Raw genomic sequence first — 57,671 nt, forward strand, 5'->3', positions numbered from 1 at the left:
GGCACAGATATTTTTCCTACAGTGAAGGTATGAAAATCCTTAGTCATCAAAGCCAGAACTGCGGAATGTGGGTTAGAAACCTACCATCTCAAAAACCCGCCCCGCCCAGCGACAAATCCGCAATTAGTAACATCATCGCAGTTCGATCGCCCTCACCCCTCCATCACAAAATCTAACAACCGGTGAGCCATTTCTAGCTTGCTGCAAGAGGCTATTTCTACTTGCTTCCCGGCGGCATTAATTAATATTGCTTGATTGGTATTGCTGCCGAAACCTGCACCTATTTGATCGATCGGGTTTGCGGCAATTACATCCAGTTTCTTCGCCCGCAATTTCTCCACAGCCGGCTTGACAATATCCCCAGTTTGTGCTGCAAACCCGATTAATTTTTGGTGCGGCTGTTTCAAATTTCCCAACTCTGCCACAATATCCGCTACCGGTGCCAAAGGCAAACAATTCGGGAGCGATCGCTTCGGCAATTTCTCACTACTGTACTCAGCCGGCTTCACATCCGCTACCGCCGCCGCCATCACCGTCAAATCTGCATCGTGAAAGCATTGCAGCATCGCCTGCCGCATTTCTTGTGCACTGGTAACTGCGATCGCCCGCATACCTGACAGCGGCAATTCGCCCGTTATACTGTGTACCAGCGTCACAGTCGCGCCGCGATGCTGTGCAGCTTGCGCCAAAGCTATACCCATTTTGCCCGTGGAAGGATTGCCGATAAACCGCACCGGATCGAGGTGTTCCCGCGTTCCTCCCGCACTGATCAACACCCGAAGGCCTGCTAAATCTCGATCGCCCTTCGCATACAACAGCGATTCAATATGAGGCAAAATATCACCAGGTTCTGCCATCCGGCCAACACCCGCGCGATCGCACGCCAGCATACCCGCCCCCGGATTCGCAGCATGATAGCGCCGATAACTCAACACTTCCCACCAATTCCGCTGCACCGTCGGCTGTTCCCACATATCCGTATTCATCGCCGGTGCCAGCAAAATTGGGCAATTAGAAGCTAAGACAGTATTAGTCAGCAAATTATCAGCAAAACCCCCCACCAACTTAGCCAAAGTATTAGCAGTCAGGGGAGCTATTACAAAAACTTCTGCCCATTCTCCCAGTTGAATATGCAGCGGGCGACCATGATTTGCTTGCCAAAAATCTTTGTCAGTAAAAGCAGGATGGCGGCACAGAGTAGCAAAAGTCAAAGGCGTTACAAACTCCCCTGCCGCATCAGTAAGAATAGCTTTAACTTCCGCTCCAGCTTTTGCTAAAGTTGAAACTACTTCGCAAACTTTATAAGTCGCAATCCCGCCACTAACGCCGATTAAAATTCGTCTGCCTTTCATGTCATTTTTTCATAAAAAAGAATCAAGAAAGAAATTAAGATAAAAACAGACTCAAATCCCTAATTCATCTGTTGAATCCGCAACAAAATATGCTGCTAACTTCTTCCTCAATTCCATCGAAAATTTTGAGCTAGATTTTTCAGTCTATGCTTCGTCGTAGGCTTCCATATCCAGAAGGTGGAGATAAGGTTCAACCAGCTCCGGCCGCTGAAAAGCAAGCGATCGCAACAAATGCCAATCATTCAATCCCTCAAAAGGATCTGTATAATCGTCAACTTCCAAACGGACAGCCAATTCTGCCACGTCCTGAGAAGTAAGTACAGCAATATCGCGCGATGCTTTGGTTAAAGTTTTCATTTTTTTCCCCTGCCCGAGACTTCCGCCATACTATATACTAAACCTTTAATCAGATTTCGACACAGTTTCTACAACAAAACTTCGCATTACCTCTATAACTTCCGGCAGAATCTCGTGTCCCATGTTAAATTCTCGATACTGCACCGCAGCTCCCCAAGCCGTCAAACTCTCGCGCGATCGCACAGCAGCACTAACAGGCACAATAGTATCTTGAGTACCGTGTACGATTAAAACAGGTGGCAAAACACTCCCAGCAACTGGCGAAATCTGGTGTAAATAACCGCTCAGACAAATTAAACCAGCTAGGGGCAAAGTCAATCCCACATCTAGAGTCATCGCTCCGCCTTGAGAAAAGCCACCTAAAATCGTGCGAGACAAAGGCACGCCCGTGGTGCTTTCCAAAGACAGCAAAAATTCCCTCAGCAATTGCCGGCTTTCTACCAATCCCTGAGCGTCTTTGGTTTGAAGGTTATACCACGCTTTGCCACTCATTACCTGGGGATGGGGAAAGGGGGCATCGGGAAACACAAACTGATAATCCGGCAAATTGAAAAAGGGTGCTAAGGAAGTCAAATCGCGAGCATTAGCACCCCATCCATGTAAAGCGACCATCAAAGCGACAGGTTTGCGATCCGTTGTGGGCGGAATGCTAATAGATTGTAAAGACATCGTAGTTAATAATTGGTAATCTGGCCTGGCTACAATTATAAATTGTTACGACGGGTAAAACCCCAGATATTTGTTTTCGGCAATATTCCACTGGGAATTAGCACGCGCTTGCTAATAACTATAACAGTTGACTGTTGACTGTTGACTGTTGACTGTTAACTGTTAACTGTTAACAGTTGACTGTTGACTGTTAACCGTTGAAAGTAGAGTGCGACATCGCGCTTTTCCAAAGTAGAGTGCGGATAGTTCACCTTTTCTAAACAGGAATTAGGGAGCATCTCCTATTTGTAAAAACACTTCTTCTGACTCCTTCCTTCTGCCTCCTTTCTTCTTCCTCTTTCCTCCTGCCTCCTGCCTCCTGTCTCCTTCTTTCTTCCTCTTGCCTCCTGCCTCCTGCCTCCTGCCTTCTGCCCCCTGCCCCCTCTTGCCTCCTATCTCCTGTCTCCAATTTATAGCTGGGCTGCTTTCATTGAGATGCTCCCAGCAAGACTCCGCTAGAAGCGAGATTTGTTCCGCTAATTCCAATTGACCGAAAGCATCCAGGATACAAGCCCCCGGATTCATCCGTCCAGAAAAAAAACCTGTATCCGATGAAACTTGCCGAACGTATTTATCCGTGGGGTCGCCTCTAAAATCTAAAATCTAAAATCTAAAATCGATTGGCACCTACCGCAGGTAAAACCTGAGAAACAGATTGCTTAGACTGTTGTCGCACCGGCACCTCAATCCAGAATTCAGTTCCCTCTCCCGGAGCCGATACGCACCTGAGCGAACCTTGATGTTTGTCCACTATTTGATAGCAGATAGACAATCCCAAGCCAGTACCTTTGCCTACAGGCTTGGTAGTAAAAAACGGATCAAACAAACGTTTTTTGACATTCTCCGTCATGCCCGTTCCATTGTCAGCGATTCGCACGCATACACAATTAGAACTTAAAAGTTCAGTGCGAATCCGAATAGTAGGTAAAAAGGCAGAATTAGATGCCTTTTTTTCGAGCCTTTTTTGATTTTCTTCATCAGATAAAACATCAATAGCATTGCTTAAAACATTCATAAATACCTGATTCAATTGTCCCGCCCAGCACTCCACTAAGGGCAAATTTCCGTAGTCTTTGATGAGTTTAATGCCAGAAAAATCACCTTTTGGTTTCAGCCGACTATCCAAAATCATCAAGGTGCTGTCAATGCCTTGGTGAATGTCAACCGACTTCATTTCAGCTTCATCCAAGCGCGAAAAATTCCGCAGAGAAAGCACGATCTGGCTGATCCGTTCAGCTCCCATATTCATAGATTTTAGGATTTTAGGCAAGTCTTGAGTGATAAACTCCAAATCAATCTCTTTTAGTTTCGCTTGCACTTCTGGCGTTGGGTTCGGATATTGCTGCTGGTATATTTCCACAAGTTCGAGCAATTCTCTAGTATATGCGCCTGTATGGATCAGGTTGCCAGAGATGAAGTTGACAGGATTGTTAATTTCGTGGGCAACTCCAGCTACCAACTGCCCCAGGCTGGACATTTTTTCAGTTTGGATTAGTTTAAATTGAGCTTCCTGCAAATTTTTTAGTGCTGTTTCTAGTTCAGCGGTGCGCTGTTTTAGTTGAATTGTACGATCGTACACTTGCTGTTCTACTTTTGCAGTACGTTCTAGAGACATCAACAGGTAAATCGTCAAGCTGCCAGTCATCAATAGCCCGATCGCGCCAATTGCCAGCGAACCCTGATGCGTCCTCAGACTGTTGTACCCCTTTCCAGGCAAAACTAGCAGCCTCCACTGGCGGTCTGCTACGTTAAATAAGCGAGTGCAAGCACTAGGATTTTGACAGATTTTTCCCCGGATATTAGTTAACTCTGGCTTTTCGTGTTTTGGGTTATCTATCAACTGCTTAGCTTGTGAGTCGTAGCGCACCAGAAATCGTTCTTTCTCTATAGCATAGTTGTCATAGAGGTAAAAATTAATGTTGTCTAAATTTAGCGATTCTAAAGAGGAATCGACCATACTGGTGATCTGAAACAGACCCGCAATAACTCCCATTAGGTTTTGGCGGCCGTTGACAGAGTTATCAGCAGAAGTTGTGCGGCGGGCTACTGGTAGAAATACTTGCAATCCCGGTTGATTGTTGCTGACTAATCTAATCCGCGCGGAAGCCGCTATTTTCCCGGTATTCACCGCTTTCTCTAAAGCTGCTTTGCGATCGGGGCTGGAGGCAACATCAAAACCGATCACTTTGTTATCTTCTTCTAGTGCTTCTCTGTAGGCAACTGGAAAATATTCCGAGCGCACTTTTGCTTTGACTTGCTTTTTGTCAGGAGTTCGCTCGTAAATTTGAAATGCCGGAAAACCTTCGGCTCGAATTGTTTGTTCGTAAGCTGCTTTTTGGGCAGCCGGCACCCGCCGAATCCAGTTAACAGAATGTATAGCAGCATTTCGGGAAAGTGCAGGTTGAGCGAATTGCTTAAAATCTGCTCTGGTAACTTCAGTAGATGCCCTGTAGAATGCTTCAAGTGAGTACAGAAATTCTAAATTTTTATTGATGCTTTGCTGCAATGATACATTCAGGCGATCGGCTTGCTGATGAAATTCAGCTTGCATTCGTTGGTTTTCCGAATGCCACACAACGGCTGCGGCTGCCAAGGACAAACTCGTACCGGTGCAAAGAGTCAGCGCTGCTGGAATGTAACGACGGTGCGACAGTAAACTTTCGGTCAGTGAATTAAACCAATTGCTCGCAACATTCATATTCCCACACCTTCTGCCACCGGAGTGCAATTGTTTAAAGACTTGTGAAATTCCTTGATAGCACGATCGACAGCGCACAAACGAGATTGTCTAAAAACTTATGATCGCAGGAATAGGACTTACCCCGAAAAACCCAATTTCTACGAAAATATTGGCGTGGTAACGAGAAAGTTGGGAAGAAATCGGGTTTTCACGAATAGTGCATCCACGACGGAGGAATTGAAAGCAATTGTAACTAAGTGTAACGAAGCCAGTGCCCATCAGGGCCCTCCCAAGTTCCTGCCCCGGAAGAACCTGGGAACGAGAAAAAGCCTTGATCTGGTGGGGCGGGTATTGATTACCCGCCCTACAAAGCCAACTTAAATTGGGAACAGCTTACAAAACAGTCCCTATTTCTTTCAAATAAACCCGTGTAAACGGTTCATCATCCCCCAGATTATACTGTTCGATCAACCCTTGGCGGCGAATAGAAATACTATTTCCTTCCCTCACCACAACAGTATCGTCATCAGTGCTTTCTCTGACCAACATCATCTCAGTTTCCCCCGGATTGTCCAGCACCACCATATTGCTTCCCTGATAAAACATTCCCTCAGCTTCCAAAATGTTTTCAGGATATTCAGCAATTAACAAATCGAGCTTGGGATTCCGCAGCAAACTTTGCACGTTAAGATTGTAATTCTTATTCAAAACTTTTTCAGAACGGTTGACAAAAAGTCCACCGCGACAAACAGCACCGATCGTCCAATCGGGATGCTGCAACAGAATGTGATCGATTGTTTCTTGCAGTTCGTGCACCGAAATTCGGTTGAAAGTAATAAGCGGAATTCTGGCGGATTTTCCCGAATCAAAGAAAGTTTCGATAATATGCGAAGGCACATCTACCCCTTCGCCCACAGCCGGGTTGAGGTGCATAAAAATTCCCGGGGCGGCATTGATTTCGAGAATCCCAAAATTGCCTGTTTTCCAAGATTTGGCGAGAGTTTCTGTTACCACATCAACCCCCAAACAAGTTAACCGAAAATGTAGGGCAATATCTTGAGCCAAAACAATGTTATCCGGGTGAATGTTGCGGGTAGCGTCGATGCTGACGCCGCCTGCGGAAAGATTGGCGACTTTGCGTAGAGACACAGTGCGATCGCGCTCTAGGACACTATCCAATGACAGCCCTTGTTCTGCCAGATACATTTCCATCGCTTCGTCGGACTGAATTTTGCTCAGGGCCGAAGTTGGCGTATCCAAACGTTCGGATTTGCGGTTTTCACGGCGGATCAATTCGCGAATTGTTGAGTCGCCTTCCCCTGTTACCCAAGCGGGTCGGCGTTCCGTTGCCGAAACAAATTTGCCGTCAACGCACAACAGCCTAAAATCAGATCCTTTGATGCTGTTTTCCACAATTACTCGCACCGGTTCTGTTTCGGGAATTGCCTTAACCGCTCTTTTAAAAGCGGCCTGCAATTCCTCACCATCTCGGATATCTGCTGTGACGCCAATTCCTTTATGACCGACTACTGGTTTGACAGCAACTGGATAGCCAATGTCTCTAGCAACTGCCAGAGCTCCGCTTTCTGTGGAGACGATATCGCCTTTGGGAACAGGAAATCCTAATGTAGCGAGAAAAGCTTTACAATCGTCTTTGCGCGTGGTAAAATCTGAGTCTAAATGGCTGTCCGAATCAAAAGTAGTTGCAGAGCCGCGCACGAGTTTTTTGCCATACCCATATTGCATTAGTCCTTCATCCCACAAATAAAATGCGGGAATGCCTTTTTGGGATGCCGATCGCATTAACGAATAAACTGTCGGGCCTCCGTAAACTGACTGCCGGAACATATTTTGCAGCGCGGCTATTTGTGCTTCCAAGGGAAAGTCTTGATTTTGATTGATGGCTTCAAACCAATCCCACACTGCGTAAACTACGGCTCTGGCGCTGCGGGCGTGAAGTGCTTCTATGCTGATTCTGTTAAACTGAGAAAATGGCTTGATGTTCCAGTGTTGGAAGTGCAAACCCATGTCGAGTTTTGCTACTTCTGAGGCGGTACGACCGAACAGTTGGGCATGGTTCGAGAAAGTTTCGTGCAGCAGTTGGGGGTAGCGATCGCTAATAATTTCCTGGTAATGTGCGATCGGCAAAGGTTCGCTCGCGTCCGTTACCGCTAAATCAAAAACTAAAGCCGCGGTGCCTAAATAAGGGTTGGGCCCGATATAGTGTTTGAAATTGAAAACATCAAAAATATCGGTTTTTCGAGCATTGACGCGGGCTGTTTCGGTGCTTTTTTCTTGCAGCATTTTCTAACCTCCTTTGAGCTAATTTTTTAAGGTAACTTTATAGTCGGTGCATGGGATACTACCTGCGGGCATAGATATTTCAGCAGTGAGACAAATACTCCGAGCAATTCAGCCTTCAGTATTGCCCGAAAGGGAGAGTAGGGGAGAGGGGGAGAGGGGGAGAGGGGGAGATGGTGAGAGTGGGAAAATATTCCTTCTTCCTTCAACATCAGACTAAGCATTGATGACTAAGCATTGATGACTAAGCATTGATGACTAAGCATTGATAACTAAGCACTTATGACTAATGACTACTTCTTTCCCCCCTCCCGAAAAAAAGCTATAACTTTTGAGAGGTACACTCTGTACTTATAATTGTTTATGACAGTGAAAGAAAATTTAAGAGGCAGCAAATTATGAAAATCGCACAAACTGCTCTCAGGGACAAAGTTCACCACTTAGCTGAGGAAGCCTTTCACCGGAAGCTAATTTCTGGCTACGGCGATGGTCAAAACAGCAACGAATATCAGATTGTCTGGAACGGCAAACCCAGACACCTCCCTTTAGAACGGGCGAGTACCATATTGAGCAATTTGATCGAGCGATCGCACTAACGGGCGATCGGACTAATTGAGGACTGACGCTCATCAATCCGATTTCTACGAGCAATCAGAGGAGGATTAGCGAAGAAGCGGATCAGAAACCGGATTGATCACCGCGCGCGCGTCAGTCCTGTAATTTAAGCTCATTGGTTGACCCCCCCTATCTCCTGTTAGGGGGGGTAAGTTTGTTTTGTCGATCATCGAGGATGAGTAAACTCCCATATCACCCTTGCTGTGTGCGTCCTAGAGTGGTAGAAGCCTGAATTTTTTTTTGTATCTATATATACCTTTTGGCAGTTTTCGGAAAAAGGAATTTTGTGTTTTAGTGAAATTTAATAAATTAACAGTAAAGATAATATGGCGAGCGACGAAAGTCAGGGGAAGTTGCTAATTATTGGTGGGGCCGAAGACAAAGACGGGGACTGCAAAATTCTGCGGGAATTCTTGCGGTGCGCCGGAGGCACTAAAGCCCACATTGTGATCATGACGGCTGCCACTAGCCTGCCGGGAGAAGTAGGAGATAATTACATCCGAGTGTTTGAGCGACTTGGTGCTGAAGATGTGCGAGTTGTTGACACCCAGAAACCGGAAGATGCCAGCAATCGAGATTATTTAGAAGCGATCCACCAAGCGACCGGCATATTCTTTACCGGCGGAGAGCAAGCGCGGATTATTAGCTGCTTGAAAGACACCATACTCGACGCAGCTCTGCACAAACGCTACTCTGAAGGGATTATCATTGGCGGCACCAGTGCCGGCGCGGCGATGATGCCAGATATGATGATTATTGAAGGAGACTCCGAGACAAATCCCCGCGTTGAGGTGGTAGCAATGGGCCCGGGAATGGGTTTCCTTCCGGGAGTTGTCATCGACCAGCATTTCGCCCAGCGAGGTCGTCTGGGACGTTTAGTTTCCGCACTCTTGCTGCAACCTGCCGTGTTGGGATTTGGTATTGACGAAAATACAGCTATTTTAGTCAGCGGTGACGAGTTTGAAGTCATTGGCGAAAATGCTGTAACTGTCATCGACGAGTCGGAAAAACTCCACGACAATTTAGATGGACTTTTGAAGGATGAGGCTTTGGCGATTTGCGGTGCCAAGCTGCACATCCTCCCCCACGGATACCGGTTTAACTTGAAAACTCGCCAGCCGGTGCTCCATAACCTAGCAACTACAGCACAGACAGAAAGGGCGATCGCCTAATTTGCTTGCTACTGGCAACCATCTCAAAATTATGTAAGGTGAGCACAGCACACCTTAGCCATTCTACCAAGTAAGATGGTTAACAACCCAGTTTCTGTCTCCAAAAGTAATAAAAAGAAGAGGAAAAATCCTCTTCTTTTATTGCTGCGGTTTCGGGTTTTTTAAGCACTTTTCTGTTCGCCAAAAATCGACTGCTGCCCTTCTGCGGTCGATATTAAATTCCACCCTTGAACTCTCAGCTTCTGATAAGTTGCCCATCCCTTAGAACCGCCCGGTTCCCGGTAGTCGGGTACAGCGAACTGCGGAAAAGCTGTATAAGACCGCCACCCCTGACGGGCATCGGTGCGTAAGTGCAATATCTTTTCTCCCTTGCCTCCGAGTCTGGGCAACCAACACATTTGTTTTAGCATTTTTAACACTCCAGAGTTTTACAGTAACGGTAATTCGCCAACATCCCACATTAAACTTTTAGAGCCCTAGAGCCGCTGCTCGGAATATCTAACGGGTAACAGGGACGGATGAGATTTTCACCGATTACCAATTACTGAGGTAGCAGCAGTCGTTAAAGCTGATTTTGATTCGGCCAAGTTGGGCAGTCAAAAACTATAAAACAAGTGGTACCAAGACATAAGCAAAAATAATCATTGCTATTCTCGGCTCAAACTTGGCTTAAAGTCGCAGGAGAACCCAGTTGAATAAAGGATTCATTTTTCTGGTTTCCCTTGCCTTATAATTACACGCTGATCCTCGCTCTTTCCGCATAAAATGACATCTTTCTACGGTATTATTCCTGTAGGGTAAAAAATGTTTCTTTAGTTACAAATGTTAAATGTTCACCACGATTTATCTAGTTATCAAAAGTTAAATTATTTTTCATAAACAGCGCTTAATAATTTTTAGTTACTTTAACTACATTTTTGATTGAAATCTGACCTCCGCGTCCTGGTGCGTAGTGTGTACTACTAAATCCTCCGGCTGCCCACTGTACACCTTACAACATAAGAGTTACAGGGTTAACTCTTAACAACGATGACGACCAATCTGCCAAATTGTAAAAATCAATACTAATCACACTTATAAGTTCTCCAAACAAGCTATTCATGGCCGGTGCAATTGAATTCAAACTCTTCGCTTCCAACAACCAAGCAGCTACACTGCTCGGCTCCTTTTCTCAATGGGCAGAAATTCCTTAGAAAAAGATAAAAAAATGACAAAGGTTATTTCCGCACTAAAATTCAGGGCGTTGCTTAATCAGGGTAGGAAAAAAAATAAGTTTAAAATCCCGAAGCTTTGTAGATACTGGTTTCTATGACTTGGATATTTAGCCTTTCATACCATAAATCAGCAACGCCCGGTTTTGTTAGTCACAGCAGTAGGAATACCGATGCTGTGGATGGGCGAAGAGTTTGGACAATCCTCTCGGTAAACTCCCAACCAGCCGAATAAACTGCAATGGTCTTTGTTGAAAAATCAGCCAAATCATGAGTTGTTGGAATACTACAAACACGTGATTCGGCTGCGGCAACATTTGCCGGCACTTTATACCGACAATATTGAATTCATCCACGAAAATCCCGAAGCCAAAGTGCTGGCTTATTACCGCTGGAGCGATGAGGGAACGCGAGCAGTAGTTGTCGCTAATTTTTCGGATACTTATCTATCTGGTAACAGCATTCCTAAGTTTCCGGCTGGGAACTTGGCACGAGTGGATGTACAACAAAATCGTAGAAGTTGGGGAAGAAGGGTTTAAGTTTGATTTGCCGGAATGGTCAGCGCAAGTATTTGTTTGAGAGCGGGAGAATTATGTCTCCAGGCAGATGATCGGCACAGTTGTACAACAGTAAATTGTATTTAGAACGGGCGCACCAAACTCAACAAACCGGGTTTTTATACCGGGGCGGATGGCTGTAACGATACTTTTTTGTAAAAAAACTCGGTTTCTGCATCCAAGAGTGCGATCGTAATTCCTGGTATTGAGAATAACAATTACAGGGAGATTTGCCAACCGTGAATTAACACGTCAATTAACACGTCAATTAACACAAACTTTGTCGGAGGACAAACTCTATGGGCTGGCTAAAAAGATTGTTTGGTTTAGAAAAACTTGAAAATCAAGAAACTGTTGATGCTCCTGCTTACCAAGCACCTGTAGCTCAATCTCAAGCTCAAGCTCAACCTGCTGCGAGCGCTCAGACAATCCCGCCGGAACGCATGGGCTTGAATGGAGAATACGATCAAAGCGGTTTAGCTAAACGGGTGGCTCAAGCTTTCGATGCAAATCCCGATGTTGCGGATATTGAGACTGTTTATGTGGCTCAACTTGGCACTACGGTGGTTCTCAAAGGTACAGTTCCCAGTCAGGAAATTGTCAACAAGTTGGTGACAATTGCTAAAGGTGTTAAGGGTGCAACTGGGGTGGAAACTAATCAAGTTACTGTCGGCTAACGCGCCGTTATTTATAACAGTTAGCAGTTAACTGTTAACTGTTAACTGCTAACAGTCTTTTTTATCTATCATGCTTTCAATAAAAAATATGACAGGGGAAACCTTAGAACCTACTCGGGGGAAATTAGAACGGACTCTTTCGCAGGGAATTCAAGCTTTGTACCGCTCTCAACTCGGACACCCAACGAGTCAGGCGCTCTGCAATCTTTTGGATAACAAATTGATAATAGTTGTCGAAAATGGGCTGACTCAACCCGAAAAACTACTGGCTCAGAACGGTCAGGAAGATTTGGCGTTGCAGGTGCGGACACAATTAGAATCAGTTCTGGAATTGCCACTGAAAGAATTAATCCAAAAGGTTTTGGGCGTGGGAGTTACTGATTTGCTCCGCGATGCGACCTTGGAGACAGGCCGCACTGGAACGATCGCAATTTTGGACTCTGCACCTCAAGTTCGTGATTCTAATTATAAATCTAAAACTCAACCAAAACCATTTGAGAGTTGAGGTGCTGGCGGATAACTGTTTCTAAATCTTTGATGTTAAAAGGTTTAGAAAGGTATTCCACGCAGCCTGCTTGGAGAATTCGAGCGCGGTCTTCTGGTTTTGCTAGTGCTGTGACCGCAACAATCGGAATATGTCTGATAGCGGGGTTTTGTTGGACGCGCTTTACTACTTCCATACCGTCTATATCCGGCAGGCAAATGTCAAGTACGATTAGGTCGGGATGTCGATCGACTGCTGCTGAAAGAGCTGCGTACCCGTCAACTGCTCCCACGCAGTCGCAGCCGAATAAATCGAGTATTTGTGTCAGCAGCTCTAAGTTGTCCTGATTATCGTCTACAGCCAACACTAAAGGACGCTTGTCAACCGGGGGTTGACCGCTAATAAAAGACGAGGATTCCAATTTATTGTTCCAATTAGGGTAGTTCATAAATGCCGATCGAAACGATCAAAAAAATTGTCCCCGAGGCATTCTTCAAGTGGCGCTGCGGCACTTGAAACAGATTGGCTCGTATTTGTAGCTCTCCCATGACCAGTTTTTGGTCTAAGCCGATACAATATCGCTACAATCTGCGGGCAAAAACGACCGCAGTTGATTCATTCCATAGCATCTGCTTAATTCTACCTCTCCCAGCGCCAATTACCAACTGAGGCCCTCTTGGTGCGTCAGCCTTGGTAAAAATACGCAATAAATACGAAAAATCTTACCAATAAAGCATCCTTGCTTAATAGCATTCAATAGTGGCGACAGCTTTTTAGGATATTAACCACATTAGACATGGGTTCCCTTACAAGGATCTACCTAAAGGAAGATTATAACCGATACTTAATTTTAATAACTTCCACCTGCTGAGAGATACTTGATTACTCTACTTTAGACTTCAATGTTTTTAAGTAGTAATCATCACAATTTAAGCCAGTAAAAAGATTCAGTTTTTACATGAGCTTTACCGGATATTAACCTAGGAGGTTTTAATGACAATTCCAATCAGAGACGACCTGACTTACATTTTGCTCAAAAAGATTGGCAGCGGCAACGGCAGGGGAGAGTCGGAAATTAGGAATGCAGCGGAAGAATATGTCGGTCACCCGGTGGCGGAAGCGGAATTGCTCGGTCATTTGGACTACCTCAACCAAAGGGAATATATCAAAGCGGACTTTAGTGGCGAGCCTTATGGAGGAGCTGAGTTATTGCCGCCTTTAGTGGCATTTCAACAAGCTGATTTAACAGAAAAAGGTCGTAAACTGTTACACAAAATGGAGACGAATCCTCCGACTTCGTTGCACCAAGAAGGCTCCGCAGTTCCTATCGCTTCAAAGGATATGCCGTTTTTGGAAAAAGTGATGGTAAACGGTCACTTGGAGGATATTTTTGATGCCCGCGACATTACCGAAGTAGTGTACCGGGTCATGCGCGATGTGATGACAACAGAAGCAATCGATCACGTGGAATCTGAATTGCACAAAGAAGTTTTGCCTACGGATGACAAAACCCTGCAACAAGAAATAGCAGACCTCTGGAAAGATACCAATCCGCTGGTGGGATTGCTCAGCCGGGTGCGTCAACCTTTGACCGGCGCGCCTGCACCTTTGGGGATCGATGGCAATTTGTTTGCACGGAGGGTGGAACTAGAAGGGGCACTTCCTTCAGGAGTAAAACCGGAAACTGCGATCGCGGCTGTATTTTCGGCCACGAAGGATGAGCTGTCCGAGGAGCGAATTCAGGAAATAGCTGGCTTTTTGCCGGACAGAATTCGGGGAATTTGGGAGTCGGCTTAATGAGACATTTTAAGGTATAAATACTTACCAGCCGGGTTGACCAACCTGGTTTCTCTATACCTTTTGTCTTGTAACTCTGGAATTGCTTTGTAGTGAGGACGAAAGTCGCGATTAAACTCGATCGGACTTTCGTCCTCACTAATTTTCTGATTGCTCTTTCCTTGCCTTGTAAGTGCTGTAAAAAACCCGGTTTATCACTGAAATTTGTCTAAAAAGTGGAAATATCCCCAGAAACAGAGTTTCGCGCTCTTGGGTTGGGTCAAGCCCCTAGACGGAACGAAAGTATTGTAATGTAGAATACAGGGCAAGTTAAGACTGTGGCTCGCAAAAATGCTGTCAACAGCCCGGGAGATCAAAAGGCATGACCCGCACCAAAGTTACACAAATGTCACGATCGACTTTAGAACAAGAGATTTTACTCAATCGAATTACCAATCGCATCCGCAACTCTTTAGAACTCCAAGAGATTTTGACGACAACAGCCCGAGAAATCCGCAGCTTTTTAGAGAGCGATCGAGTAAAAGTTTATCGCTTTGAGACCGACGGTAGCGGTGAGGTAATTGCTGAGTCCATCAACGGCGACAATTTACCATCTATGCTGGGTTTGCGCTTTCCAGCAGGCGACATTCCCCAGAGTGCTCGGGAAATGTTTCTCAAAGCGCGGCAGCGAGTGATTGTAGATGTGGAATTGCAGCATCAAACAATTAATCGGTTAGATTGTCCCGAAACCGGTAAAACTTTAGCAGTTGAAGATATTACCTATCGTCCTGTAGACCCCTGTCACGCTGAATATCTGAAGGCTATGGGGGCACGTTCTTCTCTGACGGTGCCGATTTTGCATCAAAATCACCTTTGGGGGCTGTTGGTGTCTCACCATAGCCAACCGAAACGATTTAGCGATCGAGAATTGAAAATGGTGCAGTTGCTGGTGGATCAACTTTCAATTGCGATCGCCCAATCTTTTCTACTCAGTCAAGCTAGACAGCAAGCGCGTGACGAAGCCGTTATCAACCAAATTACCAGTTTGCTGCATTCTCCTCTGGAACTAAACGAAATTCGGAAAGCAGTTCTCGAACAAACTGTCAAGCATTTGCGTGGTTCGGGAGGGCGACTCTACATTGCAGCCGAGTTTGGCGATCGACCCGCTTTGCTTTATACCTGTGGCCAGCAGCCCGCGGACATCGACCTGGAACTCAGCCCATTTTGGCAGCAGATTATGTGGAGGGCAAACCAAGACGATCCAGCACAAACTGCTAATCATAAAACCCAATTAGGTATTTTTGAAAATCTCTATTCCCAGCATTACAGCTCAATTGACACCAATATTTCCAGTTTTCTCGTACCGCACTTGTACGCAATTTCCGATATTTCTAAAGAACCTCAACTTAAATCTGTATCTGCCAATTTAGTCGCAGCTTCCATTCGATCATTTTTGGCAGTACCGCTGCAATATCGCCAACAGTGCATCGGCTGTCTCACCGTTTTTCGCAGCCCTATACAAACCGAAATTTTGTGGGCGGGCCGTTGCAGTTCGGACACCCGGAACGATCGTCCCCGACAGTCCTTTGCAGCTTGGAAAGAAATCAAAACCGGCGAAGCTCAAAAGTGGAGCAGCGAGGAACAGAAGCTAGCACAATCTTTAGGAACTCACCTGTACATGGCTGCAATGCAGAGGCGCGTCGAGGCGATGATCCGACATCAAGCTTCTCACGACCCATTAACTGGTTTACCTAATAGATTACTGTTTAATGAAAGGCTGTCTTTAGCTTTAGCTAGCGCTCACCAAAATGGAGAAATGCTGGCGGTAATCTTTCTAGATTTGGATAGATTTAAAAATGTTAACGATACTCTCGGTCATCCAGTGGGCGATTTGTTGCTGCAAAGTGTATCTAGGCGTTTGACTAACTGTTTGCGCGTGGGGGATTCGATGGCTCGTTGGGGCGGAGATGAATTTACTGTGCTGCTGTACAATATCAACACCCCGGAGGAAGCAACTAAAATTTGCAAGCTAATTATCCAGAGTTTAAGCAGTCCTTTTGATTTTGAGGGTCTGGAACTTTATATTAAGGCTAGCTTGGGAATTGCGTTGGCTCCTTATGATGGAGAAGATGCAGAAACTTTGCTAAAAAATGCTGATGCTGCGATGTACAGAGCTAAACAGAAAGGTCGCAATAATTATCAGTTTTACACGCAGGCGATCGGCAGTAAAGTCTCCGAGGATCTTAACTTAGAAAATTATCTTTACAAAGCTCTAAAAAAATCTGAGTTTGTGCTGCACTATCAACCGCAAATAAATTTAAATACTGGCAAAATAGTGGGCATGGAAGCTCTGATTCGCTGGGAGCATCCCGAACGCGGTTTGATTCCTCCCGATCGATTTATTCCCTTAGCTGAGGAAACAGGATTAATCTGCCAAATTGACGAATGGGTGATGCGGACTGCTTGCTTGCAAAATCGAGCGTGGCAGTTACTGGGATTGCCGCCGATGCGGATAGCGGTGAATTTATCAGCCCGCCAGTTTCTGCAACCTCACACGGTACAAATCATCGCTGAAATTTTATCAGAAACCAAGTTAAATCCCGAATATTTAGAAATAGAAATTACCGAGAGCATTGCCATGACTGATGTGAGCTTTACGGTGTCGGTATTGCAGCAGTTGCAGGACATGGGAATTAACATTTCTCTTGACGATTTTGGCACCGGTTATTCTTCGCTGTGGTCTCTGAAAAACTTTCCCCTCAATAATTTAAAAATAGACAAATCTTTCGTGGCAGATTTGGTGACTGGCAGCAGCGGTGCTACTATTGTGAAACTGGCGATCGCCTTGGGACAGGGCCTGAATTTACAGGTGATTGCTGAGGGAGTGGAAACAGCAGAACAGTTAGCGTTTTTGCGATCGCATAAGTGCGATATGGGTCAGGGTTACTTCTTTAGCAAACCAATACCGGCGGCGGCTATAACCCAATTGTTCCTAGAAAATTAATCGGGGAAATAATATCGATTCCGGTTGCACCGTCCGTGATTGTTGACTGTTGATTGTTGACTCACAGTGAACAGTGAACAGTCAACAGTCAACAGTCAACATCATTCCGGTGTAACCGGAAATGATATTACTGCCAAACAAACACTTTCGCTTCGTATTCCGGCAAGTCAATCATAATATTGTCATCGCCAGATTCAATATCATAATTCCCAGTCCATTCGTGCCAAGTTCCGTTTGCCGGGAAGTGGGGAACGCTGTAACCTGCCAGATAATTTTCCGACATATTTGCCACTACTACAACTCTCGAACCTTCATCGTTCCAGCGAGTGTAAGCAAAAACTTTTGAGTCGGGGTCTTCGTGGAAAAACTGGATGTTTTCTGTGTAAAGTGCTTGGTTATTTTTACGCAGGTGAATCAAGCCTTTGTAGTATTCCCACAAACCTTTATTCAGGTCATTTCCTAGCAGCGTCCAGTCAATTTTAGATTGCTCAATTGTTTTGGCTTTGTATTCGCCAAATTCTTCGCCCATCCAAATCAGTGGCACGCCAACTGCTGTCATTAACAGCACGGTTCCCAACTTTGCCCGCTTGAAGGCGGCTTCATCCAAAATTCCCCGATCGCCCAATTCGGCAAAAATGCGATCGTGATCGTGATTACTCAAATAATTGACTACATTCGTAGCACCCAAGTAACCTTGCCGCTTGCAGTCGATTACCTCTTTGAGACGTTCTAAATCAAAATTGTCGCCGCAGAGTTGTGGAATTATGGAGTGATAGAAACTGTCGTGCCAGCAGCCGTCCATCGGCCCGTCTAGATTCGTGATGCTGGGATCGTCGGGAATGTATTCGGCAACGGTATAAAACGGTTTGGGGCCGGCGGCATTTTTGGCTTCTTGAACTACCCAGTGCATGAAATCGTAGTTAGCAATTTGTCGCGCCGCGTCGAAACGAATGCCGTCGAGATGATATTCTTGAATCCAGAAGCGGACTGTATCGCCAGCAAATTGGCGCGCCGGGAAAGTTCCTAAGTTTTCGTCGTAGAATTCGTAGTTAAATTCCGGGCCCCAATTGTTGTCAGGATCGCGGGGTTCGTGGTGGTACCAATAATCGTGATCGATTTGAGTGAGGGGGCTCGATGCTTCCGAGTGGTTGTAAATCCCGTCCATGATGACGCGAATCCCGCGCCCGTGACACTCGTCTATCAGGTTTTTGAGTTCTTCTGTGGTTCCGTAGCTGGACTCGGCAGCGAAGAAGTAGCGGGGGTTGTAGCCCCAACTGTAGTCGCCTGGGTATTCTTTGATGGGCATGAGTTCGATCGCGTTGATGCCAAGTTCGACTAGGTAATCGAGTTTTTCGACGACGTGCTTGTACTGGCCGCGGGCGAAGGGATCATCTTCGCCGCCAGAAAAGTCGGCAATGTGCATTTCGTAAATCACTAATTCGCGATCGGCCGGTAGCGGTTTGTCGTCGTGTTTCCAGACGTAGGTATCGACAATGCGATCGCCATCTTTGATCCGAACAAGGGCGTTTTGAGTAGGATCGTCGATGTCAGTGGCGTAGGGATCGACCACATCTACCCACTGATCCGCTTCCACAAACCAGCTTTTCGACTGAACGCGGAATTTGTATTGATAAACGCCATCCTCCAACTCAACTCGCGTGCGGAAATAACCCTCTTCGTCCTTTTCCATCGGAATCTCTTCCCAATTAGAAAAAGAGCCAATCAAGGCAGCTCCTTTGTTGTAGGGAGCAAATAACTTGAATTCAATTGGGGCGGTCATAATACCTCTTTCTAAAATATTTCAGTAGCAGTTGATACTTTTAATTTCGCAAATTCAAGCGAACTCAGCATCACTCTACGGATATAATTTCTTTAAGGCTTAACTATTCCTAAAACTATCGTCATCTCGCCTCTGCCTCCGCCTTTTATGAAGTGAAATCGCGCAATATCGGCAGTGCGATCGAAATTTATCTAACTAGGGAGCGCTCAAAAATAAGTATTAGTAATACGATAGTTTTTTAGCATCTATCTTAAGGTAGATTCATTTTTTTAAATATTTAAACAAATATCTGTATAGGGATAGATGCGGCTTTAAACTTTATCACTTTTTTAACAACCAACAATTGCTCGGCTGGTGCACACTGCCTGCCCTAATTTTTTGGTAACAATTAGTCAGTCGGTGTGTACTGCACACCCTAAATCCGTGGCCGTAAGGTGCGCTAGGCGCACCCTAATTTTAACTTGATTTTACCTGATGATAAGGCTTCATCCAACCAAGCCAGAACGCAGGGCGAGAACGGCAGCCTGAGTGCGGTCATCAGCACACAACTTGTTCAAAATATTGCGGACGTGAGTCTTGACTGTACCGACAGTAATGTAGAGCTTTTCGGCGATTGCAGCATTGCTGTAACCCTGCACGATCAGTTCCAAAACCTCTAATTCCCGCTCGGTTAAAGGGTAAGTCTCAATGATGTGACTAAACTCGGGTTCGGCTGCCTTAATCGTGACTCTTTTGCCCTCAGCCTTCGGTTCTTCCGGGGCGGGTTCCTGAGTGCGAGCTTGTTTCAGGACGATACGGGCGATCGCCGGATCGATCCAAGAGTTACCTTCGTGAGTTACTTTTACTACATCTAATAACTGATCGAAGCTAATATCTTTCATGCAGTAAGAGTCAGCTCCGGCGGCAAAAGCTGCCAGAACTTCTTCTTCATTGTCCTGAAAAGTCAGAATCAAAATTTTTGTATCAGGATCGGACTCCGCTACCGATTTTTTGAACTTTTGTGTAAGTTCAATGCCATCAAAATCCGGCAACCCAATGTCTACAATTGCCACGTCAGGTTTTGAAGACTGAAGCAGTTTCAATCCCTCTGAAGCGTTAGCTGCATCGCCAACAACTTCTATCGTGTCACGCTGTTGTAAAGCTGTGCGGATGCCGACTCTTGTCAGGTCATGGTCTTCTACCAAAGCAACGCGAATTTTACTCATCTTTCTTCCAATAGCCCGCTAAATTTTTAAAATATCGTCAACTGACTCAGCTAAACTGAGAAAATTTGAGAATGTGTCCTGATTTAGGGTTTTACAGGTCGCACATCATTTTAAAGCATACTCATGCACCCGCCAACAATGCAAGTTAATTTTTAAGTTATTTTGCGGCGATGCCTGCACGAGCCCGATCGGGACAGGTAAGCTCTCAATGTTTCAATAGTTTAACTGAATTATCTCATTGTCCGCCCGTTGATAGAGGTAAAGATACCACTACCCCGATAAATTTAAAGTATAAAAAATTTTGATGCACTTGGGCCCTCAAAATCAATAAAGCTAGCAGCACGAGTCTTTAATCGGTGTTAGGGCTCTAGTCCAACGCTTATTTATATAACCTGTTATGACTCAGTATCACGGCAATAAGTCTTTTCCCTCGGAGTTTTCCGACTCGGAAATCTTACACAAAGTATCTGAAATAACATCGCCCCAACCCCAAGTTGGGGACTGCGAAACTCAGGACGATCACCTGTGGTCGGCAATTCCTCACATTGTTTGGAAAACAAATGCCGACGGCTGGGCGACTTATTTCTGTCATCGCTGGGAGGAGTACACCGGGGTACCAACAGCAGCAGCTTTGGGTTTCGGCTATCTGGCGCGCGTCCACCCAGAAGACCGCCCTCGTCTATTGGCGAGATCGCACACTTCTAAGTTCCCGCCGCCAAGCTACGAAATTCTATTTCGTCTGCAGACGCGAGAGGACACTTACCGCTGGAACGTCGCGAGAGGAGGGCCGGCTAATCTAGACAGTCAGGAAGTTTTGGAGTGGGTGGGAACCTACACAGATATGGAGCCGATCAAACAAACTCAAGCCGAGCCCCAAGCAGAACAAGAGTTTTGGCGCCATCAAGCGGGCTCGGAAGCTAACTTCAAAGATGAAAAATGGTGCGAAGGCCCGACGGTAATAGAGCCGGGGCGGGAGTTACAGGTGATAGAGCAGTTTACAAATATATTGAGCCAGCGCGCGGGTAATTGGAATGAATTGTTGCAAGCCATCGCGGACGCGACTGTGGAGGCGATCGCAGGAGCGGAATTTTGCCTAGTTGCTCTTCTGGAGTCCGATTGCAGCGGCCTCAAACTCAGCGCTGTCGGGGGCACGGAAAACTTTTGTAAGGGCAAAACCCTGCACGTGCAAAACAAGCTGCTGTGGAAAGCATTTGCGACGGGAGAGTCTGTAGTCTGCCGATCGGAGTCTAGCGACGGCTTGCTGCCGGCGGCGGCTTGTGCAGCGGCGATCGATTCAGGGCCAAGCGGGCGTTTGGGTGTGTTAGCCATCGGCAACGGGAAAGACAGCACGGCGATTGACCGGCATACTCAGCAAGTGCTGGCGGTGATGGGAAAACAAGCTGCGATCGCGATTAACAACGCGCTAGCGATCGAAAAATTAAAAAAGCAGGAACAGCTTTTAGACTTGCAAAACGAGCTGCTAATTCGCCAGCAGGAAGAACTGGAAAATCAGGGGCGACGCATTCACCAGCAAAAATTGCAACTGCTAGAAGCAGCCAAGTTAAAATCGCAATTTTTGGGCATTATGTCCCACGAATTGCGAACTCCCATGAATTCGATTATCGGCTTTTCCCAATTGCTGCTGCGCCAGCACAAACAACTGCTGACCCCCCAGCAAACAGAAATGGTGGGGCGCATTTTACATAACGGCAAAAGCCTGCTACTGCTGATTAACGATATCCTCGACCTCTCCAAAATCGAGAGTGGTCGCACAGAATTAAAAATTGAAAAATTTCATTTAGCGCATTTAGTAATGGATGTCGCCCTGGAATTCCGAAATCAAGCCACCGATAAGAATGTGGCAATGTCCGTCAGCGTGTGCTTGCAGGATCAGTTTATCGTGAACGACAAGTTGCGCTTGCGGCAAATTTTGGTCAATCTCGTTTCCAACGCGGTTAAATTCACACATGAGGGCAGCATTTATATTGAGGTGCGGGAATTAAATTGCGATCGGCTAATTATCACCGTTCGGGATACAGGAATCGGCATCTGTGAAAAGGATCTTCCCCACATTTTCGACAAGTTCCACCAAGGCGACCAAACCACAACTCGCCAATATCCCGGCACTGGTTTAGGACTAGCTATTTGTGCTTCTTTAGTCAAGATGATCGACGGCACAATCACTGCCGAAAGTCAACCCCAAAAAGGTTCGACATTTCGCATGGAATTCCCGCGAAAAGTTTACCCTAAAAAACTCAATTGCTGAGTAAAAACCTTTTTATATTTATCAGAATAGCCGATTTTCACGGCTCATACAAAAACTTTCGTCCTTCTCTAAGACACGAAAGAATAGGACTAAGAGGCAAAAAAAGTTTTACCTACTAATTATAGCGGTAGGGTGCGCCGAGGCGCACCCTACATATAGAGGTTTTGGGTAATTCCTTTATTCTTGAGTCCCTCTCTGCTAGGAGGAGAGTTTGTGTAGGATAGGTTGCAACAGCAGACTCTTATCTAAAGACTAGAAGTTTTCCCTACTTCGGCCTGCGTAGCAATTGGTTTAACATCGGTGTAGCCCATAGTATTAGCTACGTCGCGCAGCACTGTAATTTGCTGTTCAAACTCAAGACCTTCAATTTGACCCAACACGCCATTGACAGCCTCAGTTGCCTCATATCCTTCGGGGATATCGACAATTGTTTCCCCCATACCAATAGCCCAAGCATACCAAACCACCAACTGATTGTTAGCAGTTAAAGCTCCGTAAGCGTGAGAATACGGCGTGTCGTCGCCGTTGACAATACCTCGCATTATATTCAGTTGTTGGTCATGGGAAAGCTTGTAAAAATCATCCAGCAGCATGGGAGCTAATTGTGGGTCGGCAGCGGCGGGAGCTGCTGGTGTAACTGAATCTCCCATTTTTTCATAAACAAAGTAGAGCAGCGCCAGCTTTTCATCTGTACCCAACCCGTTGATTGTCTGAACGATGTTTTTAGTGTCGTTGGAGAGAGAGTGAGGATTGGTCGCGGCCGGTGAGTTCATAAACAAAATTCCTTAAAAATGCTTCCAGAATATATAAATATCAAGATTTGTAAGTACAAGTCACCATCCCCTAGAGGTAATACGATTTGAGATTTTAAATTTTAGATTTAAGATGAAAGAATTGAGAATGACAGATGATGTATGGGTTTGGAGCTTGCATATAGTTCCATTAGTTTAGGAAACTCGTGTAATGTTGACCAGCCACATTAGAATAAATCAGCCTTGAGATAGAAGCCCGCGATACATCTACGGGTAGATGAAAAAGCAACGAAATAGAATCACAATAAATACAGTAAATTGTTAAATAAAACTAGAAAGGAGTCGGCTATGTCTCAAATCAATACAGAACCAAATAACACTGAAAGCTTTGACGCTCAGCAGATCACTGAAAGCGCGGAAGCTGGTGAACAAAAGTTGCCGACCGTTAATGTATCAGCAGACTACGAAGCTTCAAAAGAATTCAGCGTTAGTGACATCGATCGCACGGGTGCCGGCGCTCAAGCTGCCGCCGCTGCAACTGCACCTAAATTTCCTATTCCCGCTCCTAAAGATATCGCAAAGCCAGCAGATACAAGCGGTAATCCCGCTGATTTTCGTTCGATGGCTCACGACATTACGCCTGCAGGTACACCGGGCGAAGTTACCGACGATTTGATGCAGAAAGCGATCGATCTTGGTACTCCCGGCAGTTAATTTAAAAATTCTCCATCCTCGATGCAAAACCTCTGTATTGTAGGGTGCTTATGGCGCGCCTTACCCCTCTAATTCGCGCGTCAAACCACTTTTTGCATAAGTCCTGAGTTCTCAATTGAATGCACGATAAGCTGCAATACAGTAGGGACACAACAATGTTGTGTCCTTAAGGAATGAGAATTAAATAACTTCCACTCTTGAAAGTGGGATGGGCGTCCCGCCCGTCCAAAAAGGACGGGCGGGACGCCCATCCCACAATAACAATTAAAATTGTAAGTTATTTAATTCGCGATCCTAAAGGCTGCAATACGGTAGGGACACAACATTGTTGTGTCCTTAAAGTGTTAATTTTAACTCTGCCTAATCGCTTAATTTTAAGTCGATCGCCCGACAAATTGTACCAACAGTGCGATCGCTCATAATTTCAATTACCAAATCCACCCGATCGCCCTCCACCATCGACTTAATAAATAAATCGGGATGCAGCGCTTTCCAGAAATATTCGACAAACCGATTAATTTCGGCCTCTGACATTCCCGACTTCCCCGCCGCCATCATTTCCTGTTCCGCCTGATTGCGCCAGACTTGAGAAATGCGATAATCTGGGGGATACAAAACCATCAACCGATCTAATCTGTTCCACAGCGGCAGATAGTCGTGCAGCTTCACATTCATATCGCGCGCAAACCGACAGTCGGCTTCTGTGGAAATCGGAAACGGTGCACCCCCCAAAAACGCGTTCAATTTTGCATCAACCACCGGATTCACGCCGACAAACCAACCTTCAAAAAGTACAATATCCGCACCGGAAATAATTTCGGGTTGACTTCTATCTCCTGCACCTCCGTAGGCAGATTTGTCAAACCTGGGAATTTCTATATTTTTATTAATTATATCCGGTTTTATGGCATCAGATTTGGGATTGTCAACTGCTGCTAAATTGTGAGTTAGAGAACCGCGCAACTTGTCTAAAACTGCGATTCCCAAGTCAATATCGTGAGTGCCCGGGGGGCCGCGCCAAATTAAACGCGGGTCAGCTTTTTGGAGTTGTTGGCGATCGGCATAAGTCTTGTAAAGATCGTCTAAAGAAAGGCTGACAGTAGAATATCCTAATTTTCCCAGAATCAGCCTCAAAACTTGGCATAAAGTTGTTTTTCCTGTTCCTTGCCCTCCTAAAATTCCTTGAATTAAAGGACGGTTTAAACTTTGTTTTGCAGTCGATAATTGCATTGCCAGCGGCAGCCAAAGATTCCACAAAGTTTCGAGAAAAACAGTTGACTTTAGGGGGAAAGTATGCAGTTCGTCAAGAAGAGAAAAGAATAAATCGGTTTTGCAACGGACAACATCGGCTGCATTGTCGGGAGTAATCCCAAAAGCGCGCGATCGCGAAGCCCTCGAAGAGGATCGCGCCTCATCCGCAAGTTCCCAAACTGCCAGCAATTCTAACTCGTCGGCGCTCATCTTCCTGAGCGGGCGATCGCCAGCTATCCATGCTTCTAAAATTTCTATAGGATTTAAGTTTGATCGATTCATCTGCTTAAAAATATCGGGCGCACACTCGAAAGCAAGGCCCCTACAAGTCAACACTTGTTAAGAGCCAAGCTTAAAAGCCTCCACAAATAAATTATAAGTAACACCAATTTTCAGAGCATTGAGCATCTCCACCCACAAAGAACCTGCAGCAGGCCGCAGGCTGCGGTAAACCAGCCAGTTCACCAACTCGGTCAAAAACACCAACAGCCCGGCCGCGATAATATCCCAATCTGCAGATTGTCCCGCGATAGTCGAAATAGCTGTTCCCAAAAAAGTGCCGAACAGCAGGCTAATTATCAGGAGCGAAATCCGCCGCCAAGGATTGCTCAGCCAGCCTCCGAAGCGATCGCCCAGAACATCAATTAATCTGTTAATTCGGGTATTCTGCATAAAAGTTATACGATTTGAGATTTAAGATTGGAGATTTGAGATGCGGAATGACTTATGAATATTGGGGTTTGGAGTACGGGCCTATAGTGGCACTCTTTTTTTCAACTGGTATTAAAAGCTATACCGATGAGTAAACAAATGCCCCTCCCGACCAACTCCAAATTCTTACCGGGGTGAGTATGTCGCCATCTAAAATCTAAAATTTAACATCTAAGATGGTATTGAGCGATCGCGGACTTATAGCCGAGAACGCTCAAGTAATTAAGTGTAACTGTATCTTGTGGCACAGCAGACCCTGGTTTTACATTAAAAATAGTTAAGACTAATTTCGGGTGCTGTCTATCCTTTAAGCCTAAAATTTATGAATCTTAAAATTTACCAGATCGTAATTGGAGTGTCGATCGTCCTAATTACAGGAATGTTTCTAGGACGTTTTGAAATCACTATCTCCAACGGTTCAAATCCTTCCAGCGATTGGCCCTCACAAGCCACCGCACTCCCCCCCATACCCCCCGTTTCCCCAGTGGCGACAGCTTCAGCAGACACCGCCAGCGAGCCCAAACCCGACTCAACACCAACCCCCCGACAGTCAGAGGAGGAATTGCTTTCCTCAATCCCTGCAAATACTAAAGCTGCCGGCAGTCTGCGCGTCAGTAACCGCAGCGAACACCCAGTACGAGTGGCCCTGTTGTCGAAACGGCAAGCCGAGAAATCCTACGGCAAACCCGCGCACTGGGATTTTGCGCCGGGGGAAGGCGGCGGCAAGGGACTGATGCTATCGCTGCCGGAGGGCAAGTTACAAGTCAAACGGGGAGACATTTTAGTGGTTTTTGCTCAGGATGGTTCTCGCCACTACTGGGGGCCTTACGTCGCCGGGGAGACACCCTCGCCCGCTTGGAACAGCACAGCCGGAGAATGGCAATTAATTTTGCAGCCGTGAACCTTAGCTGCAGGTGCGGAGATTTTGGTCGAGAAAGCCGGTTGATACGGTCTCGTTGAGAATGGTGCGGCTATGTGAGGTTAAACTCACATAGCCGCATCATTCTCAAGAACAGGCAAGATGCCTGTTCCACAAAGAGTGAATTTTGTTTTGGGGAGTAGGAGTTGGGCAGGAGATCCCGCCCCTGAAAGGCTTGTTGAGAATGGTGCAACATCTCTGTTTAACTGATATCTTGCACCATTGTCAGCAACAGGCTTTTCGGCCTGTTCCACAAGAAAATTTATATTTTGTGGAACAGGCCGAAAAGCCTGTTCATAAAAGCCTTGTTGAGAATGGTGTAACATCTCTGTTTAACCAGATTCGATCGACTTGGGAGTTTCGAGAATGCGAATCTTTCGGTAGACTCTCTATGCGAGCTAAAATTTAAAATCTAAAATCGCAGGAAGTTTGCGTGAAGGAAGTTATTAAAAATTTGTCAGAGTTTAGGAATCGCCCGTTAGCGTTAGCGAAGCGATCCGAAGGAAAGCCCTCGAAGAGGATCGCACCTTTGCTGCTATCGATTTTATGGCTGTGCGCGATCGCCTGGGTAGGTTTCTTGTGGAATCTCGGCAACATCGGTTTAGTTGACGAAACCGAACCGTTGTTTGCCGAAGCCGCCCGTCAAATGACGGTGACAGGAGATTGGATCACTCCTTATTTCAACGGCGAAACCAGGTTTGATAAGCCGCCGTTGATTTACTGGCTGATGGCGGTGGCTTACCGCACTCTGGGCGTTAACGAATGGGCCGTGCGTCTTCCCTCGGCCTTGTGCGCGATCGCACTGACTTGCCTCGGATTCTATACCCTATCGAAGGAAGAAGGAAGAAGGAAGGAGGAAGAAGGAAGAAGGAAGGAGGAAGAAGGAAGAAGGAAGGAGGAAGAAGGGCACGACACGGATTCGGAGACGGATACACGGATGAATGTAACTGTCTTTCCTCCCTCACTCTCCCACTCTCCCACTCCCCCACTCTCCCCCTCTCCTAGTATTCCTATTTTTCTTTCTACTCCCTGGATTGGTGCTGCCCTGATAGCTTTAAATCCCCAAACTATTGCGTGGGGACGGACTGGCGTTTCCGATATGCTATTAGTTAGTTGTATGTGTTCCGCACTATTCGCATTTTTTCTCGGTTACACTCTAGAAGAACAGAGAGAAAAAGCAGAATTTTCCCCCGTTTCCGCTTCCCGATTTCCCAATAAGTGGTATCTGACTTTTTACGTACTAATTGCCTTAGCAATTCTGGCTAAGGGGCCTGTGGGAATTGTTGTGCCAGCGCTGATTGTTGGCAGCTTCGGGCTTTATTTGGGAAATTTTCGGCAACTTTGGCGCGAAATGCGTCCGGTGTCGGGAATCTTGATTATTCTCGCGATCGCCCTGCCTTGGTACATTTTGGTTATTTTAGCCAACGGTCAAACTTATATTGACAGCTTTTTCGGCTATCACAATTTCCAGCGTTTTACTGGAGTAGTCAACAAGCACTCGGCGCCTTGGTATTTTTACTTTTTTGTAGTGCTAGTTGGTTTTGCACCTTGGTCGATTTATTTGCCGGTGGCGATCGCCCGCACCCGTTTTTGGCAGCGCAGTTACTGGCGCCGTCAACCGCGATCGGCTCAGTTGAGTTTATTTGCCCTATTTTGGTTCGGCTGCATCTTTGGCTTTTTCACGATCGCCGTGACCAAATTGCCTAGTTATGTATTGCCTTTAATCCCCGCCGCTGCGATTTTGGTAACGCTGCTGTGGAGCGATATTATTGCAGGCAATGAACCAAAAAACAGGCGGGGAAAGTTAGAAAAAAAACCGAATTCTTTACCGCGAGGGCTGTTAGTTACATACATTTTCAATGTCGTATTTTTACTGATTATAGCCGGAGCAACTTTCTACTGCTACAACTGGCTGGGAGACGACCCGGCAATGCCCAAGTTTCCCCAAGCAATTCAGCAGTCGGGATTGCTGATTGTCGGCGGTACGATTTGGATAATTACAGCGGTGGCGATCGCACTTTTACTCTGGAAGCGGCAACAGCGCTGGATTTTGGTTGCTAACCTCATCGGGTTAGTAGCATTTATCATCTTTGGTCTTACTCCCGCCTACAAAGTGGTTGATATCAACCGCCAGTTACCTCTGAGACAGTTAGCACAGGTCGCGGTTCAACAAAAACTGCCAGGGGAAGAGTTTATTATGGTTGGTTTCTGGAAACCAAGTCTGGTTTTTTATACCCAAGAGCCGGTGACTTACTACCGAGCTGTCAGAAGGGCGATCGACTACATTAAGGAGTCTAAAAACCCAACTTCTCCCTCTATTTTGTTGCTGGGATATCCAGAGAAATTTGTGGAATTAGGATTGCAGCCAAATCAATATCAATTGTTGGACAGTCGGGGCGCTTACCAACTCGCCAGGGTTCCGCGAACAGCGTTTCGATAGTGTCTCTAGTGTTATTTAATACTTGGTTAAACAAGGGATAAAAATGATTAAAACTAAGAATCTTCAACTACTTCCCGTCCAAAGAATTCACGTAGAAGCTTTCTTACGTAATAAAAGCGAGCTTGCAGCAATGTTAAATGTCATAGTGCCTAATAGCTGGCCTCTTTTTCCGGAAGCATTTTCCCTCCCTGCTGACGAATCTTCCGAATCCAATCCGCCTCCAACTGACTGGCACAGCTACTTCTTTATTCATCCAAAAAATCAAGTGCTTGTCGGCAACGGAGGTTTCACAGGCTCACCTGATGAGTCAGGGACTATAGAGATAGGTTATGAAATTGCTTCCGAATATTGGAATCGTGGATTTGCAACTGAGGTGGCACAGGGAATGATCGATTATGCTTTCGCTCACGAGGAGGTTAAAGCAGTCATCGCCCACACTTTAGCTGAAAAAAATGCCTCGAATAGGGTGTTGCAAAAAGTGGGAATGAAGTTCATTGCAGAGGTGGACGATCCTGAAGAAGGCAAGATATGGCGATGGCAAATAAGCAGGGATGAATATCATCCGACTTGAACCGTAACGCCATTTGGCTGTTTAAGTCACTGGTTTTGGCCGTAATTTGAAGGTTCTCGGTTGGAGCATTAAATCTGGCAGATTGAATAAAAGCTATAATCTAGTCACTACCTAAAACCCGAAGCTCGGAGCCTACAATGGTTTCAATTCTCCACAAACTCTCCTCGTTAGTCTTGGAAGGATTAGTCAAAGTAATGAGGGAAAAGCAGCAACTCAGCTTTAAGCAGGCAGTTGTGAGACAAACTATATACTACGTCTCAAAACAGTTACCACGCGAAGAGCAAGATAAAGGAGAACGCTACTTCATCTCTTTAGCCAATAAATGGATCGAGCAGCCGACACAGGAAAATGCAGAAAAGGCTTCAATGGGGGTTGCCTGCGATTATATAGATGGAGGTATGAGATATTTCGATTATCCATCATATTTCCTTGCACCTGCTGAGGCAGCGGCCAGTAGTGCATATGGTGCAACAGAATGCGCCTTAACAGCATCTGGAAACGATTCGCGAGCCGCCTATCAATGGCAAATTACTGCTGCATGGGCTATTTTGAATAACAAAGAACCACCGCTGCTGAAATAGAAATGCTTAATCAATATTTCGACGTACTAACATCGGCTTAAAGCTAGTATAAAACATAAAAGCTGCTCTAGTGTATTTAGACAGGTGGAAGACTATGATTCCAATCAATGAACCTCAACATCAGTTGCAGCAGTCGATCGCTCCCATGAGTCACTCCCATCAACCGATCGCGATCGCAGGACAAACTAGCAATCCAGTGTTATTATCTGAATCTGACTGGGCATCTGTTCAGGAAACACTGTATCTTCTCTCAGTGCCGGGAATGCGGGAATCGATTCGGGAAGAAATGGCAACGTCGATCGATCAAGCATTGTGATCGCTCTTTGGAGTGGTGAGGAGAGCCGACCATACGTGCAATAATCAGCGATATTATCTGGTACGCGATCGCCTGAACCTATGGATGCGCTAATCGGCAAAACTTTACAGGGTGGAAAGTACACCCTCGAACAAGAATTGGGCCGCGGCGGCTTTGGAATAACTTTCAGGGCAAATCACCGCTATTTAGGACAGCCTGTAGTCATAAAAACCCTCAACGAATCTCTGCGGCAGCAACCCAATTTTGCTGAGTTCGATCGCAAGTTTCAAGACGAAGCGAGGCGGTTGGCTTCTTGCGTTCATCCGAATATTGTCCGCGTCAGCGATTTTTTTGTGGAAGACGGGCAGCCTTACATGGTGATGGACTACATAGCCGGTCAGAATTTGGGCGATGTCGTATTCCCAAATCGACCGCTGCCAGAAGAACTCGCTATTCTCTACATCACTCAAATTGGCGCGGCTTTAAACGTTGTTCATCAAAAGGGTTTGCTGCACCGAGATATCAAGCCGCAAAACATTCTACTGCGCCAAAACACCCAAGAAGTTGTGCTGATCGATTTTGGCATTGCCCGCGAGTTTACTGCCGGTGCAACCCAAAGTCACACTAATATGGTGTCCGACGGCTACGCGCCCCCAGAACAGTATTTCGCCCAAGGAAAATATACGCCCGCAACAGATGTTTACGGTCTGGCGGCGACGCTTTACACTTTACTGACAGCACAAGTGCCAGTGGCTGCAATTTTGCGTACCAGCCAGCCGATGCCTTCACCCCGCGACTTGCAGCCTCAGCTAAGTGCGGCTGTCAGCCAAGCCGTGATGCGGGGGATGACGGTAGAAGCTCAAAATCGCCCTGCTAGCGTGGATGAGTGGCTGTCGCTGCTGCACGGGCAGCCTCTTGGTGCTGCGTCGCCGGACACCGGGCCCACGGTGGCGGTGATTCCCGGACACGGGCCTCAGTCGCCTGCGGCTTCGAGAACAGCGCCTGCTGTGGTGTCTTCTGGGGGAGGAAACGGCAAGGTTTGGTGGATTTTGGGGCTCGTGGCGATCGCACTTATTGTTGCAGGTTTTGTCGGTATTGCTAGGGTTTTCTTCAACCGACCGTCTTCAGAACCCGCACCGGTGGCCCAGGACGATCGCACTTCGGCCCCTGTAGATCCAGACGCGCGCTCAAGCCCCACACCAATTCCCGCGCCGACACCAACCCCAGCGCCGACTCCCAGAGAAACTCCGCCGCCCGCTGCTGAAACTCCAACGCCTGCTGCTGAAACTCCAGCGCCGGCTGCTGAAACTCCAGCGCCTGCTGTTGAAACTCCAACACCAGCCCCAGCGCCAACACCAGCGCCTTCTCCGGAGGCTGTCGAACCAACACCAACGGAAAAACTTGTTGACAAAGAGTTGCCACCAGATCGATCGCCCGCACCCAGCGAACAACCGGGAACCAATTATCAGAAGACTCCCACAATCCCTGGGTATGCCGTTGGTACGCGGGAAAGTCAGATTTTATCCGAATTGGGAGAACCGACTGACTCTCAAGCGCGGGGCTATTGGCCGAATACTCGCACCGCACTTTATGAAATATTGCCAAATCGGATTACTCTCGGCTACATTTACGATCGCGATTCGGGCGAGCTAGTACAAACAGAGGGTTCTTTTGCCCAGTCGGTGGACGCTTTGGTAGTGCGAACCGCGTTAAACGGGATGGTGGGCGGCGCCAGCCGGGAGATTTTGCAAGGCTTGGGCGACGTGCAGCAGCGCCGGAGTAATCGGTTTACGTTTAGGAAGGGTTCGCTGGAAGGGACGATCGAACGCAATGAGCGCGATCGGATTTACATCGGCGTCTGGGACGAGAACTTGCATTAATTAGGAATTACCCACGGGTGGTCAGAAACCGGGTTTTTTTGCCATATTCTTCGTTACAGCCCGCATTAACCGCAAAAAACCCGGTTTCTTTAATCCCCAATCGAAAATCTAAAATCCCAAATCTAAAATCGACTTGACCACTGTCAATAAACCTTTCAAGGGCGGGATCTGGGGCCCACCCCCCAAAAAAACTGGAACTCTTGTGGAACAGGCATCTTGCCTGTTCAAGAAAATGGTGCAAGATGTAAATATTCTTGACTCAGCTTTGTGCCAAAATCGAAAATCCAAAATCCAAAATCCAAAATCGACTTGACGCAACACGAAATATTGTCTATGATAAAAGAACACACGAGGGGCTGTAATGGTTTCGACAGGGTGGCGAAAGCTGCTCCGTGATGCAGGTCGAGAGGGAGTCTACTCTCGTTAATATCGGCTCAAAAAAAATAGTAAATGCGAACAACATCGTTCCTTTCGCTCGCAAAGCCGTAGCTGTAGCCTAAAAACTTCTTGAGCTTGGTTTAGAGTGTATGCCACCTCACTCCGTTAACGGTAGCATAACAACCCCCAACGGATGCCCTAGCTAAACGTTTCTAGTCGGCTAGCTGGGAAAGCAATCACTAGAAAATCCCCCCATTTGGGATAAAGATGGTTCCCGCCCCGAGGATTAGAGGGGATAAACCTGTGAACGATCGGAAGGTAAATACCCATTTTGGACGGCAGTTCGATTCTGCCCAGTTCCATAAAAAAAGTGACGTAAAATCAATGGTTTAAGCCATTTGAAAGTTACTTTAAAGCATTAAAAGGGCCCAGAGTTAACTCTGGGCCCTTTTGTTTGGCATTCCATGTTCATTAAATCTAAAATCTACTAAGCTTGTTGCCAGACTCAACATACATACATAAATTGCAAACCCATTAGCTAACCTGGGCTCTCACATAAAAATAATTTCACCCTGTCTGTAAGTTCTTGGAGCGTGTGGGGCGATATACTATTAGGCGGTAAAGCATTAAAAATCTTTACAAAGACCCCGATTTCTAAGCCTACTCCTACGAAGGACGGGTGAAAAATTATATGCTGAGCGCTCAAAAGCTGGAAAAATGAACCCAGGAATTGACTTACAAGGAAGTTTCGTAGAAGCCCTCATGAATTTGGGCTTACCGGCGGACATCGCCCAAGTGCTTTGGCTACCGCTGCCAATGTTACTGATGATTGTCGCTGCCGTTTTCGGGGTACTCACTAGCGTCTGGCTGGAACGGAAAATTTCCGCCGCCGCTCAACAGCGGGTAGGCCCGGAATTCATCGGCCCTCTGGGAGTTTTAGCACCCGTTGCTGACGGTCTGAAGTTGGTATTCAAAGAAGACATTGTACCGGCAAAAGCTGACGCGCTGCTATTTACCCTAGGCCCGGTAATTGTGGTGATTCCAGTTTTTCTCTCCTACTTAATCGTGCCCTTCGGAGAGCATATGCTGATCGCCGATATGGGGACAGCGATATTTCTGTGGATTGCCCTGTCTAGCATTCAGCCGATCGGCTTGCTGATGTCCGGCTATGCTTCAAACAACAAATACGCCCTCCTCGGAGGACTCAGAGCCGCCGCTCAATCCCTCAGCTACGAAATTCCCCTAGCTTTGGCAGTATTGGCAGTTGTAATGATGTCCAACAGCCTCAGTACGATCGACATCGTACACCAGCAAGCCGGCTACGGCATTCTCGGCTGGAATATCTGGCGGCAACCAGCAGGTTTCCTGATTTTCTGGATCGCAGCACTAGCAGAATGCGAACGGTTGCCCTTTGACCTGCCGGAAGCAGAAGAAGAATTGGTAGCAGGATATCAGACTGAGTACACAGGCATGAAATTTGCTTTGTACTATATCGCTTCCTACGTTAACCTCGTCCTTTCTTGCCTGTTAGTAGCAGTTTTGTACCTCGGCGGCTGGGAATGCCCGATTCCTGTCGGAGTCCTGACAAATGCCCTAGGATTGAGCGAAACGACTCCTTGGTTGCAGGTAATTACCGGCTTGTTGGGCATTACGATGACCATGTTGAAAGCCTACTTTTTCCTGTTTCTGGCAGTTCTGCTCCGCTGGACTCTGCCGCGAGTTCGGATCGACCAATTGCTAGATTTGGGATGGAAGTTTTTGCTGCCCGTTGCTTTAGTTAATTTGCTATTGACCGCAGCTTTGAAGCTTGCCTTTCCTTTTGCTTTTGGCGGTTAATTCATAATAGGTAACAGAGAATAGCTAAGCTAGAGTAGCTGTTAACTCTCCTTACCTATTATCAATTAGCACTTACCAAAAACTCAAGTACAGAGAGAGAACACCATGCTAAAATTCCTCAATCAAGTAGGCGAATACGCCAAAGAGACTCTTCAAGCTGCTAAGTATATCGGTCAAGGGCTATCTGTTACTTTTGACCACATGAGACGCCGACCGATTACGGTGCAGTATCCTTACGAAAAATTAATTCCTTCCGAACGTTTTAGGGGCAGAATTCACTTTGAATTTGACAAGTGCATCTCCTGCGAAGTTTGCGTTCGCGTGTGTCCGATCAACTTGCCTGTAGTGGATTGGGAATTTAACAAAGAAACTAAGAAGAAACAACTCAAGCACTACAGTATCGATTTCGGAGTGTGTATCTTCTGCGGCAACTGCGTAGAATATTGTCCGACTAATTGTTTGTCGATGACAGAAGAGTATGAGTTAGCCGCCTACGAACGTCATGAATTGAATTATGACAATGTGGCCCTCGGACGTTTGCCCTACAAGGTTACAGACGATCCGATGGTGACACCGTTGCGCGAATTCGCTTATTTGCCGAAAGGTGCGATCGACCCTCATGAAGTTTCCTACACCGATCGCCGCGCCGGTCTGCGTCCAGAGGAAATTATCGAAAAGTAAGTCATTAGTCATTAGTCAGCAGTCATCAGTCATTAGTGAAATAACCAATTATTAATGACTGCTAACTAATGAGTAAAAACGAACAATAGAACACTAATAATTGAGGATAAAAAATTGTGAATCTAGCTGAAGGGGTTCAAATTGTTTCATTTGGAATACTGTCGGTAATGATGATTGCAGGAGCACTAGGAGTAGTGCTGTTATCCAACATCGTTTACTCAGCCTTTTTGCTGTGCGGCGTATTTACCAGCATTGCCGGCTTGTACCTGTTGCTGAATGCCGACTTTGTAGCAGCAGCGCAGGTGTTGATTTATGTTGGCGCTGTTAACGTCTTGATTTTGTTTGCGATTATGTTGGTGAACAAGCGCGAAGATTTCCGCACAATTCCCAACGCTTGGGTGCGTCAAGTAGCAACAGCAGTAGTTTGCGTAGGCTTGTTTGCGCTTTTGGGTACGATGGTGGTGTCTACTCCTTGGGCTATTGTCGCTACGACAGGAGCACCGGCCGAAAGTTCGATCGTCACTATCGCCAAACATTTCTTCACCGACTTTTTGCTGCCTTTCGAGTTAGCATCAGTATTTTTGTTGATGGCAATGGTAGGAGCAATTGTGCTAGCACGCCGCGATTTTTTCCCGGATGAACTGTCAAAGAAGCTATCCGAAACACCTGCTTTGAGTTTGCCAGAAAGACCTCGCGAATTAGTCTCTGCCGGAGATGTGTCTTCGCCAGAATCTAAGTAACATTCTACTCGTTCCCAGGCTGTGCCTAGGAACGCAGTTCCGGAGGCTGTGCCTCCAATTTTCCCGCAATGGAAACGAGGCAGAGCCTAGGAACCAGTTAAATTTCCCTTCTTCCTTCTTCCTTAAATTTATGCAACTGCAACTCCAGTATTTCCTGTTATTAGCCGCCGCACTTTTCTGTATTGGTATTTACGGTTTGATTACCAGCAGAAATGCAGTGCGCGTGTTGATGTCGATCGAGTTGATGCTGAATGCTGTCAATCTCAATTTGATGGGTTTCTCCAATTATCTCGACCCTGTACAAATTAAGGGCCAAGTATTTACCGTGTTTGTAGTTACGGTAGCGGCGGCTGAAGCTGCGGTGGGTTTGGCAATTGTTTTGGCGATTTATCGCAACCGCAATACCGTAGACATGGAAGAATTTAACTTGCTGAAGTGGTAATTAATCAATAGTCATCAGTCATCAGTCATCAGTCATTAGCGACAAACTAATGCAGATTAAAGACTGATGACTAAGGACTAAGGACTAAGGACTAAGGACTAAGGACTAAGGACTAAGAACTAATGACTTCTAGTAATTTCTAGAGTAATTCTACCCCCGAAATCAGGGATGGGGGCAGCAGGTTTCGAGAGTTGTAGTTTAACTTTTTCGACTAACGGTAGTTCTAAAAGCGCTTGAACAATAGTATCTGCTAGGCGTTCAATTAATAAAAACTTCGAGTCTTTGACTAGCTTTTGAATCAGAGTAATTGCGCTGCGGTAATCAAGAGTATGTTGAATATCATCACTTTTTCCAGCTTGCGATAAATCCAGCCAGAGAGTAACATCCACTTCAAACCACTGCCCCAAAACTTGCTCTTCCGGCAGATAGCCCGTATATCCGTAGCAGCGAATTCCTGTAAGTTGAATACAATCCATTTTGCAATAAACTAAAAGTGCGTTGTTCTATACCAATTTGTATTAAACCAGATAAAGTTCTCTTTCTCTTCCCTCTCTTTTTTTGCCCTTTGCCCTCTTCCTCTTCCCTCTGCGCCCTCTGCGCCCTCTGCGGTTCAATCACTCTTATTCTATCTTAAATTTCACAACTCTCCTCCTTTCTCCAACTTGTCCAATAAATCCTCAGCAACTTCATACCATTTCCGCCTAATATCAGCATCTTCTGGCTTTTCTGTCAAGCTGCGCCCTTGTAATTCGGGATATTTATTGTAATATAATTCATCAACTTTTTGATAGAATATATCTTGCTCAATGTTGAGATTTTTGCGTCGTTTCCCAATCTTTTCTTGACGAATTATCTCTGCTTCCTCTAAGGATGTATCGGCAGGTTGCTGGCGCGAAGAAAATTTAGGTAAATCCGGCAACTTGGGCAACGTGAAACCAGATTTGACTACACTAAAAGCTAAAATTCCTGGCACCAAAACGACAGTTAAACTCCCTAGGGTTTTCCAAGGAATTAACTTTAATGTGCTGTTGTTCTTAACAATTTGAGGAGTTTGGTGAACAGGAGTATGATTGCTGGTAGCAGTTTGAGTGCTATTTTTGAACGGGCGGCCAACAAAGTTCATTGTCACCATTTGGGAAATTATACTGCCAATTTGAGAGAGTTTTGGATCTTTGAGTGCTTCGCGGACTTCTTTTGCGGATTGGTAACGATCGCCCGGTTGTTCTGATAACATCCGATCCAATACCGTGGCTAAATTTGGGCTGACACTGACGTGCGATCGCCAATTCCAAGTTTTGCCGTTAATATCGTACAATTTTTGAGGCTTTTTGCCAGTTAGCAAGACTAAAGCCGTGACTGCTAAAGCATACAAATCGCTAGCCGGAGACACTTTACCCTGCCGCATTTGTTCCGTGGGCGAATAACCCTGTTTGCCGATCGCCGTATCCGATTGTCCGTTAAACTGAAGTACGGCATTGGCTGCAATTTGCTTAACAGAACCGAAATCAATTAAAAAGGGTAGTTTTTCAGCATCATGCTGAATAATATTATCCGGGGAAATATCGCGGTGAATTAAATTTTTAGAGTGGATGTATTCTAAAACTGGTAAAAGCTGAAATAGCAGTTGAGTAACTTCGGCTTCGGTAAAATTTTTACCTTCTTGCTGACGCGATATCAATATTTCTTCGTAGGTTTGACCCTTGATATAATCTTGCACTAAAAATAAAGATGGATTCCCGCCCAAATCCGTTCGCAGGAGTTCTCGAAAGCGGGGGATTTGCGGGTGTTGGAGGTTGTAAAGCATACTTGCTTCGCGATCGAACAATTCGGCAGCTTTCGGGCTGTGCACCACCGGAGAAAACTCTTTGAGCACGCAATGTTCGTTGTAGCGGTTGATATCTTCGGCGAGATAAGTGCGCCCGAAGCCGCCCCGGCCCAATTCGCGGAGGATGCGGTAGCGTTTTTCGAGAGTCGAACCAGGGGTGAGGAGGGAGGAGTTAGACATAAACCACGGCAAATTGTTCGAGTTGGGGAGTCGCCGAGCACAGTATAGCTTATTGTAGCTAAGTTTGTTTTAATGCGAGGGAAGGAAGGGCGATCGCTTTTTTTTGGGATGGATGAAGGAGAAAAGACACTTTGGTTAAGATTCAGTATCTACAGGCTATTGGGTGGGTTTTACCAGCCCTCTATGTCGGAAACAAACAATAATATAACTGCCCACTCTTAAAATCATCCCAACTGCGATCGCGCTTATTCACCTGCTTTTTCTCCTAACTTATGATCTTTGAAAGCTTCTAAAAGCTTTCTATTTTAAAATTTAGGTAAAATGCGATTTCGATCGCCCTCCGGCCTTCATGGAGAAGGAAAAAGTGCAGAGGGTAAAAGGGTAGAGAAGAGTCCTCGCCGGGAAAACTAGGACGAGGAAGAAACCGCTACGCGGAAACCCCAGTACCCCCTGCTATCCTCCGGGACCAAGCAGCGATAGTCACTGCGGCAAATGCTCGCCCAGTTGTCCCAGGCGCCGCCACGCATCACTCGGTAATTATTTGTGGTTTCCCAGGAACTTCCGTCAGTTGGTGCGCCGTTATAGTTTTCGTGACACCTATCGCTGCACCATTCCCAAACATTGCCGTGCATATCGTACAGTCCAAAGGCATTGGGGGGAAAACTCCCGACATCGGTTGGTTGTTTCCAGTGGAGTGGTCTGCTGCAGAATCCGGGGTCCTCATCCTCATAGTTGACTAATTGCCGGGTAATGGTTTCGCCAAAATAAAATGGAGTTGTTGTACCCGCACGACAGGCATATTCCCATTCTGCTTCACTCAGGAGGCGATATTTTTTCCCGGTTTGTTGCGAGAGTCGATCGCAGAATTCGACGGCCTCATCCCACGATACTTGTACAGGACGTTTTTCAACATTTAACCACGATGGGTTGCTTCCCATCAGTCCTTGCCACTGTCCTCGGGTGATGGAATATTTGCTTGCAAAAAAAGCAGGTACTGTCACTTGATGCTGCGGACTTTCATTATCTCTTCTATATTTATCTGTTGCTGGGGAATCCATCATAAATGTGCCGCCGGGAATATAAACCATTTCCAGTACACTTCCATTCCCTAAGTCTTCGGGGAAGAAGTGAGCATAATGAGGGCGGCGACTGTTTTCTTTTCCTTGAGCATTTACTGTTATTACATCAAACTCAAAAGTAGGCAAATATTTTTGGAACTGCTGTTTTAGATTTGGTTCATCTGTATCCTTCAGCAGCGAATAGGCTGCAAATCTCACCGCGATTGATTCATCTTGCAGTGCCCCAATTATTAATTCTAAACCTGGATCTCCATATTTCAGCGCTTCGGACAGTGCAGCAATTTTAACCTCAACAATGGGAGAAGCTAACCGACTTTTAACGCCGGGAATCCCGCCTAAAACGGCCGCCGCCATTGGCACTTGAGATGCACCGCCAAGGACAGCATCGTATTCTCTAGGTTGATTGGGATTTTCTGTCATGATCGAGACTTAGGTAAGTGTCACAATTCAATCGAGTTGTATGGTGCCTCAGACGCAGTTCTAGGGTGATTATCCAGGGCATCGAATTCTGACGCACCATACTAATTATGCCCGTTGCCTAAATCTTGTATTACAAATCTCGATGTGTAAACTCCTTAGCATCTTTCCCCACATAACTCGCGGCAACATGGCCATCTCCAACAACTCGATACTTATAGGTAATCAAGCCCTCTAAACCAACAGGCCCGCGAGGCGGCATTTGCTGCGTGCTAATCCCCACTTCTGCACCGAAACCGTAGCGGAAACCGTCGGCAAATCGAGTCGAACAATTGTGATAAACTCCGGCCGCATCGACTCCATTTAAAAAAGTTTCAGCGGTTTCGCTATCTTCGGTGACAATGACATCTGTATGTCTGGAACCGTAAATATTGATATGGTTTATTGCCTCTTCTACAGAATCTACTATTTTGATTGACAAAATTAAATCGCTGTATTCTGTAGACCAATCCGCTTCATTTGCTTCGGCAATATTTTCGAGGATGGCGCGAGTTTTTTCGTCTCCCCGCAATTCGACTTTTTTCTGCTGCAAAGCTGCGGCGACAGCGGGCAGGAATTTGGGGGCGATCGCACTGTGAACTAACAAAGTTTCAATGGCATTGCAGGCGGCTGGATACTGGGTTTTTGCGTCTACAGAAATCTCTACGGCTTTTTGAATATCTGCCGCTTTGTCTGCGTACAAATGACAAATTCCGTCGGCGTGTCCCAACACGGGAATTCTGGTATTTTCCTGTACAAACTGCACAAAAGAATTAGAACCTCTGGGAATAATCAAATCTACATATTCATCCATTTTCAGCAGTTCGATTGTTTCTTCCCGCGTCGTCAGCAACTGCACGACTTCGGGATTAACAGGAGTTTCGGCTAATGCTTGATGTATTACTTTTGTCAAGATTTCGCAGGAACGAACAGCCTCTTTGCCTCCTTTGAGAATGACGCCGTTTCCCGATTTGATTGCCAAGGATACTATCTGAATTAACGCCTCTGGGCGCGCTTCAAAAATAATGCCTAAAACGCCCAAAGGACAGGTGACGCGCTTCAGAATTAATCCTGTATCCAATTCACGGTGGATTTGCACGACACCGATCGGCTCAGGGAGTTTCGCAACGTCGCGCACGCCTGCGATCGCACTTTTCAACTTGCTCTCATCCAACTTGAGGCGATCGTACAGCGGTTTCGCAATTCCATCCGCCTGGGCCGCCTTGCAGTCAGCCGCATTCGCCGCCACAATATCCAGCGCAGCAGCTTCTAAAGCTTTAGCTATAGCCTCAATAGCGTGATTTTTGGCATCAGCGGACAAAACTGCCAATTTTCTAGCAGATACGCGCGTTTTTTGGGCAATTTCAATAATAGACATGGCAGTAACTTTTAAATAGTTTTGATTGTTGGGTTTTGAATTTTGAGTTTTGAATTGAATCCGCACAAATAAATTTCGGGGCGGTTTTCAGTCTTAACAATTCTAGAGGAAATTCTATATTTTTGTTGAGACCCCTTACAGCAATCCGCATTAACAGGTTAAAACAGTGAAGTATAGATAAAATCCCACGGTCATTTCCATTTGTCAATAACCTTTGGAGATTATTATGTCATCTCATGCCCCTTTACGCAAGGCAGGGCGAGCCGCCAAAGCCGGCGTTAAACTGATACAGAAAACTGGCGGAAACCTGGTTTTAGCTTCCGGCGTCACCATCAGCCTGCTGTTTGGTATGGTGTTAGCGCTATCCTTAGCCTCAGTTTTGATTCTCAACAGTCCCGATCCAATCGCCGGATTGACGATCGCACTTCCCATAACTCTGATTTTTAACATCGCTGCTTTTTTCCTATCGCCTTACTTGATGGACTTAAGCCAAAATTGGCTCTACAATACCCGCTGGGTTTCCCTAGCAGAAATTGAAAGCCTAAGTCCCGAAACAGCGAAAGTTATTCAGAAGGTTTGCAAGCAGAAAAAACTGACTCAGCCGCGTTTAGGAATTATCGACGACCAAAACCCTACTGCTTTTACTTACGGTTCATTTCCCAACAGTGCTCGCTTAGTCGTCAGTCAAGGTCTTTTTACCTATTTAGACGACGAGGAAATTGCCACTGTTTACGCCCACGAACTCGGTCACATCGTCCACTGGGACTTTGCAGTAATGACTTTAGCTTCGACTTTAGTGCAGATTACTTATTTAATTTACACTACAGCTCAAAGGATGGGTCGAAGTGGTGGCAGCAAAGCTAAAGATGCGGCGGGTACTGTAGCTGCTGTTGCTTATTTGTTTTACATTGCTGGCACTTATTTATTGCTGTATTTGTCGCGGACGCGAGAATATTTTGCCGACCATTTTGCCGCCGAAACTACTGGCAACCCCAATGCTTTGTCTCGCGCTTTGGTAAAAATTGCTTACGGTATTTTGGAAGAAGGACAAAGAGCCACCGAACCCAGCCGCTTGTTAGAAGGAACTCGCGCTTTAGGCATTTACGATGCCAAAGCTGCCACATCTACTGGCACTGCTTACCGGATTTCATCGGAACCAGAAAAAATAGGGCGAGTGTTTCTCTGGGATATGTTTAATCCGTGGGGTTGGTGGATGGAGTTGAACTCGACTCACCCGCTGACTGGTAAACGAGTTCGCGCTTTGAGCACTTATGCCGAACAATTAGGCTTGGATATTGAATTTGACATGGGTCGGATTGTCGGCGAAGGCAACGATTTGAGCAAGCGGAGATTGTACGGCAATTTTGTGTTCGATTTACTGCTGTACAGTGCAGAAACTCTGGGCTTAGCGGTGGGTTTTGCGATCGGCATTTCCCTGTATGCTGTAAACCCGATGATGATGGTTGCTTGTCCTTTAATCGGTTTGGGCGTGGGAATTTTGCTCAAAACTCTGGTGATGTTCCCGAATTACCAACAAGCCGAACATTTGGATGTTTTAACCTTAATGTCTGATCCTTATGCAAGTCCTTTGCGGGGTCAACCGGCGCAACTACAAGGCGAATTAATTGGTCGCGGCGATGCGGGTTATACCTTCGGTTCAGATTTGAAATTGCAAGACAGAACGGGAATGATTTATCTGCGATATGCTTCTCGTTTTGGGCCAATTGGTAATTTTCTCTTTGGCATGAAACGGGTGGAAAGTTTGATTGGAATGGATGTTAGGACTTTGGGTTGGTTCCGCCGGGGTGTTGCACCTTGGATGGATTTGATTCAGCTTGAAAGCGATAGCGGTACGACGGTTAAGAGTTATCACCGCTTTTGGTCTTTTGTGATGGGTATAGGGGCGATCGTTCTTGGTATTGCCTCGCTCTTTATATCATTTCCTGCTTAAAAGTTAAACGGAATAAAGTCCTTACTACAAACAGTTTCATAGTGAAGACTTTATTCCTCTTAAGTCAGGGTTAAGGACTCAAGCATTAGTGTTCACTTCAACAGTTGACAGATTAACCTCTTCCTGAGTATAATCCCTGGGTGTTAAACAAGGGGCTTAACTGATGACGGATCGCTGTTAAGTGGTTGAGCTGATTTGAATTCCGGTGTGGAAGGCAATTGCTTCAGATCGATGAATACCGAAAATTGGCTGGTATCCAACAAGCCTGAATTAGACGGTTTTTTATTCTGCCATTTTTGACCGATCGCACAAAGTTTGCACATGATTTTAGCTCTTTTTGAGGATATAATAGTCGTTCTGGAAATCATGGGCTAGTTGCTTGATTTCGACGCTGCTAAACCCAGCTTCACTCAACAGTTGCAGCGCTTTTTCTTGACCCCACATCGCTCCCAGTCCCATGCCACCGTATGCTAAAGAAACTGTCATACAGTGCATACAAGAAATGGTGTAGAGCAACGGCGCAATGGGGTGCTCTAGATTACCGCCTACATCCGTTGTGGCGCGGATATCTTGCATCAAGTAAACACCATCAGATCGCAGCGCATTGTAGATGTTTTGTAGTACAATATCGGGTCTGGCTTGATCGTGAATTGCATCAAATGTGGCGATCCAATGGTAGCGATCGCGCTCATCCAATGTGGCGGCATCCTTCACCTCAAACTGGATATTATTCAACTTCCGCAGTTGGGCTTCCGTGTTGGCATTGGCGATGGCTTCTCCCGAAAAATCGTAGCCTGTGAATCGGCTATTGGGAAAGGCTTCAGCCAGCTTGTTGAGTGCTCGCCCGCAGCCACAGCCGACATCTAGCACCTCAATACCCTGTTGCAACGCTTCGGTAAGTCCGGGAATCAGTGGCAGAATGTGGTCAAATAGAGCAGATACCGTGGTTTGACCGCTATCTTCTGCCATCACGGCATGAAAACGTTTGAACTCTGAGTAGGGTACACCGCCGCCTTTGTAGAAACAATCAATAATCCGGTCTTCCACCGATGCCAACACCGGAATGAATTGAGCAAAGGGGGCAATGTTGTTAGAAGCCGCAGCCCGTGTCAGGAATGCTGCATATTCTGTCGGCAAAGTGTAGGTTTTGTCGATCGAATTATAATCCACTAAGCGACCCGTTACCATTGCACCGAGCCATTCCCTCACGTAGCGTTCGTTCAATCCGGCAGCATCGGCAATTTGTTGACTGGTAGAGGGCGGCAATTCTGCCATTGTGTCGAACAGTTCGGTGCGATGCCCGATCGAAATCATGACTGCGAGTGCGCCACTGTTGAGAATGTCCAGCATCCGTCCGGCGAATGCTTCTGCTTTGGTTTGATCGAATGTTTGTGTCATCATAATTTAATGGTGATGGTATTCAAAAGTTTCTATTTGGAAGATTGGATTTTGGCAGGGATTATATCGTTTACGGTTGTTTCTGAACGATTTAACCGCAGAGAACGCAGAGAACGCAGAGTTAGAGAATAGAGATACGCATCTGTTCTTGCACCCAATTTTCAAACAGTTCGCGGAGCAAACGTTGACGCATGGCTACATCGAACTGCGCCGGAATCAATGTTTCTAATCTGACAATTACCAGCCATTCTTCTATGCGGATAGGATGCCAAAGCTGACCGGGCCCGCTGATGGTCAACAGATGCGCCAAATTCGGGTGGATTGTGCCGAGTTCCGCCGGGCCAAGAATCCCATTGACTTGAGCTTCTGGGCCTTGGGAATACTCGCGCGCGAGTTCGGCAAAGGATTGCTCTTTTTCTTGAATCCGAAAATACAGTTCTCGCGCCATTTCTGCCTCTTTAACCCGAATCAAAGAATAGATGACTCGATCTAGCGATCGCTTGCGTTGCAGAAAATATGACTCTAGTTTGTGATGCCAAGTTTGGTATTTGAATTTCTCAATTTTGAGCAGCCGGGGAATGAAAACTGTCTCTAAAAATTCCCGACTCATCCCGTGCTTTTTTAGCCAAAGCTGCTGTGTGGTTTCATCGATCAGTTGATTTTGTTCGTAGAACTGCTGGCGGACATTCGCGATTTCTTCGGCGGTGCAATCAATGGGGGCGATCGCTTCATCAATGATGCTCTCGCGACATAATTGGGGCAGCATTTGGTAGCTGGCAAGTCGAGGAATAATTCCCTCCCCATTGATTGTGCGATTTCCTATTTGTAAAACTGCGTTCATATAGCAGAAGGAAGTTCGGCAACGGATTTTGTAACGGATTTAACGGATGTAAACCAGAGAAGGAAGAAGACGGATTTTGACTTCGACCTCTCAGACTCCAATCCCCCTAAATCCCCCTTAAGAAGGGGGAATTTGAATGCTCTTGTCCCCCCCTTCTTAAGGGGGGCTAGGGGGGATCTCCTGGTTTGAAAAAACCCTCTAGCTGTTAGACAGGAGTCATGTTCATGTTGTAGCTGCCACCGCTACTGTATTGATAAACTTGAAGATAGTAGGTGCTACCTGGAGTCAAGAACTGAGTAATTGACTCAGATTGATTGCTACCCAGATTTGAACTAGCAATGATTTCACTTGCATCTACCACTGAATCGTTATTGCGATCGTTAATCAGCCGTATATCCATATCACCACTTAAACCGCTGAGATTAAAGCGGAAATTGCGGCTTGAGTTGACAGCAAAATGGTAGCTATCAGAGGTATCAGCATTAGAGATTGTCTCTGCGGTGAAAGTGCGGGAAGAAGTCAGCGTTCCTACCTCTGTCTCCGCTGTGACGAGATTGCTAGGTTTGCTAATGGCATTGGTTGAGACTCTTAAATCGTATTGGGTATTAACAGTACCAACTCGATCGACTTCAATTAGGTAGCTACCTGCATCAACGTTGGTAAGCCCAGATGACACGTTAATTGAGTCAGGTTGGTTGCCAAAACGAGTTGATGCTGAAATCTGTGAATCGTTGGTATCGCGTACACCATTGCCGTTGAAGTCTCGGAACAATCGAACATTGGCATTAGCGGTCATATTAGTCAGGGCGATGTTGATATTGCTATCGTTACCCAGACGAAAACTGTAGGTGTCTTTAATATCGGTATTGCCAACGAATTCACGCTTACCTGCGGGATTAGCATCGCGGATCAAGGTACCAAAGTCAAATTCAGCCATTTTGTTTCTCCTTAAAGTGTAAAGGGATGAGTTAATTTGCTGGTTGTTTGATTAACTTGATATCAATCTAACGAGGCCATCGTTCCGAAACCGTTCCGAAAGCGTTCTCGAAGCGTTCCCAAAGCATCCAAGCACGATCGTCCGCGCCAATTCAAGGTTTGAGAACTTCGGCACACCAAACGCGATCGAAGGGAATCCCAGCTTTACCGTGGGCTTCTCGAATCACTTCCGCATCGGGCGCGTTCAGTTCGCACACCACGCGAGTTTTATCCAGCGACGTAGAGGAACGCACCCATTCAATACCCCGTTCCTGATAGCACGCTAAAATTAATCGATTGGCTTCGTTCCACTCTTCATCGGTAAAGCCGTTCGGATAGCTTCCCTCCCACACCTTGAGGATTGGTTCGTTCCATACAGGTGGCACACCTTCAGGTTCAATAACTCGGGCTGTCCAAACCTTGCTAAATCCAACATCGGCTTGGCGATAAGCTTGTCGCACAGACTCTGCATCTGGTGCCTCAAAGGTGCAAATCATGCGATCGCGATCGGCTGACAGTAAAGAGTAGCACCACTTGGCATTTCTTGCCCCAAGACAATCCAAAACTCGCGTATCAGCTAACATTTCTGCGGTTATTGGTCGATCGGTCGTTGTTTCAACTTTGATGAGAGACATAATTACTTCCTCTTAATTAGTAATGACTGTTGACTGTTGACTGTTGGCTGTTGACTGTTGACTGTTGGTTATTTGTTTGTTCTAATAACCAATCACCAATGACTAATGACTTACGACTATAGCAATCCTAAGTGATTTTCTAGATCTGTAAAATCTGAAAGTCTTGCTATACAAGAAGTCTAGGAAGACAAGAGGGCGTTGTGTTGTGAGACTCAGATCGGATTGCTATAATGACTAATGACTAATGACTAATAACTAATGACTAAATCTGTTCGATCGCCCGATCGACAGCAGTGCGGGCGCGGAAACTCAGCGCAGGACGATCGATGCGATCTCGCAGCGATTCAAACCGCGCAGTCGCCCCTTCTCGATCGCCCAAAGCTAAAGCACCCTGAATCAAAATTGCCCAAGCCAGAGCAATCTCGCTGGGATGATCGACCGTCTGAGCAGCTTCTAAAGCTGCTTCGCCGCGGGCTGTTGCTAAAAGAGGTCGATCGCACTCTAAATCCACTTGAGCCGCCCCAATCAGCACATAAGACAGCATCCGTTTGGCATCCACCTGTTGCAAAGTCGCGATCGCCCGCTCCAAAGCAGCATCGGCTCCAATTTGCTGAAGCTGATAGTTCGCTAAAGCTAAAAGTGCCTGGGCGATAGCACCTTCACTGCCTTCGCCTTTGATTTTGGCTCCGACGATCGCCATTTCCTGACAATAAGGCAAGGCCGCCGCCGGATCGCCAGCTTCCAGTTCCGTCATCGCCAAATAGCTGAGGTTATAACACTCGCACCAGCGATCCTGCTGGGCCGCGGCCAATCGCCACGCCTGTTGCAACAGAGTTCGCGCTTGGGCATAGTTCCCGTGATGGCGGTGTACGGCACCCAACCCTTGGGGAATTCCGATGTTTGTAGCGCCAACTCTCCCCGCCAGGGACTGTGCCTCCAGCAACAAAGCTTCTGCCCGCGTCATTTCCCGTCCAATTTCAGCCAAGCAAGACCCGCTATATACCAGCAATCGCACGGCAGTAGCTGGACTGGATGCCCGACTTACCTCTGCTGCCCGCAGCGAGTGTTGATGAACGTTAGCGAAGTTGCTGCGATCGAAATGCAGGATCACCAAGGCCTCAAGTCCCGTGGCTTCTGCTTCTTCTAACCCTAGAGCATTTGCTTGATCGATTAAGCGGTGCACCTCGCTGTCGAGTTGAGAAACTCGATCGCCCGTAACGCCTGCGATCGCGCTAACCCGCAGCAATTTTAAATGCAATTCAATCCGAGTGCGATCGTCAAGTCCTTGACACTGCTCGATCCCAAGCTGAGCTAATTCTGATGCTTCCGCGTAGGCAAACAATTTCAGGCAGCGTTCGGCGGCACAGAAGGCGCTAGACGCTGCTAATTCTCGATCGCCCCCGATGGCCGCGTGACGGGCAATATCGCCAGCCCAAGCGCCGTCTGGGGTGGAGAGTTGATGGAACTTATGAGCAATTTGCAAATGTATCAAATGGCGGCGCGGTTGTGACAACTGCCGGTAGACAGCCTGACGCACAATATCGTGAGCAAAGTCATAGCCCATTTCGTCACCGACTGAAGCGCTGGGACGGATAATGGTTTGTTGTTCGAGCTGTTCGATCGCCATCAGCAATTTCGGCAGCGGATAGTCGGCCACATGAGCCACCGCTGTCGGTTTAAAGCTCCGCCCCAATGCAGCAGCCCAAGGCAAAAATTCGCGAGCCATGTCATCCAATTGGTGGAGGCGATCGCGGATCAAAGCCTCTAAATTATCAGCATGAGTAGACCGATCCTGGGACAATGCCCGGGCAACTTCCAGGGCAAACAGGGGATTCCCCCCACTATCGATAAATATGCGATCGACCGCTTCTGGAGATAGCTCTAACGGATTAACCGCTTGCTGTCTGCGAATCAATTCAGCCGTTTGTTGTCGATCGAAAGGATGCAATTCCAGCGTTAGCAGCCGTCGTTCTCGTCTGAGTGCCTGCACCACCCGCGAGATCCCCGCATTCTCCTCTAGTTCCCTGGAACGCCCGGTGCAGGCGAATAAAATCGGCTTATGACTCAGCAAGCGGATGGCGTAGTGCAGCAATGCCGATGAAGCTTCATCGATCCAGTGAATGTCATCCAGAATGACGATTAACGCAGCCTCACTGGCAGATTGAGCCAGCAATTGTACCACCGCATCAAACAGATGACTGCGATCTGGCGGAGCTTTCCCAGGTTGAGCGAGCTCTGGTAGCAAGAAACCTAGCTCCGGCGGAATGTTTAGGGCGGGGGGAATAACGATCGATCGCAAAGCATCAATCCAGATGCCGTAGGGTCGCACCATCTCGGCGGCAAATCCTCGTCCCCACAGCACTTGAACCGCCTGTGCCGTTGCTCGCAGCTCTTCGAGCAAGCGAGTTTTGCCGATTCCGGGTTCGCCCGCGAGCAAGAGCACTGGCGATACCTCAGCGTTAGCGAGCGCGCCGCAGTTCCCAAGCAGTATCGGCTTTGCCCACTGCTGAATCGATGCCCATTCGCGATCGCGTCCCACTAAAGGCGACAAAGCCAAAGGTGAGGGAAACAAATTCGTTTGGGGCTGCCCAGCGGAGTGAGAGGAGGGTTGAATGTCGGGCGCTTCGTCTTCCAGCAACAGTTGCTCGTAGAGCTTGCGAGTGATCGCACTAGGGTCAACTCCTAGTTCCTCGCGCAGCAAAGTCATGCAGCGGTGGTAGACTTGCAGTGCATTGGCGCGATCACCGTTCAAATGGTGCGATCGCATCAAAGCTGCGTAGCTGGTTTCGTGCAATGGATCGATCTCCAGTAAGCGCTGTGCAGAGCGGATTGCAGCCCGATAATCACCCTGAGCTTCCGACAGGCGAGTCAGAGATTCGAGTGCGTGGAGCAATTTCTGTCGCAGGTGTTCGCGCTCTGGAAAAATCCACTCATCCTCACAACTCGGCAGCAAATCACCGCCGTAAAGCGCGATCGCTTGCTCCCAGGCTGTTCTGGCACCGTTAACATCTGCGGCTCGTTCCGCTGCTTCTGCGGCGGCGAATGCCCGTTCAAACTCAGCCACATCCAGCACGAAATGTGCATGGGGATTCCATTGCAGGGTTTTGGCATCCGCCAGCAGGTAGCGATCGGCATCGGGGAGTCCCTGACGCAGGTGATGCAATTCCCGGCGCAAGTTGGTGCGAGCTTGGGCCTCGGTGGAATCGGCCCAGAATAGAAAGGCAAGCCGCTGACGGGTTTGCGGGATATCCCGATGCAGTACCAGGTAAGCCAACAAAGCTTGCGGGCGCTCTGTGGTGACACTGACAACGGGCTTGTCTGCACAGGAAAGGCAGAATCCGCCTAGTAGTTTGATATCTAAGGTAGGAAGCATATAGCTAGATATTATTTGTGATTTTAATCCATGCTCCGGTGTGTTAACTTCAGGAATGTCATATCATTTCCGGTTGCACCGGAATGATTGTTGACTGTTGACTCGATTTTATTACAGGGCTGATGCAACCGGAAATGATATCAGCAGGTGGCGATCGCAAATTTAAATGACATTACTATACTATGTTATCCCTGCGGCAATCTGTTTGAACTATGCCCACTTTTGTATTTTTAATATAAATGTAATATAGATGCGGTAGGATCGATTTCACTCCCAATCTCACTCAATGCAATTAACAAGGCCAACATGATCGCCAAGATTGCTACCCTCAGCCTCTTGTTTATAGTTTTGACTCTAGCATTCAGCAACACGCTTTTCAAGAATCATCTGTTAAAACCTTTCACTGACAGCAATTTGTCCAACCAATTAACATCTGATTTGACAACCTTGACCGCCCAAACGGCAAACCCGAACAAAAAAAATACCATGCAAAGTATTCTCGATGACAGCGCCAAACTAGAAAAACTAGCTGGCGACTTCCAATTTATAGAAGGCCCGATTTGGCATCCAGACGGCTTTTTGCTGTTCAGCGATATTCCCGCCAATATTATCTATAAATTCGCATCAAATCAGCAAGTTGAGGTATTTCGCCGCCCTTCGGGAAAAGCCAACGGGAATACTTTAGACAAAGAAAACCGCTTACTTACTGGCGAACACGAAAATCGGCGCGTATCCCGCACAGAAAAGGACGGCAAAGTTATCACATTGGTGGATAGATACGAGGGTAAGCGGCTCAACAGTCCGAACGATTTGGTTGTTAAATCCGACGGCAGTATTTATTTTACCGATCCGTCCTACGGTGTTAGTAAAGACCAGGAAGAATTGGGCTTTTACGGTGTTTACCGACTGGCACCCGATGGAAAATTAACTCTGCTGGTTAAGGATTTGGTGCTGCCGAACGGCATCGCTTTTTCACCAGACGAGCAAAAACTTTATGTCAACAATTCGGAAGCGGGATACATTGCCGTTTTCGATGTAAAACCAGACGGAACTGTTACAAATGAGCGGCTTTTTGCGGATTTAAAAGACGCCAGTCAAAGCGGAGTTCCCGACGGTTTAAAAGTTGATTTAGAGGGGAATGTTTACAGCACCGGGCCGGGGGGAGTGTGGATTTTTTCGCCGGATGGCAAGCTTTTGGGGAAGATTTCTGTGCCTGAGACGGCGACTAATTTGGCTTGGGGAGAAAGCGATCGCAAAACGCTTTATATTACGGGAAGTACAAGTCTGTATCGGATTCGCCTTAAAATTGCGGGCGTGCGGGCTGGAAAATAATCTAAAATAGGGCGAAGTTGAAAATAAAGCGGTTTGTCGTGAGGACTTTATTCCTTACGGCAAACACTTTTTATTAGGGGTAATTGACCGGGCATGATACAGCATATTCCATGTATATGTGGTACACACAAGAAGAGAGACGCGAGTAAGGTGCGTCGCAAACCGTCAATCTGCAATCTTTATCAAATATGAAGGAGCGACGCACCTACCGATTAACACCACATAATATAGCTGCTACTGTACTTCATGAACCACCGAATATGCTGTATAATCGTACTTTGGAAAATCAGTCATTCCCTATTCTAAAATCTAAAATATAAAATGGTATTAATAGCTCGGTTGCACAAATTTCTAACTGCTACAGTCGATCGCAAATCCCGATCGCGCACAATATTTTGGTTGACTCTGAGCTTGACTTTTGCCGCAGTTTATGGTGTTTTAGGACTCAAGCAAGTCTTTAGCGCCGAGTATATAGTGCAAGACGATGCGAGGCAGCACGTTTTCTGGATGATGCGATTTGTCGATCCTGAATTATTCCCCAACGATTTCATTGCTAATTACTTTCAATCTGTCGCCCCCGCAGGATACAGCACGCTCTACAAAGTAGCAGCAACAGTTGGCATTCACCCGCTATTACTTCACAAAATATTGCCGCTATTTCTCGGCTTAATCTCGACTTATTACTGTTTTGGCCTGTGTCTAGAAATGTTGCCAGTGCCGATGACTGGATTTATTGCATCTTTGCTGCTAAATCAGCATATGTGGATGACCGATGATTTGGCTTCCACAACGCCAAGAGCTTTTATATATCCGATATTTCTGGCTTTTTTATATTATTTGTCGCGCAGTTCCTTGCTGCCTTGTTTGGGAGCGATCGCACTTATCGGACTATTCTATCCTCCTTACGCCTTGGTTGCTGCCGGAATTTTAGTTTTGCGGCTGCTATGCTGGGAAAAGGGCGGTTTGCGCTTGTCGGGCGATCGAACTAATTACCTATTTTGCAGTACAGGTTTGGGAGTTATTTTTTTAGTAATGCTGCCCTATGCCTTAGATAACTCTGAGTTTGGCCCAACTTATACCGCAGCAGAAGCGAAGCAAATGGCCGAATTTGCACCAGACGGCAGAAATGCTTTTTTTCGTCCAAATCCTAAAGATTATTGGTTGACAGGGCGGGGCAGCGGGATGTTTCCCAAGTCACTGTTTACGCCTGTAACTCACTGTGTCGGGCTCTTATTTCCGCTGCTGCTGTTTTTGCGATCGGCTTTTCCCTTAGCAAATCAGATTCAAAGCAAAATCTGGCTTTTGCTTCAGCTATTTTTAGCATCATCAGCGATGTTTTTTGCGGCTCACGCTACCATTTTTAAGTTGTATAACCCAGGTCGCTATACGGCCTATAGCTTGCGATTTATTGTTGTTTTAATAACTGCTATCGCACTAACTTTAATTATCGATGGAGTCGGTTATTGGGCATCAAGAACCGCAACAACATTTCATTTTAAAAGCCTAGTTGCACTAATTACGACAGCGCTCATAGCTGTCGCAGTGGTGCTTTATCCCTGCTTTGCCAAAAAATTTCCCACAGTCGGCTATGTAGAAGGTAAAATGCCGGATTTGTACAAATTTTTTGAGCAACAACCTAAAGATATCCTGATAGCTTCGCTCGCGACCGATACGGATCATTTGCCAACATTTAGTCAGCGTTCGGTTTTGGTGGCAAAGGAATATGCAGTGCCTTTTCATAAAGGCTACTACAGCAGATATCGGCAGCGAGTTAACGATTTAATTCGCGCTCAATACACTCCCGATCGAGCTGTATTGCAAAGTTTCATGAATAGCTATGGAATTGATTTTTGGATGCTCGATCGCAATTCTTTTAATCTTGAGTATGTAAAGGATGATGGCTGGCTAAATCAATTTGACTCTACACCGGAGGCGAGGCTTTCTCTCGAACAAGGGAAAATTCCCGCCTTAGCTTCAGCAATGACAAGCTGTGCTGTTTTTCAGAATCAAATTGTAGTGGTTTTGGATGCGTATTGTATTGTGAAATAGGCGGGAAGTTAAGAAGGCTCACACCCAGAAATAAATGCCTTACCATCCCCTGACTGAGAACGAGAACAAAATCGGCTTTCTTGACTAAAACTCTTGGTTTTCCGGTTGAACCGGAGGCAAAAAACCCGGTTTGCGACCCTAAAATTAGTAGTTTAGTGATTTGTAGGGGTAATCCCCCTGCGGTTGGCACTTCTGAGGGGTAATGTTGCAGATATCCTGCAATTAAATAACCTCGGCAATCCAAGGTGAATATAGATTCGGTGTCAAGTTCACAGACAATGAAAATTGCACAAAAACTCGATCGCAAATTATCTCTTCAACAAAAACATGACAACACTTTACGTCAACCCAGCAACAGGCCGCGATTCCGCAGTCGGCAGCCAATCAGCCCCATTCAAAACTATAGCCCGCGCGCTCATCGCCCGCACTGCATCGGGAACTACGATTCAGCTAGCAGCGGGAACTTACAGCGCTGCTAGTGCCGAAAAATTCCCCTTGGAAATTCCCTCTGGAGTAAAAGTTATTGGCAATGAAACTAACAAAGGTAGAGGCATTCTGATTCAAGGCAGCGGCAAATTTGTCAGTCCCACCGCTGCAGGCCAAAATATCACCATACTACTAGCAACTAATTCCCAATTGCGCGGAGTAACTGTTACTAATCTCGATAGTCGTGGCACGGGAGTCTGGATTGAGTCAACTTCTCCGACTGTGGCTAACTGCACTTTCACTCAATGCCAGCGCGAAGGCGTTTTTGCCACGGGCAGCGCTAATCCTGCGATTCTCGACAACATATTTGTGGCAAACTCTGCGGCTGGGGTGATTATGGCGGGAACTGCTAAGGGAGTAATACGGCGCAATATTTTTCAAAAGACGGGTTTCGGCATTTCTCTGCAAGCTCAGTCGGCTCCTTTGATTGCTGATAACCAAATTTTGGAAAATCGCTCCGGTATCGTTTTAGCGGGGGAATCTCAGCCCATTTTACGCAATAATCGCATCGAAAAAAATACGGAAGACGGTTTGACAGCGGTGGGGAAGTCGCTGCCAGATATTGGTAATGCTCAAGATTTGGGCGGCAATATTTTTCTGAATAACGGTGAATTAGACTTGCAAAACGCGACTGGGGTTAAGATTTCTGCGGTGGGAAATCAGCTCAATTCTTCGCGGGTGAAAGGTTTATTTGATTTGGGCAATGTGACGCCAACTCCGACTCCGGGCGAGCTAAAGTTTAGCGACATCAGCACGCATTGGGCTAAGGATTTTATCGATCGCTTAGCAAAGATGAATATTGTTAGCGGGTTTCCCAACGGCACTTTTCAACCTTACGAGATTGTAACTAGAGCTCAGTATGCGGCTATGTTGGCGAAGGCGTTTGAATTGGTGCCGCGCCGTGAGGCGACGGTTTTTAAGGATGTGGCGGCGGATTTTTGGGCCAAGGGAGCGATCGTCCAAGCTAATCGAGCTGGCTTTTTGGCTGGATACCCCGACAGCACGTTTCGCCCGGAGCAGAATTTGACTAAAGTTCAGGCGATCGTATCTTTGGTAAACGGCTTGCAGTTGGGCGGCGGCAACCCCAATTCTTTGAGCGTTTATGTCGATCAAGCTCAGATTCCCAGTTTTGCCACCGACGAGATAGCAACCGCCACAGAGCACAAAATCGTGGTCAACTATCCCGCGCGCGAAAAGCTTGCCCCCGCCCACGACATCACCCGTGGCGAGATATCCGCCCTCATCTACCAAACTCTGGTAGCCACAAACCGAGCCGAGCCCATTAACTCTCCCTACATCGTCTAAGGGAATTGGGAGACAAGGGAGAGGATAACTTGGGGTACAGAGAACTCACGCCCAGAGCACCATTCTCGATTAACAGGCTTTCGGGCCTGTTCCACAAAGAGTAGATTTTCTTGTGGGGAGTAGGGGTTGGGCATCCTGCCCGCCCTGAACGGATTATTGAGAAGGGTGGAATATCTCAGAAGAACCAACCCATCTCCCCTCTCCCTTGTCTCCGATTTCCCCACTCTGCCCCACTCTCACCCACTCTCACCTACTGCCACTCTCCCAAGTCTTGATTTGCGAGTACCCGAATCGTTTTATGATTAAACATTAAGAAATTAAGCAATCCTTAAGGTTCGACTGTCAGATTATGGCTAAAATTCAATTCTCTCGGGGTATAGACGAAGATGCTGTGCCCGAAGTGCGCCTAACCCGTTCTAAAACGGGAGCTCAAGGCACTGCCACGTTTATCTTTGAAAATCCCAAAGCTCTCAGCAGCACCAGTACCGAAGACATTACTGGAATGTACATGATTGACGAAGAAGGCGAGCTCCTCACTCGCGAGGTTAAGGCTAAGTTCATCAACGGTCAGCCTGCAGGTTTGGAAGCTCTTTATTTAATGAGAAGTCCCGAAGAATGGGAGCGATTTATGCGTTTTATGGAACGATACTCGGAAGCAAACGGCTTAGGATTTAACAAGGCATAATTGATGGGGAATAGGGCATGGGGCATGGGGTATGGGCATGGGTTATTGGTTATTGGTTATTTGATAATGAATAACTAACAACGAAAAAATCACAACTAACTAATGACTTATTCCCTCTTCCCTTTTCCTGATTCCCTCTTCCTTCTTGCTTCTTCCTTTTTCCTTCAACATCTGTTATATGACGCAAATTCCTCACCCCGATTTATCTAAAATAACCGTAAATTGCGCTATCATTACTGTTAGCGACACGCGCTCGGCTGAAACCGACAATAGCGGCTTGTTAACTAAGAAGCTGCTAAAAGATGCGGGTCACTCTGTGGTAGCTTACACTGTTGTTAAAGATGATGCGGCCAAAATTGTATTGCAAATGCAGGCTTTTTCCCAGCGTGAAGATGTGGATGCAATCATTTTTAACGGCGGCACGGGCATCGCTCCCCGAGATACGACCTATGATGTGATGGAGAGTTTGCTAGACAGGATTTTACCAGGATTTGGTGAGATATTTCGGTTTTTGAGCTATCAAGAAATTGGTTCAAGGGCGATCGCCTCTCGCGCCGTTGCAGGCGTGTATAAAGGCAAGTTAGTCTTTTCTCTTCCGGGCTCTAGCAATGGCGTGAAACTAGCTGTGGAAAAGCTAATTTTACCGGAATTAGTTCACTTGGTAACGCAGTTGCGCGGAGGGTGAGAGCGAAAGTTCGGTTAATTGACTGACAATCAAGAAATTTGGTTACAAGCCCCTCGATGCAATCCGTGGAGAGAGAAAAAAGCTTTGAATCCTCATCGCCAGCCCCCGGGTTTAGCAATGAGGTAGCTTTCTTCAATCTCTTCCATTTCTTCAATCGAAAATCTCAAATCTCAAATCTCAAATCGACTCAACAGAAACCGCAGATGTAAGACAGATAAACACGGAGCGACGCAGATAATTCAGGATATTTTCCGACTTTGGTAATGCAAGTCTAATCTCTTCAATCTAAAATCTAAAATCTAAAATCTAAAATCGACTGGCTGTATGCACCGCAAGAAACGGGTGGCTTTGAGCCTACTCTAGGGTTAAAGTAAGGAAATATCAACATTCTATTGATTTAGACTAGATGATTTCGATGCAGAATGCGAGTGTCTATGCTAGCGAAGATTATCACCGGATTGCTCGGGCGATCGCCTTTATGCGACAACACCACCTAAACCAGCCCAATCTGGCAACTGTGGCCCAACACATAGGACTTAGTGAATATCATTTTCAACGGCTATTTACTCAATGGGCCGGCATTAGCCCCAAGCGGTTTTTGCAATATCTGACAGTTGAATATGCCAAGTCAAAAATTACTCAGACTAAAAGCCTTCTCGACCTAACATTGGACGTGAGACTATCGAGTCCAGGACGATTACA

50 protein-coding genes and 1 other RNA gene (1 of these 51 running past the window's edge) are annotated in these 57,671 nt (G+C 46.5%); 27 read left to right on the top strand and 24 right to left on the bottom strand.

Going from position 1 to position 57,671, the window contains the following annotated elements; genetic code table 11:
- Positions 1-152 precede the first annotated feature (152 nt).
- From coaBC to QUB08_RS15695, 6 genes are all read right to left on the bottom strand, one after another.
- The gene (gene coaBC / locus QUB08_RS15670) at positions 153-1,352 is read right to left on the bottom strand and encodes a bifunctional phosphopantothenoylcysteine decarboxylase/phosphopantothenate--cysteine ligase CoaBC (RefSeq protein ID WP_333225587.1); all 1,200 of its coding nucleotides are present in this window, start codon (positions 1,350-1,352) and stop codon (positions 153-155) included.
- 144 nt (positions 1,353-1,496) lie between these two features.
- Complete coding sequence (gene isiD, locus QUB08_RS15675) at positions 1,497-1,709, bottom strand: protein IsiD (RefSeq protein WP_006632739.1); 213 nt, start codon at positions 1,707-1,709, stop codon at positions 1,497-1,499.
- Between the two features lie 45 nt (positions 1,710-1,754).
- Positions 1,755-2,378 (bottom strand): alpha/beta hydrolase, encoded by a 624-nt coding sequence (locus QUB08_RS15680; RefSeq protein WP_333225588.1) that lies wholly within the window; start codon positions 2,376-2,378, stop codon positions 1,755-1,757.
- A gap of 267 nt (positions 2,379-2,645) precedes the next feature.
- On the bottom strand, positions 2,646-2,942 hold the full coding sequence (locus tag QUB08_RS15685; protein ID WP_333225589.1) for a hypothetical protein: 297 nt from the start codon (positions 2,940-2,942) through the stop codon (positions 2,646-2,648).
- An 85-nt stretch (positions 2,943-3,027) separates the two neighbouring features.
- Positions 3,028-5,115 carry a CHASE domain-containing protein gene (locus QUB08_RS15690; RefSeq protein ID WP_333225590.1) on the bottom strand — a complete coding sequence of 696 codons (2,088 nt, stop codon included), beginning with the start codon at positions 5,113-5,115 and terminating at the stop codon, positions 3,028-3,030.
- Positions 5,116-5,490: 375 nt separating this feature from the next.
- A complete protein-coding gene (locus QUB08_RS15695) occupies positions 5,491-7,401 on the bottom strand; it encodes an ATP-binding protein (RefSeq protein ID WP_333225591.1) in 1,911 nt (636 codons plus the stop codon).
- A 395-nt stretch (positions 7,402-7,796) separates the two neighbouring features.
- Here QUB08_RS15695 and QUB08_RS15700 point away from each other — a divergent pair, with 395 nt between their 5' ends.
- Positions 7,797-7,994, top strand: coding sequence for a hypothetical protein (locus QUB08_RS15700; protein ID WP_006632734.1), 198 nt, complete (start codon positions 7,797-7,799; stop codon positions 7,992-7,994).
- Between the two features lie 345 nt (positions 7,995-8,339).
- On the top strand, positions 8,340-9,185 hold the full coding sequence (locus tag QUB08_RS15705) for a cyanophycinase (protein ID WP_333225592.1): 846 nt from the start codon (positions 8,340-8,342) through the stop codon (positions 9,183-9,185).
- Between the two features lie 161 nt (positions 9,186-9,346).
- Here the strand turns inward: QUB08_RS15705 and QUB08_RS15710 are convergent, their stop codons facing one another.
- On the bottom strand, positions 9,347-9,595 hold the full coding sequence (locus QUB08_RS15710) for a hypothetical protein (protein ID WP_333209677.1): 249 nt from the start codon (positions 9,593-9,595) through the stop codon (positions 9,347-9,349).
- A gap of 1,052 nt (positions 9,596-10,647) precedes the next feature.
- Between QUB08_RS15710 and QUB08_RS15715 the strand changes: the two genes are divergently transcribed.
- The 3 genes from QUB08_RS15715 to QUB08_RS15725 all read left to right on the top strand — a co-directional run bounded on the left by QUB08_RS15715 (position 10,648) and on the right by QUB08_RS15725 (position 12,135).
- Positions 10,648-10,935 (top strand): hypothetical protein, encoded by a 288-nt coding sequence (locus QUB08_RS15715; protein ID WP_333225593.1) that lies wholly within the window; start codon positions 10,648-10,650, stop codon positions 10,933-10,935.
- A 317-nt stretch (positions 10,936-11,252) separates the two neighbouring features.
- Positions 11,253-11,630 (top strand): BON domain-containing protein, encoded by a 378-nt coding sequence (locus QUB08_RS15720; protein WP_333153467.1) that lies wholly within the window; start codon positions 11,253-11,255, stop codon positions 11,628-11,630.
- Positions 11,631-11,718: 88 nt separating this feature from the next.
- Positions 11,719-12,135: a DUF2294 domain-containing protein gene (locus QUB08_RS15725; protein WP_333153466.1), complete on the top strand. Its 417-nt coding sequence runs from the start codon at positions 11,719-11,721 to the stop codon at positions 12,133-12,135.
- On the opposite strand, the gene QUB08_RS15730 is transcribed toward QUB08_RS15725, so the two are convergent.
- Complete coding sequence (locus QUB08_RS15730; RefSeq protein WP_333225594.1) at positions 12,104-12,562, bottom strand: response regulator; 459 nt, start codon at positions 12,560-12,562, stop codon at positions 12,104-12,106. The genes QUB08_RS15725 and QUB08_RS15730 overlap by 32 nt on opposite strands.
- 545 nt (positions 12,563-13,107) lie before the next feature.
- On the opposite strand from QUB08_RS15730, the gene QUB08_RS15735 reads away from it, so the two are divergent.
- On the top strand, positions 13,108-13,911 hold the full coding sequence (locus QUB08_RS15735; protein WP_333225595.1) for a DUF2267 domain-containing protein: 804 nt from the start codon (positions 13,108-13,110) through the stop codon (positions 13,909-13,911).
- A 361-nt stretch (positions 13,912-14,272) separates the two neighbouring features.
- Positions 14,273-16,894, top strand: coding sequence for an EAL domain-containing protein (locus tag QUB08_RS15740; RefSeq protein ID WP_333225596.1), 2,622 nt, complete (start codon positions 14,273-14,275; stop codon positions 16,892-16,894).
- Between the two features lie 127 nt (positions 16,895-17,021).
- Here QUB08_RS15740 and QUB08_RS15745 read toward each other — a convergent pair whose 3' ends face one another.
- Together QUB08_RS15745 and QUB08_RS15750 are read right to left on the bottom strand one after the other, a co-directional pair.
- Positions 17,022-18,674 carry an alpha-amylase family glycosyl hydrolase gene (locus QUB08_RS15745; protein WP_333225597.1) on the bottom strand — a complete coding sequence of 551 codons (1,653 nt, stop codon included), beginning with the start codon at positions 18,672-18,674 and terminating at the stop codon, positions 17,022-17,024.
- A gap of 485 nt (positions 18,675-19,159) precedes the next feature.
- Positions 19,160-19,879, bottom strand: coding sequence for a response regulator transcription factor (locus tag QUB08_RS15750; RefSeq protein ID WP_333225598.1), 720 nt, complete (start codon positions 19,877-19,879; stop codon positions 19,160-19,162).
- 397 nt (positions 19,880-20,276) lie between these two features.
- Between QUB08_RS15750 and QUB08_RS15755 the strand changes: the two genes are divergently transcribed.
- Positions 20,277-22,145, top strand: coding sequence for a PAS domain-containing sensor histidine kinase (locus QUB08_RS15755; protein WP_333225599.1), 1,869 nt, complete (start codon positions 20,277-20,279; stop codon positions 22,143-22,145).
- A 245-nt stretch (positions 22,146-22,390) separates the two neighbouring features.
- On the opposite strand, the gene QUB08_RS15760 is transcribed toward QUB08_RS15755, so the two are convergent.
- Entirely contained in the window at positions 22,391-22,918 is a 528-nt protein-coding gene (locus QUB08_RS15760; protein ID WP_333225600.1) for an orange carotenoid protein N-terminal domain-containing protein, read from the bottom strand.
- Between the two features lie 327 nt (positions 22,919-23,245).
- Here QUB08_RS15760 and QUB08_RS15765 point away from each other — a divergent pair, with 327 nt between their 5' ends.
- Complete coding sequence (locus QUB08_RS15765) at positions 23,246-23,611, top strand: hypothetical protein (RefSeq protein ID WP_333225601.1); 366 nt, start codon at positions 23,246-23,248, stop codon at positions 23,609-23,611.
- A gap of 360 nt (positions 23,612-23,971) precedes the next feature.
- Here the strand turns inward: QUB08_RS15765 and QUB08_RS15770 are convergent, their stop codons facing one another.
- Positions 23,972-25,144, bottom strand: coding sequence for a glycerate kinase (locus tag QUB08_RS15770; protein WP_333225602.1), 1,173 nt, complete (start codon positions 25,142-25,144; stop codon positions 23,972-23,974).
- A gap of 57 nt (positions 25,145-25,201) precedes the next feature.
- Positions 25,202-25,534: a DUF565 domain-containing protein gene (locus tag QUB08_RS15775; RefSeq protein WP_333225603.1), complete on the bottom strand. Its 333-nt coding sequence runs from the start codon at positions 25,532-25,534 to the stop codon at positions 25,202-25,204.
- A 361-nt stretch (positions 25,535-25,895) separates the two neighbouring features.
- Between QUB08_RS15775 and QUB08_RS15780 the strand changes: the two genes are divergently transcribed.
- Positions 25,896-26,474 carry a hypothetical protein gene (locus tag QUB08_RS15780; protein ID WP_333225604.1) on the top strand — a complete coding sequence of 193 codons (579 nt, stop codon included), beginning with the start codon at positions 25,896-25,898 and terminating at the stop codon, positions 26,472-26,474.
- 86 nt (positions 26,475-26,560) lie between these two features.
- Here the strand turns inward: QUB08_RS15780 and QUB08_RS15785 are convergent, their stop codons facing one another.
- Positions 26,561-26,818 carry a hypothetical protein gene (locus QUB08_RS15785; protein WP_333225605.1) on the bottom strand — a complete coding sequence of 86 codons (258 nt, stop codon included), beginning with the start codon at positions 26,816-26,818 and terminating at the stop codon, positions 26,561-26,563.
- A gap of 107 nt (positions 26,819-26,925) precedes the next feature.
- Between QUB08_RS15785 and QUB08_RS15790 the strand changes: the two genes are divergently transcribed.
- From QUB08_RS15790 to nuoK, 10 genes are all read left to right on the top strand, one after another.
- Positions 26,926-28,932, top strand: coding sequence for an ArnT family glycosyltransferase (locus tag QUB08_RS15790; RefSeq protein ID WP_445300924.1), 2,007 nt, complete (start codon positions 26,926-26,928; stop codon positions 28,930-28,932).
- 43 nt (positions 28,933-28,975) lie between these two features.
- Positions 28,976-29,503, top strand: a complete 528-nt coding sequence (locus QUB08_RS15795) for a GNAT family N-acetyltransferase (RefSeq protein ID WP_333225606.1) — start codon at positions 28,976-28,978, stop codon at positions 29,501-29,503.
- A 137-nt stretch (positions 29,504-29,640) separates the two neighbouring features.
- The gene (locus tag QUB08_RS15800) at positions 29,641-30,084 is read left to right on the top strand and encodes a hypothetical protein (protein WP_333225607.1); all 444 of its coding nucleotides are present in this window, start codon (positions 29,641-29,643) and stop codon (positions 30,082-30,084) included.
- A 94-nt stretch (positions 30,085-30,178) separates the two neighbouring features.
- Positions 30,179-30,400 (top strand): type II toxin-antitoxin system Phd/YefM family antitoxin, encoded by a 222-nt coding sequence (locus tag QUB08_RS15805; RefSeq protein WP_333225608.1) that lies wholly within the window; start codon positions 30,179-30,181, stop codon positions 30,398-30,400.
- Positions 30,401-30,480: 80 nt separating this feature from the next.
- Entirely contained in the window at positions 30,481-32,259 is a 1,779-nt protein-coding gene (locus tag QUB08_RS15810; protein WP_333225609.1) for a serine/threonine-protein kinase, read from the top strand.
- A 352-nt stretch (positions 32,260-32,611) separates the two neighbouring features.
- Positions 32,612-33,002: a transfer-messenger RNA gene (gene ssrA, locus QUB08_RS15815) on the top strand.
- Between the two features lie 352 nt (positions 33,003-33,354).
- On the top strand, positions 33,355-34,473 hold the full coding sequence (gene nuoH, locus QUB08_RS15820; protein WP_333225610.1) for an NADH-quinone oxidoreductase subunit NuoH: 1,119 nt from the start codon (positions 33,355-33,357) through the stop codon (positions 34,471-34,473).
- Positions 34,474-34,578: 105 nt separating this feature from the next.
- The gene (gene ndhI / locus QUB08_RS15825) at positions 34,579-35,154 is read left to right on the top strand and encodes an NAD(P)H-quinone oxidoreductase subunit I (RefSeq protein WP_293246901.1); all 576 of its coding nucleotides are present in this window, start codon (positions 34,579-34,581) and stop codon (positions 35,152-35,154) included.
- 116 nt (positions 35,155-35,270) lie between these two features.
- Complete coding sequence (locus QUB08_RS15830; RefSeq protein ID WP_333225611.1) at positions 35,271-35,894, top strand: NADH-quinone oxidoreductase subunit J; 624 nt, start codon at positions 35,271-35,273, stop codon at positions 35,892-35,894.
- A gap of 136 nt (positions 35,895-36,030) precedes the next feature.
- Entirely contained in the window at positions 36,031-36,336 is a 306-nt protein-coding gene (gene nuoK, locus QUB08_RS15835) for an NADH-quinone oxidoreductase subunit NuoK (RefSeq protein WP_228042566.1), read from the top strand.
- A 119-nt stretch (positions 36,337-36,455) separates the two neighbouring features.
- Here nuoK and folB read toward each other — a convergent pair whose 3' ends face one another.
- The 4 genes from folB to QUB08_RS15855 all read right to left on the bottom strand — a co-directional run bounded on the left by folB (position 36,456) and on the right by QUB08_RS15855 (position 41,254).
- Positions 36,456-36,812, bottom strand: coding sequence for a dihydroneopterin aldolase (gene folB, locus QUB08_RS15840; protein ID WP_333225612.1), 357 nt, complete (start codon positions 36,810-36,812; stop codon positions 36,456-36,458).
- A 161-nt stretch (positions 36,813-36,973) separates the two neighbouring features.
- A complete protein-coding gene (locus QUB08_RS15845) occupies positions 36,974-38,341 on the bottom strand; it encodes a serine/threonine-protein kinase (protein ID WP_333225613.1) in 1,368 nt (455 codons plus the stop codon).
- A gap of 407 nt (positions 38,342-38,748) precedes the next feature.
- The gene (locus QUB08_RS15850) at positions 38,749-39,840 is read right to left on the bottom strand and encodes a formylglycine-generating enzyme family protein (RefSeq protein WP_333225614.1); all 1,092 of its coding nucleotides are present in this window, start codon (positions 39,838-39,840) and stop codon (positions 38,749-38,751) included.
- A 130-nt stretch (positions 39,841-39,970) separates the two neighbouring features.
- A complete protein-coding gene (locus QUB08_RS15855; RefSeq protein ID WP_333225615.1) occupies positions 39,971-41,254 on the bottom strand; it encodes a glutamate-5-semialdehyde dehydrogenase in 1,284 nt (427 codons plus the stop codon).
- Between the two features lie 226 nt (positions 41,255-41,480).
- Here QUB08_RS15855 and QUB08_RS15860 point away from each other — a divergent pair, with 226 nt between their 5' ends.
- Positions 41,481-43,205, top strand: a complete 1,725-nt coding sequence (locus QUB08_RS15860; RefSeq protein ID WP_333225616.1) for a zinc metalloprotease HtpX — start codon at positions 41,481-41,483, stop codon at positions 43,203-43,205.
- Positions 43,206-43,348: 143 nt separating this feature from the next.
- Here the strand turns inward: QUB08_RS15860 and QUB08_RS15865 are convergent, their stop codons facing one another.
- The 6 genes from QUB08_RS15865 to QUB08_RS15890 all read right to left on the bottom strand — a co-directional run bounded on the left by QUB08_RS15865 (position 43,349) and on the right by QUB08_RS15890 (position 50,427).
- The gene (locus QUB08_RS15865) at positions 43,349-43,528 is read right to left on the bottom strand and encodes a hypothetical protein (protein WP_333225617.1); all 180 of its coding nucleotides are present in this window, start codon (positions 43,526-43,528) and stop codon (positions 43,349-43,351) included.
- A gap of 4 nt (positions 43,529-43,532) precedes the next feature.
- The gene (locus tag QUB08_RS15870; protein ID WP_333225618.1) at positions 43,533-44,606 is read right to left on the bottom strand and encodes a class I SAM-dependent methyltransferase; all 1,074 of its coding nucleotides are present in this window, start codon (positions 44,604-44,606) and stop codon (positions 43,533-43,535) included.
- A 118-nt stretch (positions 44,607-44,724) separates the two neighbouring features.
- Positions 44,725-45,444 (bottom strand): peptidylprolyl isomerase, encoded by a 720-nt coding sequence (locus QUB08_RS15875; RefSeq protein ID WP_333225619.1) that lies wholly within the window; start codon positions 45,442-45,444, stop codon positions 44,725-44,727.
- 205 nt (positions 45,445-45,649) lie between these two features.
- A complete protein-coding gene (locus QUB08_RS15880; protein WP_333225620.1) occupies positions 45,650-46,381 on the bottom strand; it encodes a pre-peptidase C-terminal domain-containing protein in 732 nt (243 codons plus the stop codon).
- Between the two features lie 151 nt (positions 46,382-46,532).
- Positions 46,533-47,054: a DUF4242 domain-containing protein gene (locus tag QUB08_RS15885; protein ID WP_333225621.1), complete on the bottom strand. Its 522-nt coding sequence runs from the start codon at positions 47,052-47,054 to the stop codon at positions 46,533-46,535.
- A 262-nt stretch (positions 47,055-47,316) separates the two neighbouring features.
- Positions 47,317-50,427, bottom strand: coding sequence for a BTAD domain-containing putative transcriptional regulator (locus QUB08_RS15890; protein ID WP_333225622.1), 3,111 nt, complete (start codon positions 50,425-50,427; stop codon positions 47,317-47,319).
- A 306-nt stretch (positions 50,428-50,733) separates the two neighbouring features.
- Here QUB08_RS15890 and QUB08_RS15895 point away from each other — a divergent pair, with 306 nt between their 5' ends.
- The 6 genes from QUB08_RS15895 to QUB08_RS15920 all read left to right on the top strand — a co-directional run.
- On the top strand, positions 50,734-51,759 hold the full coding sequence (locus tag QUB08_RS15895) for an SMP-30/gluconolactonase/LRE family protein (RefSeq protein ID WP_333225623.1): 1,026 nt from the start codon (positions 50,734-50,736) through the stop codon (positions 51,757-51,759).
- 321 nt (positions 51,760-52,080) lie between these two features.
- Positions 52,081-53,808: a hypothetical protein gene (locus tag QUB08_RS15900; protein WP_333225624.1), complete on the top strand. Its 1,728-nt coding sequence runs from the start codon at positions 52,081-52,083 to the stop codon at positions 53,806-53,808.
- Between the two features lie 327 nt (positions 53,809-54,135).
- Positions 54,136-55,599, top strand: a complete 1,464-nt coding sequence (locus QUB08_RS15905; protein ID WP_333225625.1) for a DUF1565 domain-containing protein — start codon at positions 54,136-54,138, stop codon at positions 55,597-55,599.
- A gap of 349 nt (positions 55,600-55,948) precedes the next feature.
- Positions 55,949-56,284, top strand: coding sequence for a photosystem II reaction center protein Psb28 (gene psb28 / locus QUB08_RS15910; protein WP_333225626.1), 336 nt, complete (start codon positions 55,949-55,951; stop codon positions 56,282-56,284).
- 178 nt (positions 56,285-56,462) lie between these two features.
- A complete protein-coding gene (locus QUB08_RS15915) occupies positions 56,463-56,969 on the top strand; it encodes a MogA/MoaB family molybdenum cofactor biosynthesis protein (protein WP_333138588.1) in 507 nt (168 codons plus the stop codon).
- 415 nt (positions 56,970-57,384) lie between these two features.
- On the top strand, positions 57,385-57,671 hold the 5' portion of the coding sequence (locus tag QUB08_RS15920) for a methylated-DNA--[protein]-cysteine S-methyltransferase (protein WP_333225627.1). Its footprint extends 574 nt past the window's final position; the window shows 287 of its 861 coding nt (coding positions 1-287); its start codon is at positions 57,385-57,387; its stop codon lies off the right edge, out of view.

The organism is Microcoleus sp. BR0-C5, from assembly GCF_036705045.1.
Taxonomy (GTDB): domain Bacteria; phylum Cyanobacteriota; class Cyanobacteriia; order Cyanobacteriales; family Microcoleaceae; genus Microcoleus.

Excerpts from the sequence above, each read along its gene's own strand:
- psb28 (WP_333225626.1), top strand. The coding sequence starts at position 55,949 with ATGGCTAAAATTCAATTCTCTCGGGGTATAGACGAAGATGCTGTGCCC.
- QUB08_RS15810 (WP_333225609.1), top strand. The coding sequence starts at position 30,481 with ATGGATGCGCTAATCGGCAAAACTTTACAGGGTGGAAAGTACACCCTC.
- QUB08_RS15795 (WP_333225606.1), top strand. The coding sequence starts at position 28,976 with ATGATTAAAACTAAGAATCTTCAACTACTTCCCGTCCAAAGAATTCAC.
- QUB08_RS15745 (WP_333225597.1), bottom strand. The coding sequence starts at position 18,674 with ATGACCGCCCCAATTGAATTCAAGTTATTTGCTCCCTACAACAAAGGA.
- isiD (WP_006632739.1), bottom strand. The coding sequence starts at position 1,709 with ATGAAAACTTTAACCAAAGCATCGCGCGATATTGCTGTACTTACTTCT.
- QUB08_RS15740 (WP_333225596.1), top strand. The coding sequence starts at position 14,273 with ATGACCCGCACCAAAGTTACACAAATGTCACGATCGACTTTAGAACAA.
- QUB08_RS15685 (WP_333225589.1), bottom strand. The coding sequence starts at position 2,942 with ATGAATCCGGGGGCTTGTATCCTGGATGCTTTCGGTCAATTGGAATTA.
- QUB08_RS15760 (WP_333225600.1), bottom strand. The coding sequence starts at position 22,918 with ATGAACTCACCGGCCGCGACCAATCCTCACTCTCTCTCCAACGACACT.
- QUB08_RS15705 (WP_333225592.1), top strand. The coding sequence starts at position 8,340 with ATGGCGAGCGACGAAAGTCAGGGGAAGTTGCTAATTATTGGTGGGGCC.
- QUB08_RS15765 (WP_333225601.1), top strand. The coding sequence starts at position 23,246 with ATGTCTCAAATCAATACAGAACCAAATAACACTGAAAGCTTTGACGCT.
- QUB08_RS15895 (WP_333225623.1), top strand. The coding sequence starts at position 50,734 with ATGATCGCCAAGATTGCTACCCTCAGCCTCTTGTTTATAGTTTTGACT.
- QUB08_RS15885 (WP_333225621.1), bottom strand. The coding sequence starts at position 47,054 with ATGTCTCTCATCAAAGTTGAAACAACGACCGATCGACCAATAACCGCA.
- QUB08_RS15915 (WP_333138588.1), top strand. The coding sequence starts at position 56,463 with ATGACGCAAATTCCTCACCCCGATTTATCTAAAATAACCGTAAATTGC.
- QUB08_RS15735 (WP_333225595.1), top strand. The coding sequence starts at position 13,108 with ATGACAATTCCAATCAGAGACGACCTGACTTACATTTTGCTCAAAAAG.
- QUB08_RS15805 (WP_333225608.1), top strand. The coding sequence starts at position 30,179 with ATGATTCCAATCAATGAACCTCAACATCAGTTGCAGCAGTCGATCGCT.
- QUB08_RS15905 (WP_333225625.1), top strand. The coding sequence starts at position 54,136 with ATGACAACACTTTACGTCAACCCAGCAACAGGCCGCGATTCCGCAGTC.
- QUB08_RS15775 (WP_333225603.1), bottom strand. The coding sequence starts at position 25,534 with ATGCAGAATACCCGAATTAACAGATTAATTGATGTTCTGGGCGATCGC.
- QUB08_RS15780 (WP_333225604.1), top strand. The coding sequence starts at position 25,896 with ATGAATCTTAAAATTTACCAGATCGTAATTGGAGTGTCGATCGTCCTA.
- coaBC (WP_333225587.1), bottom strand. The coding sequence starts at position 1,352 with ATGAAAGGCAGACGAATTTTAATCGGCGTTAGTGGCGGGATTGCGACT.
- QUB08_RS15750 (WP_333225598.1), bottom strand. The coding sequence starts at position 19,879 with ATGAGTAAAATTCGCGTTGCTTTGGTAGAAGACCATGACCTGACAAGA.
- QUB08_RS15800 (WP_333225607.1), top strand. The coding sequence starts at position 29,641 with ATGGTTTCAATTCTCCACAAACTCTCCTCGTTAGTCTTGGAAGGATTA.
- folB (WP_333225612.1), bottom strand. The coding sequence starts at position 36,812 with ATGGATTGTATTCAACTTACAGGAATTCGCTGCTACGGATATACGGGC.
- QUB08_RS15850 (WP_333225614.1), bottom strand. The coding sequence starts at position 39,840 with ATGACAGAAAATCCCAATCAACCTAGAGAATACGATGCTGTCCTTGGC.
- QUB08_RS15710 (WP_333209677.1), bottom strand. The coding sequence starts at position 9,595 with ATGCTAAAACAAATGTGTTGGTTGCCCAGACTCGGAGGCAAGGGAGAA.
- QUB08_RS15690 (WP_333225590.1), bottom strand. The coding sequence starts at position 5,115 with ATGAATGTTGCGAGCAATTGGTTTAATTCACTGACCGAAAGTTTACTG.
- QUB08_RS15770 (WP_333225602.1), bottom strand. The coding sequence starts at position 25,144 with ATGAATCGATCAAACTTAAATCCTATAGAAATTTTAGAAGCATGGATA.
- QUB08_RS15755 (WP_333225599.1), top strand. The coding sequence starts at position 20,277 with ATGACTCAGTATCACGGCAATAAGTCTTTTCCCTCGGAGTTTTCCGAC.
- QUB08_RS15880 (WP_333225620.1), bottom strand. The coding sequence starts at position 46,381 with ATGGCTGAATTTGACTTTGGTACCTTGATCCGCGATGCTAATCCCGCA.
- ndhI (WP_293246901.1), top strand. The coding sequence starts at position 34,579 with ATGCTAAAATTCCTCAATCAAGTAGGCGAATACGCCAAAGAGACTCTT.
- QUB08_RS15875 (WP_333225619.1), bottom strand. The coding sequence starts at position 45,444 with ATGAACGCAGTTTTACAAATAGGAAATCGCACAATCAATGGGGAGGGA.
- QUB08_RS15900 (WP_333225624.1), top strand. The coding sequence starts at position 52,081 with ATGGTATTAATAGCTCGGTTGCACAAATTTCTAACTGCTACAGTCGAT.
- QUB08_RS15695 (WP_333225591.1), bottom strand. The coding sequence starts at position 7,401 with ATGCTGCAAGAAAAAAGCACCGAAACAGCCCGCGTCAATGCTCGAAAA.
- QUB08_RS15870 (WP_333225618.1), bottom strand. The coding sequence starts at position 44,606 with ATGATGACACAAACATTCGATCAAACCAAAGCAGAAGCATTCGCCGGA.
- QUB08_RS15785 (WP_333225605.1), bottom strand. The coding sequence starts at position 26,818 with ATGTTACACCATTCTCAACAAGGCTTTTATGAACAGGCTTTTCGGCCT.
- QUB08_RS15720 (WP_333153467.1), top strand. The coding sequence starts at position 11,253 with ATGGGCTGGCTAAAAAGATTGTTTGGTTTAGAAAAACTTGAAAATCAA.
- QUB08_RS15865 (WP_333225617.1), bottom strand. The coding sequence starts at position 43,528 with ATGTGCAAACTTTGTGCGATCGGTCAAAAATGGCAGAATAAAAAACCG.
- QUB08_RS15845 (WP_333225613.1), bottom strand. The coding sequence starts at position 38,341 with ATGTCTAACTCCTCCCTCCTCACCCCTGGTTCGACTCTCGAAAAACGC.
- QUB08_RS15730 (WP_333225594.1), bottom strand. The coding sequence starts at position 12,562 with ATGAACTACCCTAATTGGAACAATAAATTGGAATCCTCGTCTTTTATT.
- nuoH (WP_333225610.1), top strand. The coding sequence starts at position 33,355 with ATGAACCCAGGAATTGACTTACAAGGAAGTTTCGTAGAAGCCCTCATG.
- QUB08_RS15700 (WP_006632734.1), top strand. The coding sequence starts at position 7,797 with ATGAAAATCGCACAAACTGCTCTCAGGGACAAAGTTCACCACTTAGCT.
- QUB08_RS15855 (WP_333225615.1), bottom strand. The coding sequence starts at position 41,254 with ATGTCTATTATTGAAATTGCCCAAAAAACGCGCGTATCTGCTAGAAAA.
- QUB08_RS15890 (WP_333225622.1), bottom strand. The coding sequence starts at position 50,427 with ATGCTTCCTACCTTAGATATCAAACTACTAGGCGGATTCTGCCTTTCC.
- QUB08_RS15860 (WP_333225616.1), top strand. The coding sequence starts at position 41,481 with ATGTCATCTCATGCCCCTTTACGCAAGGCAGGGCGAGCCGCCAAAGCC.
- QUB08_RS15680 (WP_333225588.1), bottom strand. The coding sequence starts at position 2,378 with ATGTCTTTACAATCTATTAGCATTCCGCCCACAACGGATCGCAAACCT.
- QUB08_RS15725 (WP_333153466.1), top strand. The coding sequence starts at position 11,719 with ATGACAGGGGAAACCTTAGAACCTACTCGGGGGAAATTAGAACGGACT.